Raw genomic sequence first — 56804 nt, 5'->3', positions numbered from 1 at the left:
CGAAGCGGGTGCGCACTTGTTCGCTCTGCGGCCCGCTGGCATCGAGGATATGCGTGATATGGGCCAGATGGGCCTCGATGTCGGTGTCGCCGTCGCGGCGAATCAGCGTGGGCAGCGCCTCGAGCGCGGCACGCACGTCGAGCTTGAGGATGAAGAACTGTTCGCGCACCAGCATCTTGAAGTGATGCAGGTCCAGGCTCTTGCCGAGCTCCTCGCGGGTTGCCTTGAGGCGTTGGAAGTTGCGCTCGTCGGTCGTCGGCGCGCCGCCCAGGATATAGATCAGGGCGCGGACGATGGCCTCGCGCACGCCACCCACGGCGATACGCTCGCGCAGGGCGTCGCGGCGCATCTGCAGGAATTGGCGGTGTTCGGGCAGGCGCCCCGGGTGCGGGCGTGTGCGTGCCTGGTCCGGGCCGATGCCGGCCAGGGCCTGCAGCCAGGGTTGCCCGTAGATATCCAGAAACAGGCGCTCGCCGGTGCGGTCACGCCATTCGCCATAGGCCTTGAGGCCGTTCTCGATGACGCTTGCCAGCATGCCTTCCCATTGGCGAAGGGGGTTGTCGTCGGCGAGAGGCTGCCGGTGGCGGCGGATGTGCTCGGCGAACACGGGAATGGGCGCAATCAGCGGATTGCGATCGGAGAGCAGCTTGTAGCCCAGGCGGATCGGGTGCAGCCGGCGTATCCAGCGTCCGGCTTCGGGCGTCATGAGGAGGCGCATCCAGGGCTGGGCGTAGTGCTGATAGAGTGCCAGGCCGCTTTCCGACAGGCGGGCCACGGTGGCGAAGCGGCGTTCGTCGTCTTCACGCGGTTGCACCAGGGGCTGGAGATCGTCGACCCCGCGTGGCCGAAATTCGAGCAGATAGTCGCCGTCGGTCGTCTCCGCACCGTCGCGTGCGGTGATGGCCGTTTCGTAGAGGCCCGGCGGCAGGACGTCGATATAGTCCATGTTGGCGGTGAATTCGGCATGTTCGCGGCGCGAGATGCTGCCCGACACGAAGATGCCCAGGTGGCCGGTCGAGTCGTGGACGCAATACACGATGGTCTGTTCGTTGGCGACGATGTCTTCGACGCCGTCGTACAGGTCGGAGATCCAGCCCAGCGCCTGGGGCGGCGGGGTGATGTTGTCGCCCTGCGAACAGAACACCACGATGGGCGAGCGCACGTTGCGCAGATCGATGCGGCGCCCGTCACGGGTGATCAACTGGGCCGTGCTCAGGCGATTGCCGATGAAGAGGTTGTCCACGATGTACTGGATTTCCTGGGCATTGAGCACGATATGGCCGCCCCACCAGCGTTCGAATTGCAGATAGCGCGCGCTCTCGTCATCGACATCGGCATACAGCCGGTACTGCTTGGCCCAGAGCGTGTTGGCGGGGTTTAAGCGCTCGAAGTTCTGTACCAGCCAGGCGCCATCGAACAGGCCGGCGCCCAGGTCGCCGGCAAGCGCCGTCAGCCAGCTGCCGCCCAGCAGCCCGCCCGTGTAGCGCATGGGATAGCGCCCGCGTTCCCCGGCCCAGTAGGACAGCGGAGCGCCGGCGATCAGGATCGGGCCGAAGGCGTCGGGGGCCAGGGCGGCGGCCATCATCAGCTGCCAGCCTGCCTGGCAGTTGCCGATCACCACGGGCTTCTCGCCGGCATGGCGTGCTCCCACCTCGCGCAGGAAGGCGATCTCGGCGTCGACCACGTCCTCGACGTGCTGGCCCGGCATCGGAAACGGCAGAAAGCCGATGAAATAGCAGGGATGGCCGGCGCGCATGGCAACGCCGATTTCACTGTCCGGCTTGAAGCCGCCGATACCGGGCCCGTGGCCGGCACGCGGATCGACCACCACGAACGGGCGCTTGAGCGGGTCCAGCGTCACGCCCTCCGGCGGCAGGATGCGCATCAGTTCATAGTTGACGGGGTGCGGCAGATCGCGGCCGTCGATCAGGACCTCGGCGTCGAAGCCCAGGACATTGGGCCTGGTCTGCGCCATGTGCTCGAGATATTGATTGCCGCGCTGGCGCATGACGTCCCAGTACAGCACGCTGCGTTCGAAGGTGTCCTGCCAATAGGCTTGGGTGGCCCGCATCAGGCCGAAGGGATCGAGGACGGGGCTGGCAGCGTCCAGCCAAGCGGCTTGCATGGGAAACATGGGGGCGCTCCTGGTCGCGAATTGCTGCACTGCAATATTCAGCGTAACCCGAAAACGCCCCCTTGGCATGTGAAATCGCCGCATGCCGGTCGGTTCCGGCATGCGGCGCATTGCGGCTCAGGGATCGCGGCGCGTGGCGAGCCAGTCATTGGCATCCGGCACGTTCACCGTGACCTCCTGCGCGACCAGCGGGGAGGTGATGATGAAGTCGGCGCTGGCGGCGTTGGTCGCCACCGGAAGGTTCCACAGTGCGGCGAGGCGGAGCAGGGCCTTGACGTCTGGATCGTGGGGCATGGGAGCGAAGGGGTCCCAGAAAAACACCAGCATGTCCAGGCGGCTCTCGGTGATGCGCGCCCCGATCTGCTGATCGCCCCCCAGGGGGCCGCTCATCAGCCCATGTACCTCCAGACCGAGCGTTTCGGCGACGCGCTGAGCGGTCGTGCCGGTTCCCACCAGGTCATGACGGGCCAGCGTGTCGCGCCAGCGCTCCGCCCACGCCAGCAGTTCCGCCTTCTTGCCGTCATGGGCGATCAGCGCAATACGCTTGCGTGCCGGCAGCGTGCGCGTGGCTTGCCGACGAGGCCGTTGCTCAGTCAATGTCGTCGCCTACCTGGATGATCTTCATGGTGTTGGTGCCGCCGTGGGCGTTCATGTGATCGCCGCGGGTCAGAATGACGTGATCGCCCTGCTTGGCGATGCCCAGCGATACCAGACGATCGACTGCGTGCCGGTTGAAGGCGGTGGGGGGCATGCCCTGGGTGTCGAAGGGCAGCGAGACCACGCCACGGTAGAGGGCCATGCGACGCTGGGCGATGGCGGTGTGCGCCAGGGCGACGATGGGCAGCCCGGAGCGGATGCGCGAGGCGATGAGCGGCGTGTAGCCGGTCGCGGTCATGCATACGATGGCGGACACGCCGGCCAGATGGTTGGCGGCATACATCGCCGAGAGCGCCACGGTTTCGTCGACCCGCGTAAAGCCTTCGTGGATGCGGTGCTGGGATTGTTGCGCGGCGCGCTCGCGCTCGGCGCCCAGACAAAGACGCTCCATGGCCTTGATGGTTTCCACGGGGTAGTCGCCGGCGGCGGTTTCGGCGGACAGCATGACCGCGTCGGTGCCGTCGAGGACCGCATTGGCGACGTCGAACACCTCGGCGCGGGTGGGCAGCGGCGAGTCGATCATCGACTCCATCATCTGCGTTGCGGTGATCACGACCTTGTTAAGGCTACGCGCATGCTGAATGATGCGCTTCTGCACCCCGATCAGCTGCGCATCGCCGATTTCCACGCCTAGGTCGCCGCGCGCCACCATGACCGCCTCGCTGGCGCGAATGATGTCGTCCAGGGTGTCGTTGTCGGCCACCGCCTCGGCGCGCTCGATCTTGGCGACCAGGCCGATATGGCTGCCGGCTTCACCGAGCAGGTCGCGTGCCAGACGCATGTCGTCGCCATGCCGCGGGAAGGAGACGGCGAGATAGTCGACGCCGATATCGATGGCGGTCTGAAGGTCCTCGCGATCCTTGTCGGTCAAGGCGGCCGCGGACAGACCACCGCCTTGCTTGTTGATGCCCTTGTTGTTGGAAAGCTTGCCGCCGACCTTGACCGTGGTGTGGATGGCCGGTGCATCGACGCGCTCGACCTGCAGTTCCAGCCGCCCGTCGTCGAGCAGCAGCACATCGCCGGGCGCGACGTCGTCGGCCAGGTCCTTGTAGTCGCAGCCGACCCGGTTCGCGTCGCCGGCATCGCGCTCCAGGGAAACGTCGATGATGAAGGGCTGTCCCTGCTCGAGGGTGACGGCGCCTTCCTGGAAGCGTGCGATACGGATCTTGGGGCCTTGCAGATCGCCCAGCGCGGCAACGGTGCGGCCGGCGCGTTCGGCGGCTTCACGCACCGCGAGCAGCCGCCGACGATGGTCATCGGCGGAGCCGTGGGAGAAGTTGAGTCGTACCACGTCGACGCCTGCGGCGATCATGGCATCCAGGACACCTTCGCGATCGCTGGCGGGCCCCAGCGTCGCGACGATCTTGGTGCGGCGAATCGGACCGTGAAACGCATTCTGCATGGAATTCTCCTTGGCCTCGTGAAAATAGGGGACGGCTCTCGGCACGCCATGTGGTTATTTTACTACATTGTGCCTCATCGACTCGACAGGCGCGATGCGACCGGGCAGTCATCTGCAGGTTATCACCTTTTATATGACAGGCACGTCATGCCATCGGCTCGTGAATAGCGTGGATGACGACGCCGGCATGCGCCATCGTTCATCCGCAGCGCTGGGCTTGCCGACGGCAAGCAATGCCGACTAGTGTTTTGCTGGCTGGCTCGGTAAACACGGGCGACTGTCCGGCTCCAGAGGCCATGTCGCAACATACTGGCGCGCAACGAGGCGCTAAGGTAGGGTAGGCGCATTTTTCGCCGGGCGGTTCCCGGCCACGACATTACTGCCGGCGCCATGCGGCGTCGGCCATTCGAGTGGAGCGTTATGGGTAAGTCACTGGTCATCGTGGAGTCGCCGGCCAAGGCCAAGACGATCAACAAGTATCTCGGCAACGATTTCGTCGTGAAATCGAGCGTGGGACACATCCGTGACTTGCCGACGAGCGGATCCGGCAAGAACGCAACCGATCCCAAGGAGCGGGCACGCCAGGCGGCGGCGACACGCAAGATGTCGCCCGACGAGAAGGCCGTCTACAAGAAGCAGAAACACTGGAACCAGCTCGTGCGCCGCATGGGGATCGATCCCGAGCACGGCTGGGAAGCCAACTACGAAGTGCTGCCGGGCAAGGAGAAGGTCGTCGCCGAGCTCAAGAAGCTCGCCGAGAAGGCCGATGCCGTCTATCTCGCGACCGACCTTGACCGCGAGGGGGAGGCGATCGCCTGGCACTTGCAGGAAACCATCGGCGGCGATGCCTCGCGCTATCGGCGGGTGGTCTTCAACGAGATCACCAAGAACGCCATTCAGGAGGCCTTCAAGACGCCGGGCGACCTCGACCTGTCCCGGGTCGAGGCCCAGCAGGCGCGTCGTTTCCTGGACCGGGTGGTGGGCTTCATGCTCTCGCCGCTGTTGTGGAGCAAGATCGCTCGCGGCCTGTCGGCGGGGCGCGTGCAGTCGGTGGCGGTGCGTCTGATCGTCGAGCGTGAGCGCGAAATTCGCGCCTTCGTGCCGGAGGAGTTCTGGGACGTTCACGCCGACCTCCTGCCCGCCTCGGGCGAGGACACTCCCATCCGGTTCGAGGTGGCGCGTCACCAGGGCAAGGCGTTCCGCCCGACGTCCGAGCAGGAAACGCTCGAGCGCATCGCGCCGCTGCGCGACGCAGCGCTGACGATCACCGAGCGCGAGACCAAGCCGACGCGCTCCAAGCCCAACGCTCCCTTCATCACCTCGACGCTGCAGCAGGCCGCCAGCGGTCGGCTGGGCTTTTCGGTGAAGAAGACCATGACCCTGGCGCAGCGTCTCTACGAGGCGGGGTACATCACCTACATGCGTACCGATTCCACCAACCTGTCCCAGGATGCGGTGGAAAGTGCGCGTGCCTTCATCGGCGAGCGCTTCGGCCAATCCTATCTGCCCGACGCTCCCAATCGCTACGCCAGCAAGGATGGCGCCCAGGAAGCGCACGAGGCGATCCGTCCCACCGAGGTGACGCAGGCCGGCGACGACCTGGCGGTGGAGCGCGACGCCCAGCGCTTGTACGAATTGATCTGGCGCCAGTTCGTGGCCTGCCAGATGGTGCCGGCGGAGTATCTGGCGACGACCTTGACCATCGAGGCCGAGGGCTTCGAGCTCAAGGCACGCGGCCGCGTGCTCAAGTTCGATGGCTACACGCGGGTGATGAAGCCTGCGGGCAAGAAAGAGGAAGACCAGTCGCTGCCCGACCTCGAGGAAGGGGCCGAGATGACCTTGCAGGCGCTCGATCCGCAGCAGCACTTCACCAAGCCGGCACCGCGCTATACCGAGGCGAGCCTGGTCAAGGAACTGGAAAAGCGCGGGATCGGGCGTCCGTCGACCTATGCGTCGATCATTTCCACGATCCAGGACCGTGGCTACGTCAAGCTGGAAAATCGCCGCTTCTACGCCGAAAAGCTCGGCGATATCGTTACCGATCGCCTCGCCGAGTCGTTCAGCGATCTCATGGATTATGGCTTCACGGCGCGCATGGAAGACCATCTCGACGAGATCGCCGCCGGCAATCGTGAATGGCGCGAGTTGCTGGATGCCTTCTACGCCGAGTTCAAGGCCAAGCTGGAGCATGCCGAGGCCGAGGAGGGCATGCGTCCCAATCAGCCGGTGCCCACGGATATCGACTGTCCCACCTGCGGTCGCAAGATGCAGATCCGCACGGCCTCCACGGGCGTTTTCCTGGGCTGCTCGGGGTATAACCTGCCGCCCAAGGAGCGCTGCAAGACGACCATCGACCTCATTGCCGGTGACGAAGCGGTGGCGGCCGACGCCGACGAGGAAGCGGAAACCGAAGCGCTGCGTGCCAAGCGGCGTTGCCCGGAGTGCGGTACTGCCATGGACAGCTACCTGATCGACGAGACCCGCAAGCTGCATATCTGCGGCAACAGCCCGGATTGCAGCGGGTACGAGATCGAGCAGGGGAAATTCCGCATCAAGGGCTATGACGGGCCCACCATCGAATGCGACAAGTGCGGCAGCGAGATGCAGCTCAAGTCGGGGCGTTTCGGCAAGTACTTCGGCTGCACCAACGAGAACTGCAAGAACACGCGCAAGTTGCTGCGCAATGGCGAGGTCGCGCCGCCCAAGATGGACCCGATCCCGATGCCCGAGCTGGCCTGCCAGAAGGTCGAGGACCATTACGTGTTGCGCGATGGTGCCAGCGGCCTGTTCCTGGCCGCGAGCCAGTTTCCCAAGAACCGGGAAACGCGCGCGCCACTGGTCAAGGAGCTCAAGGCGCATCGCGACGAGTTGCCCGAGAAGTATCATTTCCTGCTCGACGCGCCGAGCGAGGACCCCGATGGCCGCGACGCCCAGATCCGCTTCTCGCGCAAGACCAAGCGCCAGTACGTGATGAGCGAGCGCGACGGCAAGGCGAGCGGGTGGCGCGCCGAGTACGAGGATGGTCAATGGCGAGTCGAGGATAAGCGCAAATGACACCGCGCGGGCGGACCAATCAACTGCTGTATCACGCCGAGCTGCTGCTCGGCGCCGAGGTCAAGGACGACGAGCACGCCGCTGCCCGTCGCATGGCCCATGAAGAAGGCGCCCTGGCCACGCTGGAGATGGCGCTCAACGCGGCGCTACGCGAGTTGACCGAGCACGCGCAACTGCCGCGCCACGACTGGCGGGAGCTGTTGAGCGACGGCGGTCCGGCGCTGGCCGCGCTCGTGCAGATGCGTGAGCTGGCGCGGCGCGACGACAGCTGGCTGGCGGTGCTGCTGACCAGGCTCGACGAGCTGCACGCTGTGGATGGGGCGGCGCGTCGCCATGGCGGCACTGAGGGTCTGATCGCGACCGCCCAGGACGGGGCCCTCTCCGATCAGCTCGATACATGCCTTCGCGCGTTCAAGGCGCAGCTCGCTCAATGGCGTGAGACCAGCGAGGAGTGGTGACGCCGTGCGCCGGCGGTGGTATCCTAGGGCCAATGAAAAGAAACGACCATGGCGATCGCCTTGGTCGTTTTTTATTGGTGCAAACGGGAGAATGTAGCGTGTCCGATACCGCGATTCTGGAAATCGTCGAGCTTGCCGACGGCGAAGTCGTGCTCCGCCCCTCTGAAAGCGACGGCGAACCGCTGGTCAGCATCCGCTTCTCGGAGGAGGCGCTGGACCTGTTGCGCCAGAGCCGCTTCGAGGTGGCGCGCCAGATGATCGATCATGCGATCACTCGGACGCGCCTCTGGGACGGCGAGGAAGAAGAGACACCGGAGGCGCCCGAGACGGTGCACTGAGGCGACGCAAGACGCCGAAGGGGCTTTCCCTGCTTCGACGACGCCCGGTTCCCTTGCAGGGGACCGGGCGTTATCGTGTCGGTGGTCATGAACGTCATTCATGATCACTTGAGGAATATGCAGTGGTCATGCCGCGTCTTGCCCGGCAAAGTGAGCGCCCTAACCATCGAGCCCAAGAGTCGAGAATCGCTATGAGCCAGTATCAGCCTCCTTTCCGTGCCGACACCGTCGGTAGCCTGTTGCGCAGCGAGGAACTCAAGCAGGCACGGCGCCGATTTCACGACGGCGAGACCGATTATGCCGCGTTGCGCGCGGTCGAGGATTCGGAAATCCGCCGTGTCGTTGCCAAGCAGGAGGCGCTGGGCCTCAAGGCGGTGACCGACGGCGAGTTTCGTCGCGCCTGGTGGCACTTCGACTTTCTCGAGGACCTCAAGGGCGTGGAAGGCTACAACGCGGAGCAGGGCATTCAGTTCCAGGGACGTCAGACCCAGGCCCGTGCCGTGCGGGTGACCGACAAGCTGGGCTTCGACCCGGCTCACCCCATGCTCGACCACTTCCGCTTCCTGGCGGGCACGGTCGACAAGGCGACCCCCAAGATGACGCTGCCGAGTCCCAGCGTGCTGCACTTCCGTGGCGGTCGCCGCAATATCGACAGCAGCGTCTATCCCTCCCTGGATGCCTTCTTCGCCGATCTGGCCGACACCTACCGCGACGTGGTCGCGCATTTCCACGCGGCGGGCTGTCGCTATCTGCAGCTCGACGACACGGTCTGGGCCTATCTCTGCTCCGACAAGGAACTGGCGGCGGCACGCGAGCGGGGCGAGGATGCCGATCGACTGCAGCATATCTACGCCGAGGTGCTCAATCACACCCTGGCGGGACGGCCCGATGATCTGCATGTCAGCCTGCACGTCTGCCGTGGCAACTTCCGCTCCACCTGGATCAGCGAAGGGGGCTACGAGCCGGTAGCCGAGACGCTGCTGGGGCGTGTCGATGTCGATGCCTATTTCCTCGAATACGATACCGAGCGTGCGGGCGGTTTCGAGCCGTTGCGCTTCCTGCCCGAGGGACACAAGCAGGCGGTGCTGGGGCTGATCACCAGCAAGAGCGGCGAGCTGGAGCCGGCCGATACCGTGAGCGCGCGGATCGCCGAGGCGTCGCGCCATGCACCGCTGTCACAGCTGTGCCTCAGTCCGCAGTGCGGTTTCGCCTCCACCGAGGAAGGCAACCTGCTCAGCGAGGCCCAGCAGTGGGACAAGCTGCGCCACGTCGTGGATATCGCCAACGCCGTATGGCAGGACGACTGACGTCCTCGTCATCACGCCGCTCATGAGAGTCTCGGCCCTGCATGTCCGCATGCAGGGTCTTTTCATGGTGGCTCTGCGCGTGGCAGATGCCGCATGACATCGGCGGGGCCGTGTCGCCAGTAAGCGAGGGGGAAACGTCAAGGCATCGTGATTCTTCCGACCTGTCGTGTAACGACACATTATCGCTGCCTGGCGGGCAAAATGACGCAAATCGGCATCATGGGTGTGGCATTTTGGCGACGAATGATCGTCTCTGGATCGCCTTGTCATGGGCAGCGTGGGAAAATTTAACGCCTCGCAGGCAATTGATATTGGCGATATTAGTGGTATTCGTATTATCCTGTGAGCGGTACATGAGGGACCTGATGTATCAGGGCTTCATCACCACACACAGAAAGGCTTTCAAGGAGAACGCAGATGTTGTCCAACAGCAAGAACACGCTCAAGCTTCTAGTCGCCGCTGGCTCTCTGGCCGTGTTGGCTGGTTGTGCTTCCAACCAGGAGCAGATGAAGAGCGATATCGATCAGGCGCAGGCCGATGCGGCTGAAGCCAAGAGCATGTCTCAGCAGGCCATGAACGCTGCCGAGCAGGCTCAGCGTGACGCGCAGGCCGCTCTCGAAGCGACTCAGCGCAACCGTGCCGAAATGGATCGCATGTTCGAGCGCTCCATGCGCAAGTGATGCGTAGGTAGCATTGGCTGGCGTTTCGACGCTCGGTCATGGAAAGGGCCCCGCTTCGGCGGGGCTCTTTTCGTTGGGGCGGGGATGACGTCCCCGGGGGCTTTCGGTGTACGCTAGCGCCTTGTCACGATCACTCGGAGTGGATAATGAGGCGATGGACGCGTGTCCTGGGAACGGCCCTGGGCGTGGTTTTCCTGTTGGCGTGGAACATGCCGTCGGCGATGGCGGCGGATGACGAGATCTGGGTGCTGATCGATGACCGCGAGGCGACGCTGGACATCTATCGCGGCGATACGCGCATCGAGCGGTTCGAGCCGGTGTCGCTGGGTCGGGGCGGCACGGCACGCGTGCGCAAGCAAGGCAGCAACATGACGCCGACGGGGGAGTTCCACATCAATCGGATCAACCGCGAGAGCAAGTTCAATATCTTCTTGGGGCTGGACTATCCCAAGCTCGAGACCGCGCGGGAAGCGATGCGGGCCGGGCTGATGTCACCCGCGGAGTATGCCGATTTCCAGGACGCTTACTATCGCAATGGCGCCCCCCCTCAGGACACGGTGCTGGGGGGCTACATCGGCATTCACGGGTTGGGCGCCAGCGACCCCGACATTCACCGGCGCTTTCATTGGACGGAAGGCTGCGTGGCGGTCACCAATCCTCAGATCGAGGAACTGACCCGGCTGGTGTCGATCGGCACACGCGTGGTGATCCGGGGAGACGACGATGCGCCGATCGCTTCCTTGCATGACAAGCCTCAGCTCGATTCGAGTACCTCGACCGACTGATACAGCAGGGTCGGCGGCGTCGGCAGGGCATCGTACAGGCTGCCCGGGAGCGGAATGCGCGGTGCCGCCGGCTCCGGCTCGATATTGAGTGCCACCGGCGCGCCGGCGGGAATCAGGACCGCCTCGGCGAGCCGCTTGTGGTTGATCTCGGTGTCGATCTCGTGACGCGCGAGTGTCGCCACGAGCGCCTCGTCGGCATCGAGCATGCGCTTGAGTACCGGTGAGCGCCGGTCTTCCTCCAGCAACGGGAACGACTGCACGTACAGGGTGTCGTTGCGCCAGCCGAATTTGGTCGGCTCGCTGACGAGATTGACCTTGGTGCCCACGGGCAGTTGACCGAAAAGATGTTCCACGTCTTCCGGGAACATGCGAATGCAGCCATGCGTCACGCGCATGCCGACGCCTTGCGGGCGATTGGTGCCGTGGATCAGGTACCCCGGCAGGCCCAGGCGCATCTTGTACTTGCCGAGCGGGTTGTCGGGGCCGGGGGGGACGACGTCGGGCAGCTCACGACCGTCTGCCGCGTGTTCCTCGATGATCGACTGCGGCGGATACCAGGGCGGATTTTCCTGCTTGGCGGTGATGCGGGTTTCCCCCAGGGGAGTCGACCAGTCCATGCGGCCCACGCTGATCGCGTAGGTTTCCACGCGCTGCGGTTCTCCTTCCTTGCGGGGCGGATAATAGTACAAGCGCATTTCGGGAATGTTGACGACCACGCCCTCGTAGGGCGTGTCCGGCAGGATGAAACGGGTCGGCACCACCACCTCGGTGCCGGCGCCGGGGTACCAGACGCTGACGTCGGGATTGGCGCGGCGCATTTCTTCGTATCCGATGCCGTAATGACGCCCGATGTCGAGCAGCGTGTCTTCCTTCTCGGCCTCGATGATCCGCTTCTTGCCCACGATGTTGCTGTCGTCGGCGATCGTGAAGCGAGTCACGCGCTGGTCATGCGGCTTGGACGAACTCTGCGGCAGATTCGCCGTCTCCGGCTCGATGACGGGACCGGGGGCGGCAGGTGTCGCCGTGTCCGGGTCGATGACGGGTCCGGGAGCGGACTCGGCCAACGCCGCGGTGCTGAGGGAGAGCAGCGGGGCCAGCAGGAAGGGCGAAAGGCCTCGAAAAGTAACCGGCATGGATATGGACTCTTTATCGTTCAGGCAAGTGGCATGTGCCACGGTCATCTGCATTCTGGCGTATTTTCGTGCCGACACAAGCCTCTTGGTGCCGCGCCGGCACGATGCGGGTCGTTGCGGAGGACGGTCGACCGCGCGTGCACGCGCGGTCGACCGAGTCACGCCGCCTTGGCCTTCTGGTTGAGGCGCTCCAGCAAGGCTTCGAGCAGGGCGAAACGAGACTCCTCGTCGGCCATCTCGCCCTCGAAGCGCAGGGTGTCGGCCCCATCCAGGCGATAGTGGGCGGGATCACGCTGAATCATCTCGACCAGCGTCATCGGGTCGACGGCCGTCTGGGTACCGAAGGTCATGCGGCCACGCTCGGCGCCCGCCTCCAGCCGCGTGATGCCCAGGCGTTCGGCGCGCTGACGCAGCCGGGTCTGGCGGAACAGCGTCTTGAGCGGCGCCGGCAACAGGCCGAAACGGTCGATCATTTCCACCTGCAGCTCCTTGAGCTCGCCCTCGTTCTCGGCATTGGCGATGCGCTTGTACATGATCAGGCGCTGCTGCACGTCCGGCAGGTAGTCGTCGGGGATCAAGGCCGGCAGATTGAGGCTGACTTCCACGCCCTCATCGAGGGGGGCCTCGATGTTCGGCGTTCTGCCGCTCTTGATGGCCTTGACCGCGCGATCGAGCATTTGCATATAGAGGCTGTAGCCGATCGTTTCCATCTGCCCGCTCTGCTCGTCGCCGAGCAGTTCCCCGGCGCCACGAATTTCCATGTCGTGACTGGCGAGGGTGAAGCCGGCACCGAGGTCTTCCGCCTGGCCGATTGCCTCGAGTCGCTTGAGGGCGTCCCGAGTCATGGCCTTGGGCGGCGGCGTGAGCAGGTAGGCATAGGCCTGGTGATGGCTGCGGCCCACGCGGCCGCGCAACTGGTGCAGCTGGGCGAGACCGAACTTGTCGGCGCGTTCGATGATGATGGTGTTGGCGCTGGGCACGTCGATCCCGGTCTCGATGATGGTCGAGCACACCAGCACATTGAACCGCTTGTGGTAGAAGTCCGACATCACCCGCTCCAGCTCACGCTCCGGCAACTGGCCGTGGGCGATCCCCACTCGCGCCTCGGGCACCAGTTCGGTGATCTTGGCGGCGGTGGCGTCGATCGTCTTGACCTCGTTGTGCAGGAAGTAGACCTGGCCGCCACGCAGGATCTCGCGCAGCAGGGCTTCCTTCAGGACCCCCTCGTTGCGCTGCTGCACGAAGGTCTTGACCGAGAGACGGCGCGCCGGCGGCGTGGCGATGATCGAGAGGTCGCGGATACCGCTCATGGCCATGTTCAGGGTGCGCGGGATGGGCGTTGCCGTCAGCGTCAGGATGTCGATCTCGGCACGCAGGCCCTTGAGCTTTTCCTTCTGCGAGACGCCGAAGCGGTGCTCCTCGTCGATGATCAGCAGTCCCATGTTGGGCAGCGACATCGACTTGGACAGCAGCTTGTGGGTACCGATGACGATATCGGCGCGTCCTTCGGTGATGCGCTCGAGCGATGCCTGCTGCCCTTTGCCGGCGGTGAAGCGCGAGATGAGCTCGATCTGCACCGCGGTATCCGCGAAGCGGTCGCGGAAGTTGTCGTAGTGCTGCTGGGCCAGCAGCGTGGTGGGCACCAGCACCACGACCTGACGTCCGGATTCGACCGCCAGGAAGGCCGCGCGCATGGCGACCTCGGTCTTGCCGAACCCGACGTCGCCGCAGACCACGCGGTCCATGGGCCGCGCGGCGGTCATGTCGCCGATGACGGCCTCGATCGCCGCGTGCTGGTCGGGCGTTTCCTCGAAGGGGAAGCTGGCGGCGAAACGCGCGTAGTCCTCGTCGGGCGGGGCACAGGCGAAGCCCTCGCGGGCCTCGCGCCGCGCATAGGTATCGAGCAGTTCGGCAGCGGTGTCGCGGATCTTTTCGGCGGCCTTGCGCTTGGCCTTGTCCCAGGTCTCCGAGCCGAGCTTGTGCAGCGGTGCCAGCTCGTCGGTGGCGCCGGCATAGCGCGAGATGAGGTGCAGGCTGTCCACCGGCACGTAGAGCTTGGCGCCACCGGCGTACTCCAGCGCCAGGAACTCGGCGGCCTGGCCGCCGGCCTCGAGGGTTTCCAGCCCCTGATAGCGACCCACGCCATGGCTCTGGTGCACGACCGGGGCACCGGGACGCAGTTCCGCCAGGTGACGCACGGCGAGCTCGTTGTCGTCGGTGGCGCGGCCCCGGCGGCGTGCCTGGCGCACGACGTCGCCATACAGTTCCGTCTCGGTGATGACGCAGGTGCTCGCATCCTCGAGCCACAGGCCTTCGTCGAGACTGCCCTCGCAGATCGCCAGCGGAGCACTGCCGTCCACAAAGTGCTGCCAGCCCTCGGCCACGGCCAGCGGGCGCCCCAGGGGGGCGAGAGTTTCCTCCAGGGCCTCGCGACGGCCGCTGGATTCGGCGACGAGCAGGATGCGCAGGTCATCGTGCTCGGCGAGAAAGGATTCGAGCTTGGCCAGCGGACGATGCGCGCGAGCATTGATGGCGACGTCGGGAGGCGGCTGGGTGGTCGGCACCACGGCGTGCGGCTGCTGTTCGTCTTCCTCGACGATCGCCACGCGCGGATGGCGCTTGATGGCGGCGAACACCTCGGCAACCGGCACGAAGGCGTGTGCCGGCGGCAGCAACGGGCGCGTGGGGTCGACGCCGAGGTTGTCGTAGCGGCTCTCGATGGCGCTCCAGTGATGCTCGGCGGCGTCGTGCACACCGGGCAGCAGGGCGATGCGGGTATTGTCCGCCAGATGCTCGAACAGGGTCGCGGTCTCCTCGAAGAACAGCGGCAGGTACTGCTCCAGACCCGGGGAGGGGATGCCCTTGAGCGCATCGTTGTAGAGCGGGCATTGGCGCGGATCGACGTCGAACAGCGTCTCGAATCCTTCGCGGAAACAGGCGATCGCCGAACGCGAGAGCGAATATTCGTGCGCGGGCAGCAGCTCGATTCGCTCGATTTTGTCCAGCGAGCGCTGGGTGTCGGGGTCGAAGTGCCGCAGGGTGTCGATCTCGTCATCGAACAGGTCGATGCGCAGGGGATGGTCGCTGCCCATCGGGTAGAGGTCGATCAGGGCGCCGCGCAGCGCGTACTCGCCCGGTTCGTAGACGGTCTCCACGGCACGATACCCGGCGCGGGACAGGCGGTCGCGAAACCCTTCCCGGTCGAGCTGCATGCCGGTGCGCAGCGTCAGCACCCGGCCGGCGATATAGTCGGTGGGCGACAGGCGCTGCATCAGGGTGTTGATGGGCACCACGACGATGCCTCGGGTGCCTTCCTGCAACTGGCGCAGCGTCTTCAGGCGCGTCGACACGATGTCCTGGTGCGGCGAAAAGCTGTCGTAGGGCAGCGTTTCCCAGTCGGGGAACGACAGGATGGGATGATCGGCGAAGAACTGCAGGGCGCTTTCGAGGCGTTGCGCGCTGGCGGTGTTGGGTGCCACGACCATCAAGGGAGCGTCATCGGCCAGGCGCGCCAGTGACAAGGCGCTGGCGGCGGCATGCGGACGCTGCCAATAAAGCGTATCGCGCAGGCCCCGTGGGGACGGAGGATCGAGCGGTGAAAAATACGACATGGTGCGCTTTGGTTTCCTAGTCGACACGATGATAGCAAGCTAAAAGGGGATTGGGGGCGATTCGACGAGATTTAAAGCGACGAAAATGCCGGCCTTGTAGTCGAAAAAAGTGCCTGAACGTGCGTTGCAATGCCTGCTTTTTTCCCTGTAGTCAAGACCCTGTGGGTGTAGTGGAATTACACCGCATGCGACCAAGCTGGCATTGCCAAGTCCGTGAAAGCCTACCGATAATGCCTGGGTTTTCGATCCCCCGCTGCCGTGACGAGGCCCGCCGTGAGTCAACAAAAGCTCGAGACCTATTTTCAGGATTGGCAAGAAAACGAAGCCCTGGCCGAGGAGATGATTCCACTGCTGGGTCGCCTGTATCGCAAGTACAATATCGTGCCTTCGCTTTATGGTCGGTCCCTGATCAATCGCTCGGTCATTCGTATTCTCAAGAATCACCGCTATGTCAAAAAGGTCGAGGGCACCGAGCTGTCCGTGCGCGACACCCTGCCGATGGTCAAGGCCATGACCGAGCTCGACCTGGGGCCCGCGCACGTCGACATTGGCAAGCTCGGCGTGGCGTTCAAGCGCTCCGGACAGGACGACGTCAAGGCGTTTCTCGAAACGGAGCTGGCGGATATCGTCGGCCGTCATGCCGATACCGGCATGGGGGGCGAGCCCAAGGATGTGGTGCTCTACGGCTTCGGTCGCATCGGACGTCTGCTGGCTCGCATCATGATCGAGAAGGCCGGGGGCGGCAACCTGCTGCGCCTGCGGGCCATCGTGGTGCGCGGGGGAGGTGACGACCTCGAGAAGCGTGCCAGCCTGCTGCGTCGCGACAGCGTGCACGGGCCCTTCGCCGGGACGATCCGCGTCGATCACGACAACCAGGCCATCATTGCCAACGGCAACTACATCCAGGTCATTCACGCCGACGCGCCCCAGGACATCGATTATACCGCGTACGGGATCGACAATGCCCTGGTGGTCGACAACACCGGCAAGTGGCGCGACGAGGAGGGGCTGTCCCAGCACCTGGCGTCGAAGGGCGTGGCCAAGGTGCTGCTGACGGCACCGGGCAAGGGCGGCGTCAAGAACATCGTGCATGGCATCAACCATGACGAGATCACCGACGAGGATCGCGTGATTTCCGCCGCCTCCTGCACCACCAACGCCATCGTGCCGGTGCTCAAGGCCGTCAACGACGAGTTCGGCATCGTGCACGGGCATGTCGAGACGGTGCATGCCTACACCAACGATCAAAATCTGATCGACAACTACCACAAGGGCGACCGCCGCGGTCGCAGCGCCGCGCTCAACATGGTGCTGACCGAAACCGGCGCCGCCAAGGCGGTGGCCAAGGCGCTGCCGGAGCTGTCGGGCAAGCTGTCCGGCAACGCCATCCGCGTGCCCACGCCGGACGTGTCCATGGCGATTCTCAACCTGACGCTGGACAAGGCGACGGACCGTCAGGCATTGAACGAATACCTGCGGCAAATGGCCCTTCATTCGCGGATGCAGAAGCAGATCGACTACGTCGACTCCCCCGAGGTGGTGTCGTCGGACTTCGTGGGCAATCGCCATGCCGGCATCGTCGATGCCCAGGCGACCATCGCCGACGACCGCCAGGTCGTGCTCTACGTCTGGTACGACAACGAGTTCGGCTACAGCTGCCAGGTGGTGCGCATCCTGCAGCACATGTCCAACGTGAGCTTCGTTTACCTCCCCCGCGAACAGCACTGAAGCGCAGGCCGTTTCCCTCTCGTGGCGCCCCGGGTCTTCCCGGGGCGCTCGTCGTCGTCGGTATCATGCCGCGTAAGCCCTATGCTTCCTATGGTTATGTAGTCATCCGGGGCTCGTCTCTCTATAATGGTGCCCGATTTTGGGGACGGCCCTTGGCCATGGGCCGAAAGAAGCAATCGTCTGATAAGAAAAGAATCCGACACCCGTGACGATTCCGCGCCGCCGAGCACCAAGTCGCGCGGCCGACGCGTGAGCGTTCATGGACCCCTTTCCTTTCGAAACATCAGATCCGACAACTGGGCGAGATTATGATCGAAGTCAAACGAGGCCTGGATCTCCCCATCGCCGGGTCGCCCGAGCAGCGCATCGATGATGCGTCACCGGTGCGACACGTGGCGATCCTCGGTACCGACTACGTTGGCATGAAGCCGACCATGGAGGTCCGAGAGGGGGACAAGGTTAAACTGGGCCAGCTACTGTTCACCGACAAGAAGGTCCCGGGTGTACGGTTCACGGCGCCAGGCGCAGGCGAAGTGGTGGCGATCAACCGCGGGGAGAAGCGGCGTCTGCTGTCAGTGGTAATCAAGCTCGACGACAACGAAGAAGCGGTTTCCTTCACGGCGCACGGCGAACAGGCGCTGGATGGCCTTGATCGCCAGGCGGTGGTCGATCAGCTGGTCGATTCGGGGCTCTGGACGGCATTGCGCACTCGCCCCTTCTCGCGCACGCCCGCACCCGATGCCGTGCCGGCCGACATCTTTGTCACTGCCATCGATACGCATCCGCTTTCCGCCGACCCCAGTGTCGTGATCGAGGAAGACAAGGCGGCGTTCGAGCATGGTCTCAAGGTGCTCAAGCGCCTGACGCCGGGCAAGGTCTTCGTGTGTCATCAGCAAGGCGCCGAGATCCCGGGCAGCCAGCTCGAAGGCGTGCAGCACGAGGCGTTCGCCGGTCGGCATCCTGCAGGCCTGGTGGGAACGCACATTCACTTTCTCTCGCCGGTCAGCCTGGGACGCAAGGTCTGGCATCTGGATTACCAGGATGTCATCGCCTTCGGCAAGCTGTTCGTCGAAGGGCGCCTGGACACCCGGCGGGTCATCGCCGTGGGCGGCCCGCGGGCCAAGCACCCGCGTCTGTTGCGCACGCGACTGGGCGCCAGCAGCAGTGAGTTGCTCGACGGCGAGATCGAGGCGCCGGACGACACCCGGGTGATTTCGGGGTCGGTCTTCGGCGGCGAGATCGCGGAAGGCTCACGGCGCTTTCTGGGTCGCTTCCATCGCCAGTTCACGCTGCTGGAAGAGGGCAACAAGCGCGCCTTCCTGGGTTGGCTGTCACCCGGCTTGCGTCGTCACTCGGTGATGGGCATCTACGTGTCGCAATTCCTGGGCCTGAACCAGTACGCGCCGAATACCTCCACCAATGGCTCCGAGCGTGCCATGGTGCCGGTGGGTGCCTACGAGCGCGTGATGCCCCTGGACATCATGCCGACCCAGCTTCTGCGTTCGTTGATCGTGGGGGATATCGAGACGTCCATGCAGCTGGGCTGCCTGGAACTGGATGAAGAAGACCTCGCGCTGTGCACCTACGTTTGCCCCGGCAAGTACGAGTACGGCCCCATCCTGCGTGATAACCTCACCATGATCGAGAAAGAGGCCTGACGATGGGAATTCGTAATACGCTCGACAAACTCGAGCCGCATTTTCACCAGGGCGGCAAGTACGAGAAGTTCTACGCGCTTTATGAAGCGGTCGACACCATCTTCTACAGCCCGCCCAGCGTGACCAAGAGCACGGCGCACGTGCGTGATGGCATCGACCTCAAGCGCATCATGATCACGGTGTGGCTGTGCACATTCCCGGCCATGTTCTTCGGGATGTACAACGCCGGCCTGCAAGCCAACATGGCGATCGGCGACGGCTTCGGTGCCTTGGGAGGCTGGCGCGAAGCCGTCACCATGGCGCTGGCGGGCAGCCATGATCCGGGCAGCATCTGGGCCAATTTCGTGCTGGGGGCGACCTACTTCCTGCCGATTTACCTGGTGACCTTCGCCGTCGGCGGGTTCTGGGAAGTCCTGTTCGCCGTCAAGCGCGGCCACGAGGTCAACGAAGGCTTCTTCGTGACGTCCGTGCTGTACGCGTTGATCCTGCCGGCGACCATTCCGTTGTGGCAGGTGGCGCTCGGCATCACCTTCGGTGTGGTGATCGGCAAGGAAATCTTCGGTGGCACCGGCAAGAACTTCCTGAACCCGGCGCTCACCGGTCGTGCGTTTCTCTATTTCGCCTATCCGGCGCAGATCTCCGGTGACAGCGTGTGGGTCGCCGCGGATGGCTACACCGGGGCGACGGCGCTCTCCACCGCCGCGCAGAACGGCATGAGCGCCGTGCAGCAGGCGCATAGCTGGTGGGACGCCTTCCTGGGCTTCATTCCGGGGTCGGTGGGCGAGACCTCGACGCTGGCGATTCTCATCGGTGCCGCCGTGCTGCTGATCACGCGGATCGCTTCCTGGCGCATCATGCTCGGGGTGTTCGTGGGGATGGCGCTGACGGCAATGCTGTTCACCGCCATCGGCTCGGAGAGCAACCCCATGTTCGGCATGCCCTGGTACTGGCACCTGGTGCTGGGCGGTTTCGCCTTCGGCATGGTGTTCATGGCCACCGACCCGGTGTCGGCATCGATGACCGATCCCGGCAAGCTGCTGTTCGGCTTCCTGATCGGGGTGATGACGGTCCTGATTCGCGTGGTCAACCCCGCGTTTCCGGAAGGCATCATGCTGGCGATCCTGTTCGCCAACCTGTTCGCGCCGATGATCGACCACTTCTTCGTGCAGGCCAACATCAAGCGCCGCATGAAGCGTGACGCCGCGTATTCCCCCGCGACGAACGAGGAGACCGCCTGATGGCCAGTAACAACTCCATCAAGAAGACGCTGACGGTCGCGCTCGCTCTGTGTATCGTGTGTTCGGTGGTGGTCTCGACCGCCGCCGTGGTGCTGCGACCCAAGCAGCAGCAGAACCAGGAACTCGACCGCAAGAGCAATATCCTGCAGGTGGCGGATCTCTACGAGCCAGGCATGGATATCGAAGAGGCGTTTTCCGAGTACATCACGCCGCGCGTGATCGAGCTGGAAAGCGGCGACTACACGGATCGGTTCGACCCTGAGAGCTTCGATCAGTTCGAGGCCGCGCAGGACCCGGCGACTTCCCGCACGCTCTCCGGTGAGGAAGATCGCGCGGGGATCGGGCGCGAGGAGATGTACTCCACCGTGTACCTGGTCGGCGATCCCGAGGACCCCAAACAGATCATCCTGCCCATCCGCGGGCAAGGCCTGTGGGGGCTGATGCGTGGCTTCTTCGCCCTCGAGGGCGACGGCAACACCATCATCGGGCTGTCCTACTATTCTCACGCCGAGACGCCTGGGCTGGGCGGCGAGGTCGACAATCCTCGCTGGAAGTCCAAGTGGGAAGGCAAGGAGGTCTACGCCGACGGCGACATGGACCCCGAGATCTCCCTGGTCAAGGGCGGTGCCGAGGGTGAGTATGAAGTCGATGCCTTGTCGGGCGCGACGCTGACCAGTCGTGGCGTCACCAACATGCTGCATTTCTGGCTGAGCGAGAGTGGCTTCGGGCCTTATCTCGCCCGCTTCCACGGCAATTCCGAAGGAGCGTGAACATGGCTGCTGAGTCCGTAAAAGACGTTGTTCTCTCGCCAGTCTTCAAGAACAACCCGATCGCGCTGCAGGTGCTGGGGATCTGTTCGGCACTGGCGGTGACCAACTCCATGAGTGTGTCGTTGGTCATGGGCCTGGCCGTCATCGCGGTCACGGCGTGTTCCAACCTGTTCGTTTCGTTGATCCGTCAGCACATTCCGTCGTCGATCCGCATCATCGTGCAGATGACCATCATTGCCTCGCTGGTCATCGTGGTCGACCAGGTGCTCAAGGCATATGCCTACGAGATGTCCAAGCAGCTGTCGGTCTTCGTCGGTCTGATCATCACCAACTGCATCGTGATGGGGCGCGCCGAAGCCTACGCCATGCAGAACGGGCCGGTGATGAGCTTCCTCGACGGCGTCGGCAACGGCCTGGGTTACGCGGTGATCCTGCTGATCGTCGGCTTCGTGCGTGAGCTGTTCGGGTCGGGCAGCGTGTTCGGCTTCACGGTTCTGACGCCGGTTCAGGACGGTGGCTGGTACGTGCCCAACGGCCTGATGCTGCTGCCGCCGTCGGCGTTCTTCGTCATCGGCCTGATCATCTGGGTGCTGCGCAGCGTGCGTACCGAGCAGGTCGAGAAGACCGAATACCGGATCGTGGCCAACAGCAAGGCCAAGATTAAGGAGTCCGTGTGATGTTCGAGCATTACCTGAGCCTCTTCGTCAAGGCAGTGTTCGTGGAGAACATGGCACTGGCCTTCTTCCTGGGCATGTGCACGTTCCTTGCCGTTTCCAAGAAAATTTCCTCGGCCATCGGTCTGGGCATCGCGGTCGTGGTGGTGCTGACGATCACCGTCCCGGTCAACAACCTGATCCTGACGTACCTATTGAGTGAAGGCGCCTTGACCTGGACGGGCCTGGAAGGTGCCAGCAACATCGACCTGTCCTTCCTGGGGCTGCTGAGCTACATCGGTGTCATCGCGGCGCTGGTGCAGATCCTCGAGATGTTCCTCGACAAGTTCGTGCCGGCGCTCTACAACGCGCTGGGGGTGTTCCTGCCGTTGATCACGGTGAACTGCGCGATTCTCGGCGCTTCGCTGTTCATGGTGGAGCGCAGCTACGACTTCGGGGAATCGGTGATCTACGGTGCCGGTGCCGGTGTCGGCTGGGCGCTGGCGATCACCGCGCTGGCGGGCATTCGCGAAAAGCTCAAGTACAGTGATGTGCCGGCCAGCCTGCAGGGCCTGGGGATCACGTTCATTACCGTCGGACTGATGTCTTTGGGCTTCATGTCCTTCTCCGGCATTCAGCTCTAAGCAACGGAAATAGGAAACCGACATGGTTGATACATCCATCATCGTGATCGGCGTCGTCATGTTCACCGTGATCGTGCTCGGTCTGGTGGCGGTGATCTTGGCAGCGCGCAGCCGCCTGGTCAGCAGCGGTGACGTGTCCATCGAGATCAACGGCGACCCCGACAACACCCTGACCACCCAGGCGGGTGGCAAGCTGCTGCAAACGCTTGCCGCCAACGGCATCTTTCTATCCTCCGCATGCGGTGGCGGCGGCTCCTGCGCCCAGTGCCGGTGCCGCGTGGTCGACGGGGGCGGCTCGATTCTGCCCACCGAGGAATCGCACTTCACGCTGCGTGAGAAGAAGGAAGGCTGGCGGCTTTCCTGCCAGGTGCCGGTCAAGCAGGACATGAAGGTCGAGGTCCCCGAAGAGGTGTTCGGGGTCAAGAAGTGGGAATGCGAGGTCATCGAGAATCCCAACGTCGCCACCTTCATCAAGGAGCTCAACCTCAAGCTGCCCGAGGGCGAAGAGGTCGACTTCCGTGCCGGCGGCTACGTGCAGCTGGTGGCGCCGCCCTACGATATCAAGTTCTCGGATTTCGACATTGAGGAGGAGTATCGCGGCGACTGGGAGAAGTTCAAGCTGTTCGACATCGCCCACAAGAACAACGAAGAGATCATTCGCGCTTATTCGATGGCGAACTATCCCGATGAAAAGGGGATCCTCAAGTTCAACATTCGCATCGCGACGCCGCCGCCCAATACCAACCATCCGCCCGGTCTGATGTCGACCTATGTCTTCGCGCTCAAGCCGGGAGACAAGGTGACGGTCATGGGGCCCTTCGGTGAGTTCTTCGCCAAGGACACCGATGCCGAGATGATCTTCATCGGCGGCGGTGCGGGCATGGCGCCGATGCGCAGCCATATCTTCGACCAGCTCAAGCGCCTCAAGTCCACCCGCAAGATCTCGTTCTGGTACGGGGCACGCTCGTGGCGCGAGACCTTCTACAACGAAGAGTACGATCAGCTGGCCGAGGAGTTCGATAACTTCGAGTGGCACCTGGCGCTTTCGGATCCTCTGCCGGAAGACAACTGGCAGGGCGACACGGGCTTCATCCATAACGTGCTCTACGAGAAGTATCTCAAGGATCACCCGGCGCCCGAGGACTGCGAGTACTACATGTGCGGTCCGCCCATCATGAATGCCTCGGTCATCAAGATGCTGACCGACATGGGGGTCGAGCCCGAGAACATCATGCTGGACGACTTCGGCGGATGAAGCGGCATGCCCATCGTGCAGGGCCGGCCTGGAAAGGGCTGGTCCTGTTTGCGTTATTGGCCCTGGTCGGTTGCGACCGTTCGCCCGAAGCGCATCGCTTCGAAGGCCCCATTTTCGGCACGGGCTACCATGTCACGGTGTATGGCGACTTCAGCGACCGTCAGCTGACGTCGTTGAAGGACGGCATCGACGATGCCCTCGAAGACGTCGACCGGCTGATGTCCACCTACAAGCCGGAGTCGGAGTTGTCGCGCTTCAATGCCGCGCCGGTGGGGGAGCCGTTCGCGCTGTCTCCGCCCACGGCGCAGGTGATCGACGAGGCCATCGAGATCGGCGAACTCTCGAATGGCGCCTTCGACGTGACCGTCGGCGCTGCGGTGAATCTCTGGGGCTTCGGGCCGGACAAGCGTCCGGACGAGATCCCCAGCGACGCGGAAATCGCCGAGGCGCTGGACGAAGTCGATTTCCGGGCGTTGCATCTGAACGGCAACCGGCTGACCAAGACCAAGCCGGTATACGTCGACCTCTCCGGCATCGCCAAGGGATATGGCGTCGATCACGTGGCGGCGCGACTGGATGCCCTGGGCGTGACGTCCTATCTCGTCGAGGTGGGCGGTGAAATCCGCACGCGCGGTACCAAGCCCGGTGGCGAGCCCTGGCGGGTGGCGGTCGAGAAGCCGGTCTCCCGTGAGCGCAGCGTGCAGCGAGTGCTCGAACTCGAGGATGTCGCCGTCGCGACGTCGGGCGACTATCGTAATTATTACGAGGAAGACGGCCGGCGTTATTCGCATACCATCGATCCGCGCACCGGTCGCCCGATCACGCATCACCTCGCGTCGGTGACCGTCGTGGCGGAGCAGTGCTCCACGGCGGATGGTCTGGCCACGGCGCTGGAGGTGCTGGGGCCGAAGAAGGGCATGGCCCTGGCCAACCGTGAGGATATTGCGGCGTATTTCATCGTCAAAACCGATGAGGGCTTCACGACCGAACTCAGCGATGCGTTTCATGCCTATCTGGCAGAGCCGCCATCCGAAGGAGGTGAGCAATGACTATATGGATTCTGGTATTCGCGTTGATGCTGCTGCTGCTGGCCGGCATGGCCATCGGCGTCATCCTCGGGCGCAAGCCCATCGCCGGTTCCTGCGGCGGTCTCAATCAGCTGGGGTTGAAGGATGGCTGCGACATCTGCGGCGGCAACGACAAGGTCTGCGAGGAAGAAAGCCAGAAGCGTCGCAAGAGCGCACAGCGCAGCAGTGACGAAAGCCGTGGCGCCGACCTCGGTTACGACGCCGTACGGCGCTGACCGCACGCGTTCATGAATACTGACGTGGAATCGTTGGTTGAGTCCCATGCGCCTGAGGGCGTGTCCCGACATGACGATGCGACAGGTCCGTGAGGCGCGGCGCTCATCGCCGCGCTTCGTGCGACTCCTGTGCCGTGACCGGTCTTGCGTTGAGACTTATCGCAGCGGTTCCTCATGCACCAAGAGGAGCAGGCGAACCTAATGGCAGTTCACAATTTTGATGTGGTGGTGATTGGCTCGGGACCCGCCGGGGAGAGTGCGGCCATCAATGCGGCCAAGCACGGCAAGCGCGTGGCCATCGTCGAGAAGCAGCAGGCGGTCGGCGGCAATTGCACGCACTGGGGCACGATTCCCTCCAAGGCGCTGCGTCACCAGGTCAAGCAGATCATGCAGTTCAATACCAACCGCATGTTCCGCGACATCGGCGAACCGCGCTGGTTTTCCTTTCCTCGCGTGCTGGAGCGTTCCAAGGTCACCATCGACCAGCAGGTCGAGATGCGCACGCAGTTCTATTCGCGCAACCGCATCAACCTGTTCTTCGGCGTTGCCCGCTTCCGCGACGAGCACACCCTGACCGTGCGCGACAACCAGGATGGCGTCGAGGAACTCTGCGCCCAGCAGTTCGTCATCGCCACGGGATCGCGGCCGTATCGCCCGGCCGATATCAATTTCCGGCATCCGCGTATCTATTGCTCGGATACCATCCTGGGGCTGTCGCACACGCCGCGCACCTTGATCATCTTCGGGGCCGGGGTCATCGGTTCCGAGTACGCGTCGATCTTCTCGGGTCTGGGGGTCAAGGTCGACCTGATCGACATGCGCGAGCGGCTGTTGTCGTTCCTCGACGACGAGATCAGCGACGCGTTGTCCTATCATCTGCGTCAGAACGGCGTGCTGGTGCGTCACAACGAGGACTACGAGAGCATCGAGGGCGATGAGTCGGGCGTGATCGTCAAGCTCAAGTCGGGCAAGCGGTTGCGCGCCGACGCCTTTCTCTGGGCGAACGGGCGGACCGGCAACACCGACGAGCTGGGGCTGGAAAACATCGGCCTCGAGCCCAACGGGCGTGGTCAGCTGCAGGTCGATGAGCATTACCGCACCATGGTGCCGCACATCTATGCCGTGGGCGATGTCATCGGCTGGCCGAGCCTGGCCAGCGCGGCGTACGACCAGGGCCGCAGCGCCAGCGATGACTTCCTCGACGAGGACTTCCGCTTCGTCGAGGACATTCCCACGGGCATCTACACCATTCCCGAGATCAGTTCGGTGGGCAAGAACGAGCGCGAGCTGACCGAGGCCAAGGTGCCTTACGAAGTGGCGCAGGCGTTCTTCAAGGACACGGCGCGTGCGCAGATCACCGGCGATACCGTCGGCATGCTCAAGATTCTCTTCCATCGCGAGACGCTGGAGATCCTGGGCATTCACTGCTTCGGTGACCAGGCCTCCGAGATCCTGCATATCGGCCAGGCGATCATGCAGCAGAAGGGTGAGGCCAACACCTTGAAGTACTTCATCAATACCACGTTCAATTACCCGACCATGGCCGAGGCCTATCGGGTCGCGGCGCAAAACGGCTTGAACCGCGTGTTTTGATGAGATCCGATGATGTCGGGCGCGGCTGCGTGCAGCGGCCCCGGCGAGCCGACCGAGGTCGGCCCGCGACGAGCCGGCTTGCAAGCCGGCTCGTCGCGTTTGGGCGTCCACTCTCACACGAGCACAAGGAGGTTGTCATGCAACGAGAGGAGAAACCGAACAGCGACGAGACGACCTTCACGCTGGGGCGTGAAGAACTGATCGTGCATCGTCGCCATGAACTGGCCAGCACCGTGAACGATCTCATGCTGGGGCTGTGGTTCACGATCGGCAGTGTGTGCTTCTTCTTCCAGGGAGGCGTCAAGGAAGCCGGCATCTGGCTGTTCGTGATCGGCAGTCTGCAGTTGTTGATCCGGCCGGTGATCCGCCTGCACCGGCAGTTGACCCTCAAGCAATTGCCGTCCAGCAGTCAGGATTTCTGACGCGGCTAGCGGTAGCGATAGGCACGCAAGCTGGGCAGGAACGGCGTGTCCTCGAGCTTGGTATCGGCGCGCTTGGCTCTCGTGCGTGTCGGAGGCGGTGCATCGGCGGGCACGTTGTGCGGCGGCAGGCGCCCCTCCGGCGAGGGAATGAACAGCGGCAGGGGTACGTTCATGGCGCGCCTCTGGCGACCGTCGTCCAGCGCTTCGCGGAAGAACAGATTGGCGCGCATCACCGGCGTCTGGGTCTGTACCTGGGCGAGGGGCTCGCTGTCGGGAATGCCCGCCAGGGCGCGTAGCTGAATGCGGATATGAGGGCTGTCGCTGTCCATCTCCAGCAGGCGTCGCTCGGCATCGCGCACGCTCAGGCGCTTGATGGATCGGCCGCTGGTGTACCAGGCCAGACGCACCTGGGCGAGCGGTGCATCGGCGACGGGCAGGTGTCGCCAGCATTGCTTGAGATGCAGGCGTGCCAGGCCCTTGCCGCGCAGGTGGTCGTGCAGGGTAGGGTGACGAAAGGGCAGCACGGCCTTGGCTTCGGCGACCAGGCTCGGGAAGTGCTGGCGAATCTCGGCCAGGGTCGCCGCGAATGTCTGCTTGGCCTGGTTGACCTCATCGACATGGGCGAGCAGAGCCGAGTCGGCGGCGACCAGGCCGATGTAGTTGCGTGTCGCGCGGCCGTCCTGGCCATCCTGGTACCAGAAGTCCAGCAAAGCATGGCGCAGCCAGCGTGCCTCGAAGGGCGCTCCGCCCAGCACCCAGCCGTCCGGGGGGTGCCGCTCGGCATGACCGATCAGTGCTTCGCAGGTTTCGATCACGTGATCGAACTGATGTTCGAGCTGGGCGAGCAATCTGTATTGTCGTTCCATTTCTTATACCGTTATCTTCCGGTGTTGCTCGCCATCATGGCAACGACGGACCGCTCTGACAAGCCATCCTGACAATCCATGCCGGTAGACGGACACGCAGCGGCATGGGGCCGTTACGCGTCCGTCACGTCGCATGCATGGCGTCAGCGGTCGCGATAACGCTTGGTGAGCTCATCGTAGGCGTCGATGCGGCGGTCGCGCAGGTAGGGCCACACGCGGCGGACCTGCTCGCTGCGGCTCAGGTCGACGTCGACCAGCAGATGGGCGGGCGCGTCGTCGGCCTGTGCCAGCAGCTCGCCTTGCGGGCCGCACACGAAGCTGCCTCCCCAGAAATCGATGCCGGGACTGGCACCCGAGGGATCGGGCTCGTGTCCCACGCGATTGGCGACCAGCACCGGCAGGCCGTTGGCCACGCCGTGCGAGCGCTGAATCAGGGTCCAGGCATCCTTCTGGCGCTGTTTTTCCTCCGGCGCGTCGGTGGGTGTCCAGCCGATGGCGGTGGGGTACAGCAACAGATCGGCACCGGCCAGTGCCATGAGGCGCGCGGCTTCGGGATACCACTGATCCCAGCACACCAGCAGGCCGAGCCGACCCACGGAGGTATCGATCGGCTCGAAGCCGGCGCCGGCCTCGGCATCCCCGGGGGTGAAATAGAATTTCTCGTAAAAACCGGGATCGTCGGGAATATGCATCTTGCGATAATAGCCGACGCGTCCCTGCTGGCGATCGAAGACCACCGCCGTGTTGTGGTAGAGCCCCGCCGCGCGCCGTTCGAACAACGACCCGACGAGCACGATGTCGAGCTCGGCGGCGAGGGCGGCCAGGCGCTGCGCGCTGGGACCGTCGAGCGGCTCGGCCAGGTCGAAGAGGGTATCGTCTTCGGTCTGGCAAAAATAATGCGTGGCATGCAGCTCCTGCAGCAGTACCAGGGTCGCGCCCTGTGCGGCCAGGGCGCGAATGCCGGCCTCGCTTTCCGCCAGACTGCGTGCCTTGTCGGGCCAGGCCGCTTGTTGAACGAGTCCTACCTTGAGTGTCGCTGGCATGGGATCAGGCCTCCGAAGTGACGTCGCCGTTCGACGGCGTGAAGAGTGCGCCGCGCGGCAGCTGCATGGTCAGACAGTGCAGGCTGCCATGTTGGCGAATGACGGTGCGGCAGTCGATGGGGATGATGCTGCGTCCCGGAAAGGCACTGGCCAGTGCCGTCAGGGCCACGCCATCGGCGGCGTCGGCATAGGTGGGCACCAGCACCGCGCCGTTGATGATCAGGAAGTTGGCATACGTTGCCGGCAGACGGTGGCCATCGTCCGGGTCGTGACACGGCTGCGGCAGGGGCAGCGGAATCAGGCGATAGGCGCTGCCGTCGGCGCGACGCATGGCCTTGAGCTCGCTTTCCATCTGGGCGAGGGCCGGGTAGTGCGGATCGTCCGGATCCTCGCAGCGGACATAGGCGATGGTGTGTGGGTCGCAGAAACGCGCCAGCGTATCGATGTGGCTGTCGGTGTCATCGCCCTCGAGGTGGCCCTGCGTGAGCCACAGGAAGCGTTCGATACCCAGGTCGTCGCGCAAGCGCGCTTCGATGTCCTCGCGAGTCAAGTCCGGGTTGCGGTTGGGGTTGAGCAGACACGCCTCGGTGACCAGCAGAGTCCCTTCGCCATCGCTGTCGATGGCACCGCCCTCCAGCACCAGATCGCGTTGCTCGCAGGGCGCGGCATAAATGCCGATGTCCGCCAGGGCCGCGGTCAGGGCATCATCACGCTGGGCGGGAAACTTGCCGCCCCAGCCGGTGAAGTGGTAATCCAGCAGCACCACCCCCGATTGCCGCTCGACGGCGATGGGGCCGTGGTCGCGGGTCCAGGTGTCGTCGGAGGGGGCGACGATGAGTCGCCACTGCTTCGGATGAACGCCCAGTTGCATGAAACGCGCATCGAGGCGCTGCCGGGTGGGTGCATCGGCGACGACGATCAGCACCGGCTGGAAGCGGGTGATGGCGACCACGATGGCTTCCATGGTGGCTTCGATGCGTTCGAGCAGAGGCTCCCAGTCGCTTTCCGTCGTGGGCCAGGTGAGCTGAATGGCATCCTGGGGATGCCATTCGGGGAACAGGCGTGGGAGCATTGCGGTCTCCTATGGGGATTGGGGCGCCTCGGCGTCGAATGATCGCGGTGCGGGGTGGCCGCGGCATTTTAGTCTGCGCCGACACGGATGCAAGTGTCACGAAGGACCCACGGGCGGCCGATGCGGCGCCCTTCGATGGCTCATGCAGGAACGCGCAAAAACACGTACCATGAGCCCGGCTCATACCAAGGAATCGATGTCGATGCTGGATCGCTTGCCGTTTCTTATCGGACTGCGCTACGTGCGCGCCAAACGTCGCAACCATTTTATTTCCTTCATTTCCCTCACTTCCATGCTCGGCCTGATGCTGGGGGTGGCGGTGCTGATTCTCGTGCTGTCGGTGATGAATGGTTTCGATCATGAACTGCGGACGCGGGTACTGGGCATGGTGCCGCATACCCGCATCGAAGCCCAGGGGGGCATGACGGACTGGAAGGCGCTCGCCGAACGCCTCGAGAAGCGTGATCACGTCATCGGTGCGGCCCCGTTCGTGCAACAGCAGGGGATGTTTTCCTCCGAGGGGCGCACGCAAGGCGCGATGGTCAACGGGATTCAACCGGACTATGAAAGCAAGGTCTCGATCATCGACGAGCACATGACGCGTGGCTCGCTGGATGATCTGGCGCCCGGGGAGTGGCACGTGGTGCTGGGGGATCTGCTGGCGCGCAATCTCGGCGTGGGGGTCGGGGATCGCGTGACGCTGCTGGTGCCCGAGGCCTCGATCACACCGGGAGGCGTGTTCCCGCGGCTCAAGCGCTTCACCGTCAGCGGCATCTTCAAGGTGGGGGCCGACCTGGACGCCAACCTTGCCTATGCCAACATCCAGGACATGCAGACGCTGGGACGCCTGGGCGACTCGGTGGAAGGCCTGCGTCTGGAACTGGACGACCTGTTTCAGGCAGGGCCGGTCACGCGCGCGATCGTGAACGACCTGGGGAGCGGCTATCGGGGGGTGGACTGGACCTACACCCACGGCAATCTCTTCCAGGCCATCCAGATGGAAAAGCGCATGATCGGCTTGCTGCTGATGGTGATCGTCGCCGTGGCGGCATTCAATATCGTCTCCACGCTGGTCATGGTGGTGACCGACAAGCATGCCGATATCGCCATCCTGCGGACCATCGGCGCCAAGCCGGGGACCATCATGCGCATCTTCATGGTGCAAGGCATGGCGATCGGCATCATCGGCATCGTCGTGGGGGTGTTGCTCGGCGTGGTGCTGGCACTGTCCGTGTCGGATCTGATCGCCTGGTTCGAGGCGTTGACCGGTATCCACTTCCTGGACCCGAATGTCTATTTCATCAGCTACCTGCCCTCGCAACTTCAGTGGTGCGATGTGGGCATCATCGTGGGATCGGCCTTCGTGCTGACATTCCTGTCAACGCTGTATCCCGCCTGGCGGGCGGCGCGTATTCAACCGGCCGAGGTATTGCGCTATGAGTGAGGACACCGCGATGGCATCGAACGACACCCCGGCGTTCGCCAACAACGAGATCATGCTGAAGTGCGAGGGCCTGACGCGCATTTATCGCGAAGGCCCGCAGGATGTCACCGTGCTCGATGCCTTGGAACTGGAAGTACGCGCCGGCGAGCGCGTCGCCGTCGTGGGCAGCTCGGGCTCGGGCAAGACGACGCTGCTCAATTTGCTGGGCGGGCTGGATCGCCCGAGTGCCGGCGAGGTGCGCATCGCCGGTCAGTCGCTTGCCGAGATGGGGGAGGCGGCGCTGGGCAGCTTCCGCAACCGGCACATCGGCTTCGTCTATCAGTTCCACCACCTTCTGGCGGAGTTTTCGGCCCTGGAGAATGTCGCCATGCCCCTGCTCATCCGGGGGCAGACGCGCCAGGAGGCCCAGGCGCGGGCACGGGAAATTCTGGCGAAGGTGGGCATGGAAGCGCGCGGCGAGCATAAGCCGGGCGAATTGTCCGGCGGCGAACGGCAGCGCGTCGCGATCGCACGCGCCCTGGTGACCGATCCCAGCCTGGTGCTGATGGACGAGCCGACGGGCAACCTCGACCAGACCACGGCAGGCCACATTCTGGCGCTGATGGACGGGCTCGCCGCGCAGAGCGCGTGTGCCTTCATCATCGTGACGCACGACCCCGGGCTGGCCGCGCATCAGGACCGGGTCATGCGTCTCGATCAGGGGCGCCTGAGCGAGGACGCATAGCACTTCATGCCTGGCGCTGGCGGCGCTGCCGAGCGCGGCGCTTCCAGCTCCGGGCCACCTGCCAACGCCAGATCAGGCGAATCGTCAGGTTGCTCAGCAGCCCCACGACGATCGCCACCACGATCGACCCGGTCAGCAGGGCCGGCAGAATGTCCGCCATCTTCTCGGCGATCCACGAGGTCGAAAGTCGGTCCGGCATGTGCCTGGCCGGCGTGTCGAGCAGCCAGGCGCCCACCCGATAGTTGAAATAGAAGATGACCGGCATGGTGAGCGGGTTGGTCAGCCACACGAGGCTGACCGACAGCGGGAGATTGCAGCGCAAGAGCCAGGCACCGAACGCGGCGGCCAGCATCTGCAAGGGAATCGGCAACAAGGCAACGAACAGCCCGACCATGAAAGCGTTGCCCACACTGCGGCGTGACAGCATCCATAGCGACGGATCGCCCAGCAGGTGATGCATGAAACGCAGCGATTTCTGGCGTCTCAGCGTTTCCGGCCGGGGCATGTAACGCTGCAGGAGTCGGCGAGGCATGGTCCACGGGCTATCGAAATGTCGATTCATTATCCATACAACCCGATGCTCTCGCCATCGTTGCACGCAAGCCGGCGACGATCGATCATATATCCGTTTTTTCTAAATTGAAGACTCGGACGGATGCGGATCGGTTGGGCGATGCCGCTGGCGTTGTCGGCCCTGGTCGGTAGCGTCTGGGGCGGGTGGGGCGTGTCGAGCGCCGCGGGGCCGTGGGGACTGCTGTGCCTGCTGGCGGTGGCTCAGGCCCGCTGGCGCGGGCTGGCGATGCTGCTGGTGGCGGGATGGTGTGCGCTGAATGTCGCCGTACAAGCGGCGGGCGAACTCCCCGAGGGGCTGGCGCGTCAGGATGTCGCGCTCGAGGGGCGGGTGACACAGGTGAGCCGCGATCACGGGCTGGCCAAGCTGCGTCTCGCGGTCGAGCGCTGCGTGCCCCGGGCAGCGGGATTGCCGCCTTGCACGCGTCTGTCACGGGTACGCCTCTCCTGGTACGACGCGCCCGCGCTGCGTGTCGGCGATCAGTGGCGCCTGACGGCGCGCCTGCGCCCGCCGCAGGGCTTCGCCAACGGCTATGGTTTCGACTATGCCGCATGGCTGTGGCGTGAAGGCATCCAGGCGACGGGCTATGTGCGTGATGCCGCGTCCGCGCAGCGCCTCCAGGCGGCCCCCGCCGACCTGCGCGAGACGGGGCTGGCATTTCTGGAGGCACGTGCGTTGTCGCCGCTCGGCAAGCGCTGGCTGGCGGCATTGACCCTCGGCGCCGGCGAGCGGTTGACCCAGGACGACTGGGATCTGCTCAACGCCACCGGTACCACGCACCTCATGGTGATCTCGGGGTTGCATGTCGGCCTGGTGACGAGCGTCGCGCTCTGTCTGCTGCGTTTCCTGGCGCGCGTCGTGACGCCGGGACGCTGGCGACTCGCGGCCTGGCCGTGGTGGCTGGCCGGGGCGTCGGCACTGGGGTATGCCGGTCTGGCGGGTTTCGAGCCGCCGGCCCTGCGCGCCACGGTGATGGCGCTGCTGGGGTTGTGGGTGGCCAGCGGTCGCCATGCGCCCGGCCCCTGGCAGGCCTGGTGGCTGGCATTGCTGGTGGTCGTCACGGGCGACCCGTTGACGGTGTGGCAGCCCGGGCTCTGGCTGTCGTTCCTGGCGGTAGGGGTGTTGATCGCCGCCTGGCAGGGCAGGCCGGTGCCGCGTGGCGCGAGGGGATGGCTGCTCGCCCTGGTACGCTCGCAATGCCTGCTGGCGCCCTTCATGGCGGCGGCCGTGCTGGTGGGGTTCGAGCGCTTGTCGTCGGCCGCGCCCTTGATCAACCTGGTTGCCGTGCCGCTGGTGGGAAGCCTGATGGTACCGCTGGGGCTGGCGGGGTGGGCCCTGGCCTGGTCGCCGGGGCTGGCCATGTTGCCCTGGCGGGCCTTCGATGCCCTGGCCCAGCTCGTCTGGCAAGGGCTCGCGTGGATGGGCGAAATCGTGCCATCGTGGTTGCCACCGGGCGAGGAAATCCTGCCCCTGGCGTTGCTGCTGGCTGCCTGGGGGGGAGCATGGCTGATGCCGGGCCTCGCGCGGTCCGTTCGTGTGTGGGCCTCGCTGAGCCTGATCGCTCTGGCACTGACCTGGCAGCCGTCGACGATTCCGCCGGGGCGGGTCGTGGTCACCGTCCACGATGTGGGGCAGGGGCAACTGGTTGAACTGCGCAGTGCCACGCAACGCATGCTGTTCGATACGGGGCCGCGTTACGGCTCGGGGTTCGCCCCCGCCGCCACGTTGTGGCCGCCGGGGCGTCGCTTCGACGATGTCATCGTCAGTCACAGCGATCGCGACCATGCCGGCGGCGTGGCCACGTTACGCGACATGCATCATGTCGGGCGCTGGTGGGGGCCGCCGAACATGGCGGTGGGCGTTGCCACGCACGCCTGCCGTCAAGGCGTGGCCTGGCGGCGCGACGAGGTGAGTTACCGGTTCTTGTCGCCGCGTTCCGGTGACTCGGCATTGAGCGACAACGATCGCTCCTGCGTGCTGAGCGTGACGGCCGGCGGGCAGCGCTTGCTGATCATGGGGGATGCTGGCACCACCATCGAGCGCCGTCTGCTGCGAGACGCCGAGCGCCCGCTGACGGTGCTGATCGCCGGCCACCACGGCAGCCGTACGAGTTCGTCACCGGCCTTCGTCGCGCGGGTACGTCCTCGGCATGTGATCTTCAGCGCCGGCCGCGACAACGCCCATGGCCATCCTCATCCCGAGGTGGTGCGCCGTTTCCGGCGCGCCGGGAGCTGTCTGTGGAATACCGCCGTCGACGGCGCGTTGCGTTTCACCCTGGGCGAGGCTCCGTTGCGCATGCGGCCCGCGCGCCCGCCCGGCGGTGTCGAAGGGCCGTGCATTGGGGTAGAATCCGGCGATTGAGCGGTCACCCCTCGTATCCCGTGTGGCATCGCTCTACATGCAGAGCCGGGCGAGCGTCGCCGATGGCCATGCATGGCGCTCGGGGCGATGGCGAAGGGCTGCCATCCGGGCGTCATGCAGCGACTTCAGTATTTGCCCCGGGAGATGGGGCGAGCAAGCCTCTCGACAAGCGGAGACGCCGTGAGAAACGCTACCAGTTGGTCCCTTTACCGTCGCTTGCTGAGTTACGTCAGACCGTATTGGAAGGCATTCCTGGCCGCCGTGGTGGGCTATGCCATCTATGCGGCCTCGAGCACCGCGCTCGCAGAGATGATGAAGCGTCTGATCGACGGCATTCAGAATCCCGATGCGGCATTTCGTCTCATGCTGCCCCTGTTCGTGATCGGCATGTTCGCGGCGCGTGGCGTGGGAACCTTCCTGGGCACCTATTACATGAGCGACGTGGCCCGTAACGTGGTGCATGCACTGCGCTGCGAGGTCTTCAATCACATGCTGCGCCTGCCGGGGCGTTTCTTCGACATGCACTCGAGCGGTCATCTGCTCTCGCGCGTCACCTACCATGTCGAACAGGTCACCGGAGCGGCCACCAACGCGATCACCATCATCCTGCGCGAAGGGCTGTTCGTGATCGGTCTGGTCAGCTATCTGCTGTGGACCAACTGGATGCTGACGCTCATCTTCATGGCCGTCACCCCGTTGATCGGGCTGGTCGTCAATTACACCAGCAAGCGTTTCCGCCGCTTGTCGCGGCGCATACAGAATTCCATGGGCGATGTCACTCATGTGGCGTCCGAGGCGCTGTCGGGGTATCGGGTGGTGCGTACCCACGGTGCCGAAGCCTACGAAAAGGCGCGCTTCGCCGAGGCCAGCGATTACAACCGCGAACAGAGCATGAAGGTGGCCCTGACCAAGGCGGTGAGCACGCCGGTCATTCAGCTGCTGGTGGCGCTTTCCCTGGCGGGACTGGTTTGGCTGGCGATGTCGCCGGCACTCATGGCGTCGATGACGCCGGGCGAGTTCGTGGCCTTCATTACCGCTGCTTCGTTGATGGCCAAGCCGGTACGCCAGCTGACCGAAGTCAACAGCACGATCCAGAAAGGGCTTTCCGCCTCCCAGGAATTGTTCGGTCTGCTCGAACAGCCGCCCGAGGTCGACGAAGGCAGCTACGTGCCGGCGCGCATCGACGGTCGTGTCCGCTTCGAGGGCGTGCGCTTTCGCTACGGCGAGGATCAGGCGGAAGTGCTCAAGGGCATCGACCTGGACGTGCCCCAGGGCGAGATGATTGCCATCGTGGGGCGTTCCGGCAGCGGCAAGTCGACGCTGGTCAGCCTGATGCCGCGCTTCTATCGGCCCACCGAAGGCCGGGTGCTGCTGGATGACGTGGATATCCAGGAATACGCGCTGTCACCGCTGCGTCAGCGTATCGCACTGGTGTCCCAGCAAGTCACGCTGTTCAATACCACCATCGCCGCCAATATCGCCTACGGCCATCCCGACGCGGATCGCGAGGCGGTCGAGAGCGCGGCACGTTCCGCCTACGCGCACGAGTTCATCGAGCGCTTGCCCAACGGTTACGATACCGTCGTCGGCGACAACGGCGTTATGCTGTCCGGTGGCCAGCGGCAGCGCCTGGCCATCGCGCGGGCCATCTTCAAGGATGCGCCGCTGCTGGTGCTCGACGAAGCGACGTCGGCGCTGGATACCGAGTCCGAACGCTATATCCAGCAGGCGCTGGAACGGGTATGCCGGGGGCGCACGACCTTCGTCATCGCGCATCGCCTGTCGACCATCGAACGTGCTGATCGCATCCTGGTCATGGAGCAGGGCGAAATCATCGAGAGCGGCACGCATGGCGAACTGTTGGCCCAAGACGGTGCCTATGCGGCGCTTCATCAACTGCAATTCCAGGAGGCCGAGTGAGTCGCTTGCAGGATGCCTGGTACCGCGACGCGGCCTGGCTCGTACCGTTGCGTCCCTTGGCGGGGCTCTACGCCCAGGTCATGAGTGCGCGACGTAGAGCCTATCAGCGTGGCACGAAGAAAGTCTGGACACCCCCGGTGCCGTTGATCGTGATCGGCAACTTGTCCGTGGGTGGCACCGGCAAGTCACCCCTGGTGGCATGGATGGGGCGCTGGTTACGAGAACGCGGCTGGCACCCGGGCATCGTGTCGCGGGGATATGGCGGCCATGCACATCGTTATCCGCTGTACGTCACGCCGGAAACCTCGCCCGTGGAAGCGGGGGACGAGCCGGTCATGCTCGCGGCGCAGACAGGACTGCCCGTGGCGGTCGACCCCGATCGTCCGCGAGCCGCGCGCAAGCTGATCGCCGCGGGGTGCGACATCTTGCTGTCCGACGATGGCCTGCAGCACCTGGCGATGGGACGCGACATCGAACTGGTGGTCGTTGACGGCGCAAGGGGGTTCGGCAATGGCCGTTGCCTGCCCGCCGGGCCGCTGCGCGAGCCGCTGTCGCGCCTGCATGAAGTGGATGCGGTGATCGGCAATGGCGCCCTCGAGCAGGATCTTCCCGTGCCTCATCACGGCATGCGCCTGGTGCCCTCGCGCTGGCGGCATCTGATCGACGATGTCTGCTATCCCATCGAGGGGCGTCCCTTCAACGGCCGTGTGCACGCGCTGGCGGGCATCGGCCATCCCACGCGGTTTTTCGATACCCTCAAGACGCTGGACGTCGAATTCGATCCCTGTCCGCTGGCCGATCATCATCGATTCGATGCCGCCGATCTTCAATTTTCCGATAACCGGCCGGTCGTGATGACGGCCAAGGACGCGGTCAAATGCCGGCCCTTCGCTCATGAACGTTGCTGGGTGCTCGATGTGGAAGCGCATCCCGACGCCGCATTCGTGACATGGCTGGAGGGCCGCTTGGCGGCGCTGACCGAGAGGTGATGCATGGATAAGGAATTGCTGGCGATGCTGGTCTGCCCCCGCTGTCAGGGCAAGCTGAAGTACGACCGCGAACGTGCGGAACTCAAATGCCACTTCGACGGACTGGCGTTTCCCATTGAGGACGAGATTCCGGTGATGCTCGAAGAGCAGGCGCGCCACATGGATGCCGACGAAAAGCTGGGCAAGTCGCCGAAGGCGCCGGGCGAGGCGCGGGATGCCACGTCATGAGTGATGTCGTGGTCGTGATACCGGCACGCTATGGCGCCTCGCGTCTGCCGGGCAAGCCCTTGCTGGACCTCCACGGCGAACCGATGATCGCCCGCGTCTGGCGGCGCGCGTGCCAGAGTGGCGCGACGCGGGTGGTGATCGCCACCGATGACGAGCGCATCGAGGCGGCCATGCAGCCGTACGGTGCGGATGTCATGCTGACCGCGCCCGATCATCCCTCGGGCACCGACCGCCTGGCGGAGGTCGCGGCCCGGCTCGAGCTGGATGCCGACACCATCGTGGTCAACGTGCAGGGGGACGAGCCCCTGTTGCCGCCGGCGTTGATCGACCAGGTGGTACGCCGGCTGGCCGACGACACCACGGCCTCCATTGCCACCCTGGCCGAGCCCATCGGCGACGTGGAAACCTTGTTCAATCCCAACGTGGTCAAGGTCGTGCGCGACCTGCACGGGCGCGCCCTGTATTTCTCGCGGGCGCCGGTGCCCTGGGACCGGGAGCATTTCGCCACGCGTCCCGATTGCCTGGCGACCGATGCCTGGCTGCGTCATATCGGCCTTTACGCCTATCGTGCCGGTTTTCTGGCGGCGTATGTCGACTGGCTGCCGTCGCCGCTCGAGCAGCTGGAACAGCTCGAACAGTTGCGTGCCATGCACCATGGGCACCGAATCCAGGTGGCGCTGGCCGCCGAGGCGCATCCCGCGGGCGTCGACACCGAAGCGGATCTCGCGCGGGTTCGTCGCTTGATCGCCGAGGGGGAAGGGGCGGCATGATACGCATTCTGTTCGTTTGCCTGGGCAACATCTGCCGCTCGCCGACCGCCGAGGGCATCGTGCGATCCCGCCTTCAGGCGGCGGGGCTGGCCGACGAGGTGGCGCTCGACTCGTGCGGTACCGGGCGCTGGCACGTCGGGGAGCCGCCGGATCCGCGCGCCCAGCAGGAAGCCCGCGCACGCGGCATCGACATCGCCTCGCTGCGCGCGCGCCAGCTCTCGGTGGAGGACTTTCGGCGCTTCGACTACCTGCTGGCCATGGACGCGGAGAACCTGGCCCACATGCAGCGCATGGCGCCGGCGGACTGCCAGGCGCACGTCGGTCTGCTGCTGGACTTCGCCGGCGAGCGGGGACGCTCGGTGCCGGATCCCTACTACGGGACGGACGACGGCTTCGCCGAGGTGTTCGCCCTGATCGAGCAGGCGGCGGATGGGCTCATCGATGCCTGCAGGCAGCGCCTGGAGCGTGGCGATGCACATCGCTGACGACGCGCCCCTCGACAATACCCTGGGGTTGCCGTGCCGGGCGGCGCGCCTGGTCGCGGCGACCACCCGCGATGACATCCGTCAGGCGCTGGCCATGGCCCGTCACGACGAGGCGCCGTTGCAGGTGGTGGGCGGCGCGAGCAACGTCATCCTGCCGGCGCGTCTGCCGGGCGTGACGTTGCAGCTGGCATGCGACGACTGGTGGTGGCACGCGGTCGACGAGCAGACGGTGCAGGTGCATGCCGAGGCCGGCCTGTCGTGGCACGAGCTGGTCACCGCCTGTGTCGAGAAAGGCTGGTGGGGCATCGAGAACCTGGCCTTGATCCCGGGGCAGGTGGGGGCCGCGCCGATCCAGAACATCGGCGCCTACGGCGTCGAGCTGGCCGATGTCCTGGAGGCGGTGCATGTCATGTATCGCGAGGATGGTCGCGAGGAGGTGCTGCCCCGCGAGGCCTGCGACTTCGCCTATCGCGACAGTATCTTCAAGCGCTCCCTGGCGGGGCGCGTGGTGGTGACGAAGATCGTGCTGCGCTTGTCGCGCCGTCCCGCGCCGCGTCTCGGCTATGGCGATCTCGCCCAGCGCGTCTCGACGTCACCCACGCCGCACGAGATCTACACGGCAGTGTGCGCCATACGGCGCGAGAAGCTGCCCGACCCCGCGGTGCTGGGCAATGCCGGCAGCTTCTTCACCAATCCCGTGGTCGAGGCCTCGCATGCCGAGCGCTTGTTGCAGGAATTCCCCGACATGCCGCATTTCCCCCAGCCCGATGGCCGCATCAAGCTCGCGGCGGGCTGGCTGATCGACCGCTGCGGCTTCAAGGGACAGCGTTGCGGCGCCTTCGGGATGCATGAGCGTCAGGCGTTGGTGCTGGTGCACTTCGGTGGCGGCGACAGGCCGGCCTTGCTGGCCTGGGCCGAGCGCATTCGCGATGCCGTGCAGCAGCGCTTCAATGTGGTCCTGGAACGCGAGCCGCGTCTGCTGGGGTAGGGCGCTGCGGCACTCGTCGGCGTGGTGGGCACCCCACAGGAAGGCACCATGAAAAACGCCTGAAGGATCATCCTTCAGGCGTTTTCGTGTCGCGGTATGGCGTGTCCGCTCCGGGCGGCCCGGGGGCCGCCCGTGACGACTCAGGCGTTATCGTCGCCCCGGAAGAGGTTCTCCTGCAGACGACGCTGTTCGCGAGGGTCGTTGTGCGCGCGACGGCGACGACGCGGTGCGGATGCCGTCGCCTGCTGCGGCTCGGACGCCTCTGTCGAGGCCGTCTGCTCCGGCTGCGGTGCAGGCGTCTCGGTGGATGCCTTCTCCTCCGATGACGTTGCGGAAGCGTCGCTCGGCGCTTTCGGCTCCGCCTGGGGCTGGGACTCGCTGACCTCGGCCGGTGCTTGCTCGTCGGATGACGAGGCGGCAGCGGCGGCCGGCGTTGTCGGCTCCGCCTGCGGCGCCGGTGCATCGGTCGATGCCTTCTGCTCCGGCTGCGATGCAGGCGTGGCTAGCGTGTCGTCCTGCGGCGTTGCCGTGGAGGACGCGGCGTCCTGACGTGTGTCGACGTCGGCGTCCGCAGAGGACGTGGCAGGCGCTGTCGCCGCCTCGTCCTTCGTCACCGGGGTAGCAGCCTCCTGCTCGACGGTGTCGCGTCCAGTGGACGTGGCTTCGTCGGTGGCAGCGCTGGATGCCGGCTGGGAGTCGCTGGCCTCGCCGCGAGGCGCGTCGGACGCACTGGTCTCGTCGGCGGGTGCCTCGGCGCTCGGTGTCGCATCGCGCGGCGCTTTCGGTTCGCTGAGCGCGGAGGCGTCATCGGCCGGGGCAGAGGCTCGAGTGTCCGCATTCGCGGTCGCCGGTGCCTCGGAGGTCGCACTATCGGCCGGCTGCGCGGCGGCCGCTGCCTCGCGGGGCTGGGACGGTGCTTCAGCTGCCGTTTCCGGTGCGTCGGCCGACGTCTTGCCCTGCGGTGCCGCGTCGGCGGTTTCCGAGGCAGTCCGGGCCGGCTTGGACGCGTTCCGCGAGCGCTTGGACTTGGCGTTGCGCGACTTGGCATCTTGCGACGACTTGGCCGCCGCTGCCTGCGAGCTTTCATCCTCGTCTGTGGGGGCGGCCGCTGCGGCCGGCGCGTCGCTGGGTGCCGTGCTCGTCGGCTCGGCCTCGGGCGAAGCCTGGGTAGCGGTGGCCTGCGGCTGTGTGTTGTCGCCCGTCGACGTTGCGCCTTCGGCTCCCTGCTGCGCTTGCGCCTGCAGCTTTTCCTGCTCGGCGACCGCGTTCGGATTCACGGCATGCTTGCGACTGCGCTGACGCGGATTGTTGCGCGTGCGCTTCGGCTTGCCGTCGCTCTTCGGCGCGTCATCCTGGCTCGGCGTCGTCTGCTTGTCGGACGTGGCCTGCTTGTCGGGCGCGCTCTGCGAAGGCGTTTCCGCCTTGGGCTTGCCGGCCTTGGCGTCCTTGTTTTCCTCGCGGGGCTTGTTGCCGCCCTTGGTGGCGTTGCGTCCATCGTTACGAGAATCGCTGCGCGAGTCGTTGCGCGCGTCGTTGCGAGAGTCGCTGCGCGTGTCCTGGCGGCCCTTGTCGCTGCCACCGCTGCCGCGTGCGTTCTCGTTACGGCCGCCATTGCCGCCATTGCCACGCGAGGAACGCGAGCTGCGGTTGCCATCACGGTTGTCGCTGCGCGACGCCTGGCGATCCTGCGATTCCTCGCCGTTGCGACGCCGGCGATTGCCACCGCGACCGTTGCCGGAGCCGGCATCGCGACGGCTATCGTCGTTCTGACGCTGCTTGCTGCCGGTGTCACCGTCGCTGCGCGAGGTGGACGACTGGTCGCTGCCTTGCCGCTGACGCCGTGCCTCGCTGGTGGTTTTCGAGGCTCCGCTCTGCTGCGCCTGATCGTTCGACTGCTTCGACGGCGAGGTGCTGTCCTCGCCGTTGAGCAGCTTGCCGAGTCCTTTTACCAGACGTGAGAACAGGCCGCTCTCGGCCGGCGTGGAGGCCGGGGCGTCGGCGGCGGGCGCCGGCGTCGGCGTCGCCGGCGGTGCGGTATCGTGCTGCAGCGAGGTCGGCGCCGGGGCGTTGTGGGCCACGCTCTTGACCGCCGCTTCCGCGCGCTGCATCGGCTTGTCGAGTGCCGGATCGGGTTCCTGTGTCAGCTCGGTGGTGGTGGGCAGCTCGAAGCTCGAGCGCTGGCCGTCTTCCTCGCTGACCTGGTCGTCACGCAGGCGCTGCACGTCGTAATGCGGCGTATCCATGTCGGGATTGGGCAGAAGGACGACCTGCACTCCCTGGCGCTGCTCGATATCGTTGAGCACGCTGCGCTTTTCGTTGAGCAGGTAGGTCGCCACGGGCACCGGGAGAATGGCGCGAATCTGGGAACTGCGTTCCTTCATGGCCTCTTCCTCGATGAGGCGCATGATCGACAGCGAAATGGAGCGCACGTCGCGGATGGTGCCCTGGCCGTTGCAGCGCGGGCAGACCACGCCGCTGGTCTCGCCCAGCGACGGGCGCAGGCGCTGACGCGACATTTCCATCAGGCCGAAACGCGAGATGCGCCCGATCTGCACGCGCGCCCGGTCGAGCTTGAGCGCGTCGCGGACGCGGTTTTCCACTTCACGCTGGTTCTTGGCCGGCGTCATGTCGATGAAGTCGATGACCACCAGGCCGCCGATATCGCGCAGACGCAACTGGCGCGCGATCTCGTCGGCGGCCTCGAGGTTGGTCTGCAGCGCGGTTTCCTCGATATCGCTGCCGCGCGTGGCGCGCGCCGAGTTGATGTCGATGGACACCAGTGCCTCGGTGTGGTCGATGACCACGGCGCCGCCCGACGGGAGCTTGACCTCGCGCTGATAGGCGGTCTCGATCTGCGACTCGATCTGGAAACGCGAGAACAGCGGCACGTCGTCGGCGTAGAGCTTGATCTTGTTCTGGTAGGAGGGCATGACCTGGCGGATGAAATGCAGGGCCTCTTCATGCACCTCGGGGCTGTCGATCAAGACCTCGCCGATGTCGTGGCGCAGATAGTCGCGCATCGCGCGGATGATGACGTTGGATTCGCGATAGATCAGAAACGGCGCGCTACGCTTGCCGGCTTCCTCGGTGATGGCCTCCCAGACCTGCACGAGGTAATCCATGTCCCACTGCAGTTCCTCGGGGGAACGACCGATGCCGGCGGTGCGCACGATGACGCCCATCTTGTCGGGCACGGTCAGCTGGCCCATGGCGTCCTTGAGCTGGGCCCGGTCATCCCCCTCGATGCGCCGCGAAATGCCGCCGGCACGGGGGTTGTTGGGCATCAGCACGAGGAAGCGGCCGGCCAGGCTGATGAAGGTGGTCAGCGCGGCGCCCTTGTTGCCGCGCTCCTCCTTGTCCACCTGGACGATGACTTCCTGGCCTTCCTTGAGCACTTCCTTGATGTTGGGACGCCCGGAAGGCTCCTTGGTGAAATACTCGCGGGAGATTTCCTTGAGCGGCAGGAAGCCGTGTCGTTCGGCGCCGAAATCGACGAAGGCGGCTTCGAGGCTGGGCTCGATCCGCGTGATTCGGCCACGGTAGATATTGGCTTTCTTCTGTTCCCGAGCACCGGATTCGATGTCGAGATCGTACAGGCGTTGTCCATCGACGAGCGCGACGCGCAGCTCTTCGGGCTGTGTCGCGTTGATGAGCATTCGTTTCATGCAAGTCTCACTGACTAGGCGTGCCGGTCGAACGGCAAAGCGTGGCAGCGGTGCGACGAATCGTTTGCTTGCATGCTGGTGCTCAGTGCATGTCGTGACGATGTCTTGACGACCCGGAACGGGCCGAGGGCGGCAGGACAGGCATACCAACGGATGTCGCCGCCCCGTTGGGGACGACGCGCGTGATGATGGCCGCCGAATGCGGTGGACGAGAGGGCCCGCCAGCGCTTCGAAGGGTGTTCAACTTCGTTGTTCCGTTCGTATCGATCCCGTTCTACCCATCCCTGAACACTGCAAGAGCATGTTGAGTACACGGCGGAGGCAGGACGTGTTTCGGCGGGAGTGTGTGCCCGTCCGGCCCTGCGGTCATCCGCCAGACAGCTAGCAATTGGTCGATTCGGCGACGCCGGCCCCGGCACGGTGTTTATGTCACCCCGTGTGGTTGGCGACGAGCGAGTCGTGCGCCCCTAGCGGGCATGGCGTTCCAAACGTTCGCTTCCCCTTGGGCGCGACGATGCGGCATCGGCGCGCGGGGGATGTCATGTTCTTCGCTCGGGCCTGCGTGTCTGCAGAGCAGGCGCAACTGACGGGCGCTTGATGCCCATTTGAGCGAGCCTCGAATATAACAGTAAAGCGATAACGCAGCAATTGGCCTCAAGGCTGTCTCGCTGCGGTAGAATGGCGTGTGGCGTCCAGCGCCGAAATCCGGTGGCGATTCGTATAAGGAGAGGGTGCGCATGGCCGAAGGCCGCGACGTACAGTGGGTGGAAGTGAGTGAAGGGCAGGTCGGTCAGCGGATCGACAATTTCTTGCGCACACGGCTCAAGGGTGCGCCCAAGTCGTTGATCTATCGGATCGTGCGCAAGGGGGAGATTCGCGTCAACAAGAAGCGGGTCAAGGCCGACTATCGCCTGGAGCTGGGGGATCTGGTGCGTATCCCGCCGCTGCGGCTGGCACCCGAGGAGGCGGTCCGCGAAGTCAGCGACGGGTTGCGCAACCTGCTGGCGGGCAGCGTGCTGGTCGAAGGGCCGGACTGGCTGGTGATCAACAAGCCGGCCGGGCTCGCCGTGCATGGCGGCAGCGGGGTGAAGATCGGCTTGATCGAGGCCCTGCGTCAGGTGCGCGACGATCTGGACTTCCTCGAGCTGGTGCACCGCCTGGATCGCGACACGTCCGGGTGCCTGCTGCTGGCCAAGTCGCGTACGGCGTTGGTGACCTTGAACCAGGCGCTCAAGGCACACCAGATGGACAAGCAGTATCTGGCGCTGGTGCAGGGGCGCTGGCCGACGCGGCGCGAGTTCGTCAGCGCGCGGCTCGACCGTTTCGATGCGGGCAATGGCGAGCGGCGAGTGCGGGTCGACAGTCAGGGCAAGGTGTCGCGCACGCGCTTCGCCGTGCGCGAGGCCTTTTCGCGTGTCACCTTGATCGAGGCCGAGCCGGTCACCGGGCGCACGCATCAGATCCGCGTCCATGCCGCGCATGCCGGGCACGCCCTGTTGGGCGACGACAAGTACGGCACCCGCGAGGGCGCGCGTCTGGCGCGCGAGCTCAAGCTGGAGCGCCTGTTCCTGCACTCCAACGCCTTGACGTTCCCCGAGCCCAGCAGCGGCCGTCCGGTGCACGTCAAGGCGCCGCTCGGGGAGACCCTCGAGGGGGTGCTGGCGAGGGCGCGGCAAGCGCGCTGAGGGAAACGGTTCACGGCGGTGCCCGGAGCGGGGCGCCGACACAGGGTATCGACGAGGGGGAAGGGGTTTGCGCTATCGGCTAGTGATCTTCGATTGGGACGGCACCTTGATGGACTCCGCGGCGCGTATCGTCGCCTGCATGCAAGCGGCTGCGCGCGATGTCGGCGCCGCGCCGCTGACCGACGCGGCCGTGCGCGACATCATCGGCCTGGGGCTGCCCGAGGCCCTCGAGATTCTGTGCCCGGGGATGCCGGCCGCGCAGCGCGAACGCATGCGCGAGCGCTATTCCGCGCACTTCGTGGCGGCGGATCAGGTGCCGATGGCGTTTTTCGCGGGCGTGGAAGCCGGTATCGCGAGGCTGCGCGGCGAGCCCGGGCTGCGCCTGGCCGTGGCCACCGGCAAGAGTCGTCGCGGGCTGGATCGCGTCTTTGCCCATACCGGCAGCGGTGACTGGTTCCATGCCAGCCGCACGGCCGACGAGACGCGCTCCAAGCCGCATCCTCTGATGCTGGAGGAACTGCTGACCGAGACCGGGGTCGAGCCCCGCGATGCGCTGATGGTCGGCGATACCGAATACGACATGGAGATGGCGCGTGCACTGGGCATGGACCGCGCGGCGGTGACCTATGGCGTGCATGCGCGGGAGCGACTGGCGCGCAGCCAGCCGGTCTGCATGGTGGATACCTTTCCTGCGTTGCTCGAGGCGCTGTACGCGCCCATGGCCGAGCCCCGGCACGCCCCCGCGACGATGATGGCACGGAGTGAGACATGATGGATGATGACAAGCGTGACGACGCCTGGACGCAAGGCCCCGAGGTGGAGCGCGGGTCGCGAGACGAGGACCGCCGGCGCGCCGAGGAGGCCGCCGCCGGCGACCCCGAGCAGCTGCGCGAGCTGCGCCGCCTGCGCGAGCAGCACATGCTCGATCGCTGGATCGATGGCGTTCTCGTCGAACAGCGCCGTACACGACGCTGGAAGCTGTTCTTCCGCTTTGTCTTCGCGGCGCTGATTGCCGCCTCGCTGGCGATGACGACCTATGCGGTATTTTTCGCCGGGCGCGACATGACGGGCACCGCGGGACCGCACCTGGGCGTCGTCGAGGTGCAGGGCGTGATCGATGCGCAGGGCGAGGCGAGTGCCGAGCGCATCATCGAGGGGCTGCGTGACGCCTGGAAAGCGCCGTCGTCGCGGGGCGTGGTGCTGCACATCAACAGTCCGGGCGGCAGTCCGGTACAGTCGCAGCGCGTCTACGACGAGGTTCGCCGTCTGGCGGCGCAGGGCGACAAGCCCGTGGTGGCGGTGATCGAGGACATCGGCGCCAGCGGTGCTTACTACATGGCCTCGGCGGCGGACGACATCTATGCGTCGCCGGCCAGTCTGGTGGGGTCGATCGGGGTGATCTATTCGGGATTCGGGCTGCAGGAAGCCATCGACAAGGTCGGTGTGGAGCGGCGCGTTTTCACTTCCGGTGACAACAAGGCGTTTCTGGATCCCTTCTCGCCGATACGCGACGAGCAGCGCGCGTTCTGGCAGACGGTGCTGGATACCACGCACCGTCAGTTCATCGATGACGTCAAGGCGGGGCGCGGCGATCGGCTCGACGACGACCCCCGTCTCTTCTCGGGCCTGATCTGGACGGGCGAGCAGGCCCTCGGGCTGGGGCTGGTCGACGGGCTGAGCAGCCTCGATGCATTGTCGCGGGAGCGCTTCGGTGGCGTGCCGCGGCGGGATTACACGCCCGCCCTCGACCCCCTGTCGCGCCTGTCGCGTCAGCTCGGGCGCGTCGCCGCCGAATGGACCGGCATGGCCCATCACGCCTCGCCCGTGCGCTATCAGGTGCAGTGACGGCGTCGTCTCAGCCGAGCGGGTCCAGGCCCGCTTCGCGCAGCATCTCGCACAGGCGGATGAGCGGCAGCCCGATCAAGGTATTGGGGTCACGCCCCTCGAGGCGTTCGAACAGCGTGATGCCCAGGCCTTCCATGCGAAAGCTGCCGGCGCTGTCCAGCGGCTGCTCGCGGTCGACGTAATGGGCGATCTCGGTCTCGCTCAAGTCGCGGAAGATCACGTCATAGCGTTCGTGGTCGACCCAGTGGCGGGCATGCGCGGTATCGATGACGGCAATGCCGGTCAGAAAGCGCACGCGCTGGCCCGAGAATCGCTGCAGGTTGGCACGGGCGGTGGCCGCGTCGCCGGGTTTGCCCAGTATCTGGTCATCGAACAGGCAGACCTGGTCGGAGCCGATGATCAGGTGGTCGGGGTACTCCCCGGCCAGGGCCGTGGCCTTGCCAAGGGCGAGGCGGTGTACGAGGGCCTGGGGGGATTCGCGGGGGTGCGGCGTTTCGTCGATGTCCGGCGCGGCCCAGGCGTAGGGCAGCTCGAGGCGGTCGAGAAGCTGGCGGCGCCAGCGGGAGCCGGAGGCGAGAACGAGGCGGGTCATGGCATCTCCTTTTGCACGATTCGAGCAGGGTCGGGCTTGTCACGTCGCAGTCTGGCGCGACATCGGGTGTCTGTACAGCGCGCTTGTTTTGACAGCGTCGGGGCGAGTCCCTATTATTGCGCGCCTATGTTGACCACACGACTCCCCAAGCAGGTCGAGCCCTACAAGCTCGCCGCCAATCATGAATCCCTCGAGGGGCTGGTATCGCTCGACGCGATGTCGCGCCTCGGCGAAGAGATCGGCGCGCAGCAAGGCGATTGCGAAGTCCGTCTGGACTTCGGCATCGATACCCAGGGGCGTCGCCGCATGGAGGGGCAGCTTCAGGCGGCCGTGCAGATCCCTTGCCGGCGTTGCCTGCAGCCCATGCCCGTCACGCTGGAGAGCCGCTTTCTGCTGGGGCTTGTCAGCGATGACAGCCTGGCGAGCGAATTGCCGAGCGACTACGAGCCGGTGTTGGTGGAAAACGAACAGCTGAATCTTCTGCCGGTGGTCGAGGATGAGCTCATCCTCAGCCTGCCTCAGGTGATTTATCATGATGAGGCGGATTGCCCCGTCTCGCGCGACCAGCTGGAAAGCGGCGCTGATGCCGACGTGTCGGAGCAGCCTGCTGCAAGCCCTTTCGAGGTGCTGCGCAACTTGAAAGGCAAACTTTGAATCATCGTCGACACTCTGGAGTGTAACCCATGGCAGTTCAACAGAACCGCAAGACCCGTTCCAAGCGTGGCATGCGTCGCAGCCACGATGCGCTGAGCGCACCGACCCTGTCTCAGGACAAGGAAACCGGCACCACGCATCGTCGTCACCACGTGGCGCCCGATGGCTTCTATCGTGGCCGCAAGGTCGTCGACGTTTAAGACGTCGTCGCCACGCACGTGACCGTGCGAATCGCTATCGATGCGATGGGCGGGGACCTGGGTCCCCGCGCCACCGTTCTCGGCTCTCTTCAGGCGCTCAGCATGCATCCGGATCTCGAGATCCAGATGTACGGCCCTCGCGAAGCGCTGGAAGATGAGCTGGAGACCCTTCCCAAACGCCTTTCCGGCTACCGCTCCCGACTCGTCCTGCATGATGCGCCTCGCGTCATCTCGCAGGCTATGCGTGTGGCGAGCGCGCTGCGTGAGGCCGAGGGGTCGAGCATGCTCGGGGCGTTGTCGAGCGTGCGCGAAGGGCGGGCGCAGGCGTGCGTCAGCGCCGGCAATACCGGTGCGCTGATGGCGCTGGGGCGTCGCGAGCTGGGCACGATCAGCGGTATCTCCCGTCCTGCCATCAGCACGGCCGTGCCGACGCAGGACGGAGGGCGCTGCTATCTGCTCGACCTGGGGGCCAACGTCGATGTCCAGACGCGCCATCTGGTCGATTTCGCCCGCATGGGGGCAGTCATGGCGCGCGTGGTCGATGAAGTGGCGGTGCCTCGCGTGGCGCTCTTGAACATCGGCGTCGAGGCCAACAAGGGCGTGCCCAGCGTGCGCGATGCGGATCGGTGTCTGCGTGAAGACGCGAGCCGCCGCATCGGCGACGGTACGTTCGACTATATCGGCTATCTCGAGGGCGATGGCATCTTTTCCGGTGCGGCGGACGTCGTGGTCTGCGACGGTTTCGTGGGCAACGCGGTACTCAAGGCCAGCGAAGGGTTGGCGACGATGCTGCTGACGCGATTGCAAGAAACGTTCGAGGCACATTTGACGACGCGCATGGTGAGAGCGATGGCACGCCCGGCATTGCTGCGTCTCAAGCGTCGGCTCGACCCGGTGCGCTATAATGGCGCCAGTCTCCTGGGACTTGCCGGTATCGCCGTCAAGAGCCACGGGGGCGCGGATGCCAAGGGATTTGCCTATGCCGTATCGCGTGCGGTGCGCGAAATCGACATGGACCTGCCGGCGCATCTGGCGCGGGCATTGAGCGACGAGGGCGCTGCCAAGCCTTCTACCCACTCGGCCGCGGCAGTCGGCGGTCGAGTGGATAGCGGGTTGGCGAGTGACGCCAGACCCGACGACTCCCATCCTCAAAGGTGACTGTCATGACTCAATCCCTCGCCCTTGTCTTTCCAGGGCAGGGCTCCCAGCAGGTCGGCATGCTGAGGGAGCTGGCCGAGCGCTACAGCGTGGTGCGGACCACGTTCGACGAAGCCTCGGGCGCGCTGGGTTACGATCTCTGGAAAGTGGTCCAGGAAGGCCCGGAAAGCACCTTGAACACCACCGCCTGCACGCAGCCGGCACTATTGACGTCCAGCGTGGCGATCTGGCGTGTCTGGCAGGAGCTGGAAGGCCCGCGCCCGCTGGTCATGGCCGGCCACAGCCTGGGCGAATACAGCGCCATGGTCTGCGCCGGCGTCATCGGTTTCGCCGAGGGCGTGCGCCTGGTGCGCCTGCGTGGCGAGGCCATGCAGGCGGCCGTGCCGGAAGGCCAGGGCGCCATGGCGGCCGTGCTGGGCCTCGACGATGAAACGGTCGAGACCGCGTGTCGCGATGCGGCGCAAGGTGAAGTGGTGTCGGCGGTCAACTATAATGCGCCGGGTCAGGTCGTGATCGCGGGCAACAAGTCGGCCGTGGAGCGTGCCATTTCGCTGTGTCAGGAGGCGGGAGCCAAGCGCGCTCTGCCGTTGCCGGTGTCGGTGCCGTCGCACTGCGCGCTGATGCAGCCGGCCGCCGAGCGTCTCGCCGAGGAAATCGGCGGTCTCGATCTCAAGACGCCGCGCTACACCGTGGTGCAGAACGTCGATGCCCGTGCTCACGACGACGTCGACACGCTCAGTCAGCGTCTCGTCGAACAGCTTTATCGCCCGGTGCGCTGGACGGACTGCGTCAACGCCATGCACGAACGTGGCGCCCGGGTGTTCATCGAGTGCGGCCCCGGCAAGGTGCTGACCGGTCTCAACAAGCGGATTCAGCGTCAGGCCAAGGGGCTGGCCGTCAACGACCCCGACTCGCTGGAAAGCGCGCTGGAGCTGGCGCGTAGCGAAGGGGATGAATCTCAGTGATGAATGCGGGAAATCAGATGACAAGCGAACGTAGGGTCGCCCTGGTCACGGGGGCCAGTCGTGGCATCGGGCAAGCGATTGCACGCGAGCTCGGCCGCCAGGGACGCGTGGTGATCGGCACCGCTACCAGCCAGGCGGGCGCCGACAGCATCGATGCCGACCTCAAGGCGCACGGCATCGACGGGGCGGGTCGCGTGCTCGACGTGACCGATCAGGCCAGCGTCGATGCCCTGATCAAGTCCATCGGCGAGGAATTCGGCGCGCCCACCATCCTGGTCAACAATGCCGGCATCACGCGCGACAATCTGTTGATGCGCATGAAGGAAGACGAATGGGACGCGGTGCTCGACACCAACCTCAAGTCGCTGTATCGCGTCACCAAGGCCTGCGTGCGGGGGATGACCAAGGCGCGCTTCGGGCGTATCGTCAGCATCAGTTCGGTCGTGGCCACCATGGGGAATCTGGGCCAGAGCAACTATGCGGCGGCCAAGGCCGGGATGGAAGGGTTTTCCCGTTCTCTGGCACGTGAAGTCGCTTCGCGCGGAATCACCGTCAACAGCGTGGCGCCGGGGTTCATCGCTACCGACATGACGCAAGCACTGCCTCAGGCTCAGCATGATGCACTGCTTGAAAACATTCCCCTGGCACGCCTGGGCGCGCCTGAGGAAATCGCTGCCGCCGTCGGCTTCCTGACCAGTGACGGTGCCGGTTACATCACCGGTGAAACGCTGCAGGTCAACGGCGGCATGAATATGCGTTAACGCCCCTGCAGGCGCTGGTTGCGTCGTCTGGGAGCGGTCTATAAACTACCCGCAGCTTTCTAGAGCTAGCGGATTCGTACCACTAGGAGTAACGATATAATGAGCACCATCGAAGAGCGCGTGAAGAAGGTTGTGGCCGAGCGCCTGAACGTCAAGGAAGAAGACATCCAGAACACGTCTTCCTTCACCGAGGATCTCGGCGCCGACTCGCTGGATACCGTCGAGCTGGTGATGGCGCTCGAAGAGGAATTCGACACCGAGATTCCCGATGAAGAAGCCGAGAAGATCACCACCGTTCAGGAAGCGATCGACTACGTCGTCGCTCACCAGTAAGTAGAGCGGTGCCGGGTCGGCCCGGTTCGAAATCGACTCGCGAAGGCCGCTCTGTCATCAGGGCGGCCTTCGTCGTTTGTGCATGCTTGCCGTCTCCATCCCGGCGGCGAATCGGGTATAATGCGCGCCAAACACGGCCATGCCGTGCCAACTCGCAAGTCTGGAGGAGAGCTGATGCCTCGTAAAAGGGTCGTGGTGACCGGATTGGGCCTAGTGACCCCTGTCGGTAACACTGTCAAGGAAAGCTGGGACAACATCCTGGCAGGCAAGAGCGGCATCTCGCTGATCGACCAGTTCGATACGTCGGGATTCAACACGCGCTTCGGCGGTTCGGTGAAGGACTTCGATATCAGTCCGTACCTGAACCCCAAGGATGCGCGCAAGATGGATCTGTTCATCCAGTACGGAATCGCGGCGGCCGGGCAGGCCATCGCCGACGCCGGGCTGGAAAGCAACGACGACAACGCGGACCGCATCGGTGTGGCGATCGGCTCGGGCATCGGCGGTCTGCCGATGATCGAGCACAACCACAACGCACTGAACCGTGGCGGGCCGCGCAAGATTTCCCCCTTCTTCGTGCCGGGGTCGATCATCAACATGATCTCCGGCAATCTGGCGATCCAGCATGGCTTTCGCGGTCCCAACATCGCCATTACCACGGCGTGCACCACCGGGACGCACAACATCGGCTACGCGGCTCGCACCATCGCGTACGGCGATGCGGATGCCATGGTCTGCGGCGGGGCCGAAATGGCCACCACGCCGCTGGGCCTGGGCGGGTTCTCGGCGGCCCGGGCACTGTCCACGCGCAATGACGATCCCGCCGCGGCGAGCCGCCCCTGGGATCGCGAGCGCGACGGTTTCGTGCTCTCCGACGGGGCCGGGGTGCTGGTGCTGGAAGAGTACGAGCATGCCAAGCGCCGAGGCGCGCCCATCTATGCCGAGCTGCTGGGCTTCGGCATGAGCGACGACGCCTATCACATGACCGCGCCCAATGGCAGCGGCGCCGAGATGGCGATGCGCAACGCGGTCAAGGATGCGGGCATCGAGGCCGGCCAACTGGGCTACATCAATGCGCACGGCACCTCCACCCAGGCGGGCGATGTCGCCGAGAGCCAGGCGGTGGAGCGCGTCATGGGCGAGGCGGCCAAGTCCGTGGCGGTGAGTTCCACGAAGTCGATGATCGGCCACTTGCTGGGTGCCGCCGGCGCGGTCGAGGCGATCTTCAGCATCCTCGCCATTCGCGATCAGGTCGCGCCGCCGACCATCAATCTCGACGACCCCGATGAAGGCTGCGTGCTCGACTACGTGCCCAACACGGCGCGCGAGATGGCCATCGACTACACCCTGTCGAACTCCTTCGGCTTCGGTGGTACCAACGGGTCACTGATCTTCGGTCGTACCTGATCGCCATGGGCGACGAGGCGGTACCGTTCGACGATCGGGGCCTCGCTTACGGGGACGGTCTCTTCGAGACCGTCCTCGTGCGTGACGGGCAGCCTGTCCTGTGGCAAGCGCACATGGCGCGGCTGGCGCGGGGAGCCGACCGCCTGGGGCTGCCCATGCCGGCGGCCGAGACGTTGAACGCGCTGCCCGGGCGGGCGGAAGGTGGCCTGCAGGTGCTCAAGCTGCTCGTGACGCGCGGCAGTGGCGGGCGCGGGTACGCCGTGCCCGATACGCCCAGGCCGCGTCTGCGCTGGCGTTTCTCCCCCTTCGCGCCCATGCCCCGGCGATGGCGCGAGGGCGTGCACGTGCGCCTGTGCCACCTGCGCCTCGGTCACCAGCCGCTGCTGGCCGGCATCAAGCATCTCAATCGTCTCGAGAACGTACTGGCGCGTCGCGAATGGCAGGCCCCCGAGATTGCCGAGGGCCTGCTCCGCGACCAGCAAGATCGCCTCGTCGAAGCGACCAGCATGAATCTGGTATGGCGACGTCACGGGCGGCTGGAGACGCCGAGCCTGACAGCATGCGGCGTGGAAGGAACCCTGCTGTCGACCCTGCGCGAGCATTTGCCGATCCATGCCTGCGACGCGGGCATCGACGCCCTGGTCGAGGCCGAGGCGGCATGGGTGCTCAATTCGGTGCAAGGCGCCTGGCCACTGGCACGCCTGGACGATGCGCAAGGTGGCTGTCTGAAGCGTTGGTCGATGGGTACCGAGCACAGGCAATTACAACGCCACGCCCAGGCGCTGCTGGGATATCCCGCGAGTGCCCTGGGCGAGGCTTGAAACAAGGTAGCGACATGCGAGTGGTCAAGATTTTATTGGGCGGGGCGGCGCTGGTGGGCGTGGCGGCATTCGGCGCCTACCAGTATTGGCAATCCCGGCTGGCGGCCCCGATCGCCCTCGAGGCGCCCACGATCTACGAGGTGCCGCGTGGCGCGGGGTTCCAGCAAATCCTGGGCGAGCTCGAGTCGCAAGGCATCATCGAGGCCGCCTGGCCGTACCGCGTGCTGGCGAAACTCTCGCCGGAAGCGGTGAACGGCCTGCGCTCCGGCGAGTTCGAGCTCACCCCGGGCATGAGCGGTCGCGAGATGGTGGCACGGCTCTCCAGCGACAATATCGTCACCTATCGCCTCACCATTCCCGAGGGATGGACGTTCGCGCAGATGCGCCGCGCACTGGCCGAGGCCCCCAAGCTCGAGCATCGCACGCAGGACATGAGCGATGCGGAGGTCATGGCGGCGCTGGGGCATGAGGACGAGCATCCCGAAGGCCGCTTTTTCCCCGATACGTACCGCTATCACAAGGGAATGACGGATCTGGCGCTGCTCGAACGCGCCTATGCGCGCATGGACAACATGCTGCGCGACGCCTGGGCGGGACGCAGCGACGATCTGCCTCTAGAGACGCCTTACGAAGCCCTCATCCTGGCGTCGTTGATCGAGCGCGAAACGGGCGTGCCGAATGAGCGTCGGCGGATCGCCGGCGTCTTCGTGCGGCGTCTCGAGCGTGGCATGCGCCTGCAGACCGATCCCACGGTCATCTACGGCATGGGCGAGGACTACGATGGCAACATCACGCGCGATGACCTGCGTCGCGAAACGCCCTACAACACCTACGTGATCGACGGCCTGCCGCCCACGCCGATCGCCATGCCCGGCGAAGCTTCCCTGGAAGCTGCCGTGGACCCCGCCTCCGGGGACGCCCTGTATTTCGTGTCCCGGGGCGACGGATCGCACTATTTTTCCAGTACGCTGGCCGAACACAATGCCGCGGTACGCCGCTATATCCTCAACCGCTGAGCGAGGGCGACCATCACCATGACGCCAGGACGTTTCATCACCCTCGAGGGGGGCGAAGGGGTGGGGAAGTCCACCAACGTGGCCTTCGTCTGCGACTGGCTGAGCGCGCGGGGCATCGAGGTGGTGCGTACGCGCGAGCCGGGGGGGACCCCCCGCGCCGAGGCGATTCGCGAGCTGCTGCTCGACCCCGCGCCGCAGGAGCCGCTCGACGAGACTGCCGAGCTGTTGCTGATGTTCGCCGCCCGTGCCCAGCATCTGGCCGCGCGGATCCGTCCGGCCCTGGCGCGCGGTGCCTGGGTGGTATGCGACCGCTTCACCGATGCCACCTTCGCCTACCAAGGCGGCGGGCGAGGGCTGGACGAGACGCGTATCGCCACCCTGGAAACCCTGGTGCAGCAAGGCTTGCAGCCGGACTTGACGCTGCTGCTGGACATGCCGGTGGAAGCCGCGCAGCGCCGGGTCGAACGACGCGGCATCGAACGCGACCGCTTCGAGCGCGAGCGCGGGGCATTCTTCAATGCCGTGCGCGAGAGCTATCTTGCCCGGGCCGCCCAGGCGCCGACGCGTTTCGCCGTGGTCGATGCCGATCGCAGCCTGGAGGCAGTGCAAGCGTCGATCGCCGCACACCTGACCGAGAGGTTGGCATCATGGTCATGACGCCGTTGCCCTGGCAGCGGGATCTGTGGACGCGGCTGGTGCGTCAGCAGGATGCCCAGCGTCTGCCTCACGCGCTGCTGATCTCGGGCCCCCACGGGGTCGGCAAGCACGATCTCGCCGACGCCCTGATCGCGCGCACCCTGTGCCATGCGCCGGGGGAGACGGCCTGCGGCGAGTGTCATGCCTGTCACATGCTGGCCTCGGGCTATCACCCCGATCTGCTGGACATCTCCCCGGCGGAGAAGCGCCGCCAGATACGTATCGATCCGATCCGCCAGGTCAATGCCTTCGTCTCGCAGACCGCGCAGCAGGGCGGCCATCGGGTGATTCGCCTGCATCCTGCCGAGGCCATGAACGTGGCCGCCTCCAACGCTCTGCTCAAGAGCCTGGAGGAACCCGGGGAAAGGACCCTGTTCGTGCTGCTGGCCGACATCCCCTCGCGCATGCTGCCGACGATTCGCTCCCGCTGCCAGCACTGGAGCCTGGGCGTGCCCGATGCGGAAAGCGCCTTGCCCTGGTTGAGCGAACGCCTCGAGGATGCGGAGCAGGCGCGCTTCTGGCTGCGCGTTGCCGGCGGGCTGCCGCAGTTCGCGCTGGAGCTGGCCGAGGGGCGCGCGCTGCGCCAGGAATTGCGGGAACTGTTCGATGCCCTGGTGCGCGGTGCCGAGCCGGTCGCCGAGGCGGCGCGCCTCGATCCCCAGTCGTTGGACCGCGTGCTGTGGTACGGTATCGTCTGGCTCGAGGATCTGATCCGCCTGGG

The 56804-nt window shown here is 65.3% G+C and carries 51 protein-coding genes (2 of these 51 only partly in view); 40 read left to right on the top strand and 11 right to left on the bottom strand.

The window, feature by feature from the left end; translation table 11 throughout:
- From ABGX75_RS03620 to pyk, 3 genes are all read right to left on the bottom strand, one after another.
- A protein-coding gene (locus ABGX75_RS03620) for a DUF3141 domain-containing protein (protein ID WP_224114472.1) crosses the window boundary here: on the bottom strand, positions 1 to 2134 show its 5' portion. It extends 38 nt beyond the left edge of the window; the window shows 2134 of its 2172 coding nt (coding positions 1–2134); its start codon is at positions 2132 to 2134; the stop codon falls past the left edge of the window.
- Positions 2135 to 2251: 117 nt separating this feature from the next.
- A complete protein-coding gene (locus tag ABGX75_RS03615; protein ID WP_011506857.1) occupies positions 2252 to 2731 on the bottom strand; it encodes a methylglyoxal synthase in 480 nt (159 codons plus the stop codon).
- Positions 2724 to 4193: a pyruvate kinase gene (gene pyk, locus ABGX75_RS03610; protein ID WP_011506858.1), complete on the bottom strand. Its 1470-nt coding sequence runs from the start codon at positions 4191 to 4193 to the stop codon at positions 2724 to 2726. The genes ABGX75_RS03615 and pyk overlap by 8 nt, the downstream gene beginning before the upstream one ends.
- 420 nt (positions 4194 to 4613) lie before the next feature.
- Here pyk and topA point away from each other — a divergent pair, with 420 nt between their 5' ends.
- From topA to ABGX75_RS03580, 6 genes are all read left to right on the top strand, one after another.
- Positions 4614 to 7247: a type I DNA topoisomerase gene (topA, locus tag ABGX75_RS03605; RefSeq protein ID WP_011506859.1), complete on the top strand. Its 2634-nt coding sequence runs from the start codon at positions 4614 to 4616 to the stop codon at positions 7245 to 7247.
- The gene (locus ABGX75_RS03600; protein ID WP_179152053.1) at positions 7244 to 7705 is read left to right on the top strand and encodes a DUF6586 family protein; all 462 of its coding nucleotides are present in this window, start codon (positions 7244 to 7246) and stop codon (positions 7703 to 7705) included. Before topA ends, ABGX75_RS03600 begins: the two co-directional genes overlap by 4 nt.
- Positions 7706 to 7803: 98 nt before the next feature.
- Positions 7804 to 8043, top strand: a complete 240-nt coding sequence (locus ABGX75_RS03595; protein ID WP_011506861.1) for a hypothetical protein — start codon at positions 7804 to 7806, stop codon at positions 8041 to 8043.
- Between the two features lie 191 nt (positions 8044 to 8234).
- A complete protein-coding gene (locus ABGX75_RS03590; RefSeq protein ID WP_347410959.1) occupies positions 8235 to 9350 on the top strand; it encodes a cobalamin-independent methionine synthase II family protein in 1116 nt (371 codons plus the stop codon).
- A gap of 417 nt (positions 9351 to 9767) precedes the next feature.
- Entirely contained in the window at positions 9768 to 10031 is a 264-nt protein-coding gene (locus ABGX75_RS03585) for an Lpp/OprI family alanine-zipper lipoprotein (protein WP_011506863.1), read from the top strand.
- 146 nt (positions 10032 to 10177) lie between these two features.
- Positions 10178 to 10816 (top strand): L,D-transpeptidase, encoded by a 639-nt coding sequence (locus ABGX75_RS03580; RefSeq protein ID WP_011506864.1) that lies wholly within the window; start codon positions 10178 to 10180, stop codon positions 10814 to 10816.
- Here the strand turns inward: ABGX75_RS03580 and ABGX75_RS03575 are convergent.
- Both ABGX75_RS03575 and mfd read right to left on the bottom strand, forming a co-directional pair.
- Positions 10786 to 11949 (bottom strand): L,D-transpeptidase family protein, encoded by a 1164-nt coding sequence (locus ABGX75_RS03575; protein ID WP_347410960.1) that lies wholly within the window; start codon positions 11947 to 11949, stop codon positions 10786 to 10788. The genes ABGX75_RS03580 and ABGX75_RS03575 overlap by 31 nt on opposite strands.
- A gap of 158 nt (positions 11950 to 12107) precedes the next feature.
- A complete protein-coding gene (gene mfd / locus ABGX75_RS03570) occupies positions 12108 to 15560 on the bottom strand; it encodes a transcription-repair coupling factor (protein WP_347410961.1) in 3453 nt (1150 codons plus the stop codon).
- Positions 15561 to 15833: 273 nt separating this feature from the next.
- Between mfd and ABGX75_RS03565 the strand changes: the two genes are divergently transcribed.
- The 11 genes from ABGX75_RS03565 (at position 15834) to ABGX75_RS03515 (ending at position 26824) form a co-directional block, all read left to right on the top strand.
- Positions 15834 to 17288: a glyceraldehyde-3-phosphate dehydrogenase gene (locus tag ABGX75_RS03565; protein WP_301968452.1), complete on the top strand. Its 1455-nt coding sequence runs from the start codon at positions 15834 to 15836 to the stop codon at positions 17286 to 17288.
- A 308-nt stretch (positions 17289 to 17596) separates the two neighbouring features.
- The gene (locus ABGX75_RS03560) at positions 17597 to 18946 is read left to right on the top strand and encodes a Na(+)-translocating NADH-quinone reductase subunit A (RefSeq protein ID WP_011506868.1); all 1350 of its coding nucleotides are present in this window, start codon (positions 17597 to 17599) and stop codon (positions 18944 to 18946) included.
- 2 nt (positions 18947 to 18948) lie between these two features.
- Positions 18949 to 20184: an NADH:ubiquinone reductase (Na(+)-transporting) subunit B gene (locus ABGX75_RS03555; protein WP_110061685.1), complete on the top strand. Its 1236-nt coding sequence runs from the start codon at positions 18949 to 18951 to the stop codon at positions 20182 to 20184.
- Positions 20181 to 20954, top strand: a complete 774-nt coding sequence (locus ABGX75_RS03550) for a Na(+)-translocating NADH-quinone reductase subunit C (protein WP_347410980.1) — start codon at positions 20181 to 20183, stop codon at positions 20952 to 20954. The genes ABGX75_RS03555 and ABGX75_RS03550 overlap by 4 nt, the downstream gene beginning before the upstream one ends.
- Before the next feature lie 2 nt (positions 20955 to 20956).
- A complete protein-coding gene (locus ABGX75_RS03545; protein WP_011506871.1) occupies positions 20957 to 21631 on the top strand; it encodes an NADH:ubiquinone reductase (Na(+)-transporting) subunit D in 675 nt (224 codons plus the stop codon).
- A complete protein-coding gene (nqrE, locus tag ABGX75_RS03540) occupies positions 21631 to 22251 on the top strand; it encodes an NADH:ubiquinone reductase (Na(+)-transporting) subunit E (RefSeq protein WP_011506872.1) in 621 nt (206 codons plus the stop codon). Before ABGX75_RS03545 ends, nqrE begins: the two co-directional genes overlap by 1 nt.
- 22 nt (positions 22252 to 22273) lie before the next feature.
- Positions 22274 to 23506, top strand: a complete 1233-nt coding sequence (gene nqrF, locus ABGX75_RS03535) for an NADH:ubiquinone reductase (Na(+)-transporting) subunit F (RefSeq protein WP_011506873.1) — start codon at positions 22274 to 22276, stop codon at positions 23504 to 23506.
- A complete protein-coding gene (locus ABGX75_RS03530; protein ID WP_052046642.1) occupies positions 23503 to 24555 on the top strand; it encodes an FAD:protein FMN transferase in 1053 nt (350 codons plus the stop codon). The genes nqrF and ABGX75_RS03530 overlap by 4 nt, the downstream gene beginning before the upstream one ends.
- The gene (gene nqrM / locus ABGX75_RS03525; protein WP_011506875.1) at positions 24552 to 24809 is read left to right on the top strand and encodes a (Na+)-NQR maturation NqrM; all 258 of its coding nucleotides are present in this window, start codon (positions 24552 to 24554) and stop codon (positions 24807 to 24809) included. Before ABGX75_RS03530 ends, nqrM begins: the two co-directional genes overlap by 4 nt.
- Positions 24810 to 24983: 174 nt before the next feature.
- Positions 24984 to 26402 carry a Si-specific NAD(P)(+) transhydrogenase gene (gene sthA, locus ABGX75_RS03520; RefSeq protein WP_256985075.1) on the top strand — a complete coding sequence of 473 codons (1419 nt, stop codon included), beginning with the start codon at positions 24984 to 24986 and terminating at the stop codon, positions 26400 to 26402.
- Positions 26403 to 26539: 137 nt separating this feature from the next.
- Complete coding sequence (locus ABGX75_RS03515) at positions 26540 to 26824, top strand: YrhK family protein (RefSeq protein ID WP_011506877.1); 285 nt, start codon at positions 26540 to 26542, stop codon at positions 26822 to 26824.
- 5 nt (positions 26825 to 26829) lie between these two features.
- Here the strand turns inward: ABGX75_RS03515 and ABGX75_RS03510 are convergent, their stop codons facing one another.
- From ABGX75_RS03510 to ABGX75_RS03500, 3 genes are all read right to left on the bottom strand, one after another.
- Complete coding sequence (locus ABGX75_RS03510) at positions 26830 to 27690, bottom strand: DNA replication terminus site-binding protein (RefSeq protein WP_128690545.1); 861 nt, start codon at positions 27688 to 27690, stop codon at positions 26830 to 26832.
- A gap of 143 nt (positions 27691 to 27833) precedes the next feature.
- On the bottom strand, positions 27834 to 28733 hold the full coding sequence (locus ABGX75_RS03505; RefSeq protein WP_347410962.1) for a carbon-nitrogen hydrolase: 900 nt from the start codon (positions 28731 to 28733) through the stop codon (positions 27834 to 27836).
- Positions 28734 to 28737: 4 nt separating this feature from the next.
- Complete coding sequence (locus ABGX75_RS03500; RefSeq protein WP_347410963.1) at positions 28738 to 29805, bottom strand: agmatine deiminase family protein; 1068 nt, start codon at positions 29803 to 29805, stop codon at positions 28738 to 28740.
- Between the two features lie 202 nt (positions 29806 to 30007).
- Here ABGX75_RS03500 and ABGX75_RS03495 point away from each other — a divergent pair, with 202 nt between their 5' ends.
- Together ABGX75_RS03495 and ABGX75_RS03490 are read left to right on the top strand one after the other, a co-directional pair.
- Positions 30008 to 31249, top strand: coding sequence for a lipoprotein-releasing ABC transporter permease subunit (locus tag ABGX75_RS03495; protein ID WP_347410964.1), 1242 nt, complete (start codon positions 30008 to 30010; stop codon positions 31247 to 31249).
- Between the two features lie 10 nt (positions 31250 to 31259).
- A complete protein-coding gene (locus ABGX75_RS03490) occupies positions 31260 to 31973 on the top strand; it encodes an ATP-binding cassette domain-containing protein (protein ID WP_258305802.1) in 714 nt (237 codons plus the stop codon).
- Positions 31974 to 31977: 4 nt separating this feature from the next.
- Here the strand turns inward: ABGX75_RS03490 and ABGX75_RS03485 are convergent, their stop codons facing one another.
- On the bottom strand, positions 31978 to 32505 hold the full coding sequence (locus ABGX75_RS03485) for a DUF2062 domain-containing protein (protein WP_035412940.1): 528 nt from the start codon (positions 32503 to 32505) through the stop codon (positions 31978 to 31980).
- A 123-nt stretch (positions 32506 to 32628) separates the two neighbouring features.
- Here ABGX75_RS03485 and ABGX75_RS03480 point away from each other — a divergent pair, with 123 nt between their 5' ends.
- The 7 genes from ABGX75_RS03480 to murB all read left to right on the top strand — a co-directional run bounded on the left by ABGX75_RS03480 (position 32629) and on the right by murB (position 40285).
- Complete coding sequence (locus tag ABGX75_RS03480; protein WP_347410965.1) at positions 32629 to 34905, top strand: DNA internalization-related competence protein ComEC/Rec2; 2277 nt, start codon at positions 32629 to 32631, stop codon at positions 34903 to 34905.
- Positions 34906 to 35085: 180 nt separating this feature from the next.
- Positions 35086 to 36825 carry a lipid A export permease/ATP-binding protein MsbA gene (msbA, locus tag ABGX75_RS03475; protein ID WP_011506885.1) on the top strand — a complete coding sequence of 580 codons (1740 nt, stop codon included), beginning with the start codon at positions 35086 to 35088 and terminating at the stop codon, positions 36823 to 36825.
- A complete protein-coding gene (lpxK, locus tag ABGX75_RS03470; RefSeq protein ID WP_035412459.1) occupies positions 36822 to 37814 on the top strand; it encodes a tetraacyldisaccharide 4'-kinase in 993 nt (330 codons plus the stop codon). Before msbA ends, lpxK begins: the two co-directional genes overlap by 4 nt.
- A gap of 3 nt (positions 37815 to 37817) precedes the next feature.
- Positions 37818 to 38042: a Trm112 family protein gene (locus ABGX75_RS03465; protein ID WP_035412461.1), complete on the top strand. Its 225-nt coding sequence runs from the start codon at positions 37818 to 37820 to the stop codon at positions 38040 to 38042.
- Positions 38039 to 38812, top strand: coding sequence for a 3-deoxy-manno-octulosonate cytidylyltransferase (gene kdsB / locus ABGX75_RS03460; RefSeq protein ID WP_110061678.1), 774 nt, complete (start codon positions 38039 to 38041; stop codon positions 38810 to 38812). The genes ABGX75_RS03465 and kdsB overlap by 4 nt, the downstream gene beginning before the upstream one ends.
- On the top strand, positions 38812 to 39297 hold the full coding sequence (locus ABGX75_RS03455) for a low molecular weight protein-tyrosine-phosphatase (RefSeq protein WP_043559261.1): 486 nt from the start codon (positions 38812 to 38814) through the stop codon (positions 39295 to 39297). Before kdsB ends, ABGX75_RS03455 begins: the two co-directional genes overlap by 1 nt.
- Positions 39284 to 40285, top strand: a complete 1002-nt coding sequence (murB, locus tag ABGX75_RS03450; protein WP_011506890.1) for a UDP-N-acetylmuramate dehydrogenase — start codon at positions 39284 to 39286, stop codon at positions 40283 to 40285. The genes ABGX75_RS03455 and murB overlap by 14 nt, the downstream gene beginning before the upstream one ends.
- A 140-nt stretch (positions 40286 to 40425) precedes the next feature.
- On the opposite strand, the gene rne is transcribed toward murB, so the two are convergent.
- Complete coding sequence (rne, locus tag ABGX75_RS03445) at positions 40426 to 43950, bottom strand: ribonuclease E (RefSeq protein WP_347410966.1); 3525 nt, start codon at positions 43948 to 43950, stop codon at positions 40426 to 40428.
- A gap of 737 nt (positions 43951 to 44687) precedes the next feature.
- Between rne and ABGX75_RS03440 the strand changes: the two genes are divergently transcribed.
- From ABGX75_RS03440 to sppA, 3 genes are all read left to right on the top strand, one after another.
- On the top strand, positions 44688 to 45635 hold the full coding sequence (locus ABGX75_RS03440; RefSeq protein WP_035412471.1) for an RluA family pseudouridine synthase: 948 nt from the start codon (positions 44688 to 44690) through the stop codon (positions 45633 to 45635).
- A gap of 67 nt (positions 45636 to 45702) precedes the next feature.
- Positions 45703 to 46407, top strand: a complete 705-nt coding sequence (locus ABGX75_RS03435) for an HAD-IA family hydrolase (protein ID WP_035412475.1) — start codon at positions 45703 to 45705, stop codon at positions 46405 to 46407.
- Entirely contained in the window at positions 46407 to 47480 is a 1074-nt protein-coding gene (gene sppA / locus ABGX75_RS03430; RefSeq protein WP_347410981.1) for a signal peptide peptidase SppA, read from the top strand. Before ABGX75_RS03435 ends, sppA begins: the two co-directional genes overlap by 1 nt.
- A gap of 10 nt (positions 47481 to 47490) precedes the next feature.
- On the opposite strand, the gene ABGX75_RS03425 is transcribed toward sppA, so the two are convergent.
- On the bottom strand, positions 47491 to 48072 hold the full coding sequence (locus ABGX75_RS03425) for a Maf family protein (protein WP_011506895.1): 582 nt from the start codon (positions 48070 to 48072) through the stop codon (positions 47491 to 47493).
- A gap of 126 nt (positions 48073 to 48198) precedes the next feature.
- Here ABGX75_RS03425 and ABGX75_RS03420 point away from each other — a divergent pair, with 126 nt between their 5' ends.
- From ABGX75_RS03420 to ABGX75_RS03370, 11 genes are all read left to right on the top strand, one after another.
- A complete protein-coding gene (locus ABGX75_RS03420; protein WP_011506896.1) occupies positions 48199 to 48726 on the top strand; it encodes a YceD family protein in 528 nt (175 codons plus the stop codon).
- Positions 48727 to 48755: 29 nt separating this feature from the next.
- Positions 48756 to 48926: a 50S ribosomal protein L32 gene (gene rpmF / locus ABGX75_RS03415; RefSeq protein WP_011506897.1), complete on the top strand. Its 171-nt coding sequence runs from the start codon at positions 48756 to 48758 to the stop codon at positions 48924 to 48926.
- A 24-nt stretch (positions 48927 to 48950) separates the two neighbouring features.
- Positions 48951 to 50084 carry a phosphate acyltransferase PlsX gene (gene plsX, locus ABGX75_RS03410; protein WP_287124013.1) on the top strand — a complete coding sequence of 378 codons (1134 nt, stop codon included), beginning with the start codon at positions 48951 to 48953 and terminating at the stop codon, positions 50082 to 50084.
- Between the two features lie 5 nt (positions 50085 to 50089).
- The gene (fabD, locus tag ABGX75_RS03405) at positions 50090 to 51049 is read left to right on the top strand and encodes an ACP S-malonyltransferase (protein ID WP_011506899.1); all 960 of its coding nucleotides are present in this window, start codon (positions 50090 to 50092) and stop codon (positions 51047 to 51049) included.
- Positions 51050 to 51066: 17 nt separating this feature from the next.
- Positions 51067 to 51810, top strand: coding sequence for a 3-oxoacyl-ACP reductase FabG (gene fabG / locus ABGX75_RS03400; RefSeq protein WP_035412948.1), 744 nt, complete (start codon positions 51067 to 51069; stop codon positions 51808 to 51810).
- Positions 51811 to 51909: 99 nt separating this feature from the next.
- Positions 51910 to 52143, top strand: a complete 234-nt coding sequence (gene acpP, locus ABGX75_RS03395; RefSeq protein WP_011506901.1) for an acyl carrier protein — start codon at positions 51910 to 51912, stop codon at positions 52141 to 52143.
- Between the two features lie 174 nt (positions 52144 to 52317).
- On the top strand, positions 52318 to 53550 hold the full coding sequence (gene fabF, locus ABGX75_RS03390) for a beta-ketoacyl-ACP synthase II (protein ID WP_011506902.1): 1233 nt from the start codon (positions 52318 to 52320) through the stop codon (positions 53548 to 53550).
- Positions 53551 to 53555: 5 nt separating this feature from the next.
- The gene (gene pabC / locus ABGX75_RS03385) at positions 53556 to 54371 is read left to right on the top strand and encodes an aminodeoxychorismate lyase (protein ID WP_035412484.1); all 816 of its coding nucleotides are present in this window, start codon (positions 53556 to 53558) and stop codon (positions 54369 to 54371) included.
- A gap of 14 nt (positions 54372 to 54385) precedes the next feature.
- Positions 54386 to 55387, top strand: a complete 1002-nt coding sequence (mltG, locus tag ABGX75_RS03380; protein ID WP_110061672.1) for an endolytic transglycosylase MltG — start codon at positions 54386 to 54388, stop codon at positions 55385 to 55387.
- Between the two features lie 18 nt (positions 55388 to 55405).
- A complete protein-coding gene (gene tmk, locus ABGX75_RS03375) occupies positions 55406 to 56044 on the top strand; it encodes a dTMP kinase (protein ID WP_110061671.1) in 639 nt (212 codons plus the stop codon).
- Positions 56035 to 56804: the 5' portion of a DNA polymerase III subunit delta' gene (locus ABGX75_RS03370; protein ID WP_110061670.1), read on the top strand. 208 nt of this gene lie beyond the right edge of the window; 770 of the gene's 978 nt are visible here — the first part of the coding sequence; it begins with the start codon at positions 56035 to 56037; the stop codon falls past the right edge of the window. The genes tmk and ABGX75_RS03370 overlap by 10 nt, the downstream gene beginning before the upstream one ends.

Source organism: Chromohalobacter sp. (assembly GCF_039830575.1).
Taxonomy (GTDB): Bacteria; Pseudomonadota; Gammaproteobacteria; order Pseudomonadales; family Halomonadaceae; genus Chromohalobacter; species Chromohalobacter israelensis.
Note: the sequence above shows the minus strand (reverse complement) of the source record. Positions and strands in the feature narration are given on the sequence as shown.

Excerpts from the sequence above, each read along its gene's own strand:
- fabD (WP_011506899.1), top strand. The coding sequence starts at position 50,090 with ATGACTCAATCCCTCGCCCTTGTCTTTCCAGGGCAGGGCTCCCAGCAG.
- ABGX75_RS03485 (WP_035412940.1), bottom strand. The coding sequence starts at position 32,505 with ATGCCTCGCCGACTCCTGCAGCGTTACATGCCCCGGCCGGAAACGCTG.
- sppA (WP_347410981.1), top strand. The coding sequence starts at position 46,407 with ATGGATGATGACAAGCGTGACGACGCCTGGACGCAAGGCCCCGAGGTG.
- ABGX75_RS03465 (WP_035412461.1), top strand. The coding sequence starts at position 37,818 with ATGGATAAGGAATTGCTGGCGATGCTGGTCTGCCCCCGCTGTCAGGGC.
- ABGX75_RS03505 (WP_347410962.1), bottom strand. The coding sequence starts at position 28,733 with ATGCCAGCGACACTCAAGGTAGGACTCGTTCAACAAGCGGCCTGGCCC.
- tmk (WP_110061671.1), top strand. The coding sequence starts at position 55,406 with ATGACGCCAGGACGTTTCATCACCCTCGAGGGGGGCGAAGGGGTGGGG.
- rpmF (WP_011506897.1), top strand. The coding sequence starts at position 48,756 with ATGGCAGTTCAACAGAACCGCAAGACCCGTTCCAAGCGTGGCATGCGT.
- topA (WP_011506859.1), top strand. The coding sequence starts at position 4,614 with ATGGGTAAGTCACTGGTCATCGTGGAGTCGCCGGCCAAGGCCAAGACG.
- ABGX75_RS03480 (WP_347410965.1), top strand. The coding sequence starts at position 32,629 with ATGCGGATCGGTTGGGCGATGCCGCTGGCGTTGTCGGCCCTGGTCGGT.
- nqrF (WP_011506873.1), top strand. The coding sequence starts at position 22,274 with ATGGTTGATACATCCATCATCGTGATCGGCGTCGTCATGTTCACCGTG.
- murB (WP_011506890.1), top strand. The coding sequence starts at position 39,284 with ATGCACATCGCTGACGACGCGCCCCTCGACAATACCCTGGGGTTGCCG.
- fabG (WP_035412948.1), top strand. The coding sequence starts at position 51,067 with ATGACAAGCGAACGTAGGGTCGCCCTGGTCACGGGGGCCAGTCGTGGC.
- ABGX75_RS03425 (WP_011506895.1), bottom strand. The coding sequence starts at position 48,072 with ATGACCCGCCTCGTTCTCGCCTCCGGCTCCCGCTGGCGCCGCCAGCTT.
- ABGX75_RS03575 (WP_347410960.1), bottom strand. The coding sequence starts at position 11,949 with ATGCCGGTTACTTTTCGAGGCCTTTCGCCCTTCCTGCTGGCCCCGCTG.
- ABGX75_RS03580 (WP_011506864.1), top strand. The coding sequence starts at position 10,178 with ATGAGGCGATGGACGCGTGTCCTGGGAACGGCCCTGGGCGTGGTTTTC.
- pyk (WP_011506858.1), bottom strand. The coding sequence starts at position 4,193 with ATGCAGAATGCGTTTCACGGTCCGATTCGCCGCACCAAGATCGTCGCG.
- ABGX75_RS03555 (WP_110061685.1), top strand. The coding sequence starts at position 18,949 with ATGGGAATTCGTAATACGCTCGACAAACTCGAGCCGCATTTTCACCAG.
- rne (WP_347410966.1), bottom strand. The coding sequence starts at position 43,950 with ATGAAACGAATGCTCATCAACGCGACACAGCCCGAAGAGCTGCGCGTC.
- ABGX75_RS03440 (WP_035412471.1), top strand. The coding sequence starts at position 44,688 with ATGGCCGAAGGCCGCGACGTACAGTGGGTGGAAGTGAGTGAAGGGCAG.
- acpP (WP_011506901.1), top strand. The coding sequence starts at position 51,910 with ATGAGCACCATCGAAGAGCGCGTGAAGAAGGTTGTGGCCGAGCGCCTG.
- kdsB (WP_110061678.1), top strand. The coding sequence starts at position 38,039 with ATGAGTGATGTCGTGGTCGTGATACCGGCACGCTATGGCGCCTCGCGT.
- ABGX75_RS03495 (WP_347410964.1), top strand. The coding sequence starts at position 30,008 with ATGCTGGATCGCTTGCCGTTTCTTATCGGACTGCGCTACGTGCGCGCC.
- pabC (WP_035412484.1), top strand. The coding sequence starts at position 53,556 with ATGGGCGACGAGGCGGTACCGTTCGACGATCGGGGCCTCGCTTACGGG.
- ABGX75_RS03530 (WP_052046642.1), top strand. The coding sequence starts at position 23,503 with ATGAAGCGGCATGCCCATCGTGCAGGGCCGGCCTGGAAAGGGCTGGTC.
- ABGX75_RS03600 (WP_179152053.1), top strand. The coding sequence starts at position 7,244 with ATGACACCGCGCGGGCGGACCAATCAACTGCTGTATCACGCCGAGCTG.
- ABGX75_RS03420 (WP_011506896.1), top strand. The coding sequence starts at position 48,199 with ATGTTGACCACACGACTCCCCAAGCAGGTCGAGCCCTACAAGCTCGCC.
- ABGX75_RS03500 (WP_347410963.1), bottom strand. The coding sequence starts at position 29,805 with ATGCTCCCACGCCTGTTCCCCGAATGGCATCCCCAGGATGCCATTCAG.
- ABGX75_RS03510 (WP_128690545.1), bottom strand. The coding sequence starts at position 27,690 with ATGGAACGACAATACAGATTGCTCGCCCAGCTCGAACATCAGTTCGAT.
- sthA (WP_256985075.1), top strand. The coding sequence starts at position 24,984 with ATGCACCAAGAGGAGCAGGCGAACCTAATGGCAGTTCACAATTTTGAT.
- nqrE (WP_011506872.1), top strand. The coding sequence starts at position 21,631 with ATGTTCGAGCATTACCTGAGCCTCTTCGTCAAGGCAGTGTTCGTGGAG.
- ABGX75_RS03585 (WP_011506863.1), top strand. The coding sequence starts at position 9,768 with ATGTTGTCCAACAGCAAGAACACGCTCAAGCTTCTAGTCGCCGCTGGC.
- ABGX75_RS03545 (WP_011506871.1), top strand. The coding sequence starts at position 20,957 with ATGGCTGCTGAGTCCGTAAAAGACGTTGTTCTCTCGCCAGTCTTCAAG.
- mltG (WP_110061672.1), top strand. The coding sequence starts at position 54,386 with ATGCGAGTGGTCAAGATTTTATTGGGCGGGGCGGCGCTGGTGGGCGTG.
- ABGX75_RS03590 (WP_347410959.1), top strand. The coding sequence starts at position 8,235 with ATGAGCCAGTATCAGCCTCCTTTCCGTGCCGACACCGTCGGTAGCCTG.
- ABGX75_RS03560 (WP_011506868.1), top strand. The coding sequence starts at position 17,597 with ATGATCGAAGTCAAACGAGGCCTGGATCTCCCCATCGCCGGGTCGCCC.
- ABGX75_RS03490 (WP_258305802.1), top strand. The coding sequence starts at position 31,260 with ATGGCATCGAACGACACCCCGGCGTTCGCCAACAACGAGATCATGCTG.
- ABGX75_RS03515 (WP_011506877.1), top strand. The coding sequence starts at position 26,540 with ATGCAACGAGAGGAGAAACCGAACAGCGACGAGACGACCTTCACGCTG.
- nqrM (WP_011506875.1), top strand. The coding sequence starts at position 24,552 with ATGACTATATGGATTCTGGTATTCGCGTTGATGCTGCTGCTGCTGGCC.
- fabF (WP_011506902.1), top strand. The coding sequence starts at position 52,318 with ATGCCTCGTAAAAGGGTCGTGGTGACCGGATTGGGCCTAGTGACCCCT.
- mfd (WP_347410961.1), bottom strand. The coding sequence starts at position 15,560 with ATGTCGTATTTTTCACCGCTCGATCCTCCGTCCCCACGGGGCCTGCGC.